This window comes from Candidatus Eremiobacteraceae bacterium (assembly GCA_035295225.1).
Classification (GTDB): Bacteria; Vulcanimicrobiota; Vulcanimicrobiia; order Eremiobacterales; family Eremiobacteraceae; genus JABCYQ01.
The window spans coordinates 115344-173014 of sequence record DATGJI010000055.1 but is presented as its reverse complement, the minus strand read 5'-3'; the positions used below and the strand labels follow the sequence as shown (position 1 = coordinate 173014).

56 protein-coding genes and 1 CRISPR repeat array (2 of these 57 cut by a window edge) are annotated in these 57671 nt (G+C 63.8%); of the genes, 34 read left to right on the top strand and 22 right to left on the bottom strand.

The genetic code is table 11. The features are described from left to right. On the bottom strand, window positions 1–1443 hold the 5' portion of the coding sequence (locus VKT51_10535; GenBank protein HLJ84598.1) for a hypothetical protein. It extends 183 nt beyond the left edge of the window; the window shows 1443 of its 1626 coding nt (coding positions 1–1443); the start codon lies at window positions 1441–1443; its stop codon lies beyond the left edge, outside the window. Between the two features lie 134 nt (window positions 1444–1577). Between VKT51_10535 and VKT51_10530 the strand changes: the two genes are divergently transcribed. After that, the gene (locus tag VKT51_10530; GenBank protein HLJ84597.1) at window positions 1578–2648 is read left to right on the top strand and encodes an SPFH domain-containing protein; all 1071 of its coding nucleotides are present in this window, start codon (window positions 1578–1580) and stop codon (window positions 2646–2648) included. A 74-nt stretch (window positions 2649–2722) separates the two neighbouring features. On the opposite strand, the gene VKT51_10525 is transcribed toward VKT51_10530, so the two are convergent. Both VKT51_10525 and VKT51_10520 read right to left on the bottom strand, forming a co-directional pair. Further along, entirely contained in the window at window positions 2723–4204 is a 1482-nt protein-coding gene (locus tag VKT51_10525; GenBank protein ID HLJ84596.1) for a CYTH and CHAD domain-containing protein, read from the bottom strand. Beyond that, complete coding sequence (locus tag VKT51_10520; GenBank protein HLJ84595.1) at window positions 4204–5094, bottom strand: alpha/beta hydrolase; 891 nt, start codon at window positions 5092–5094, stop codon at window positions 4204–4206. The genes VKT51_10525 and VKT51_10520 overlap by 1 nt, the downstream gene beginning before the upstream one ends. Here VKT51_10520 and VKT51_10515 point away from each other — a divergent pair. From VKT51_10515 to rpsI, 11 genes are all read left to right on the top strand, one after another. Continuing rightward, on the top strand, window positions 5074–6348 hold the full coding sequence (locus VKT51_10515) for an aspartate aminotransferase family protein (GenBank protein ID HLJ84594.1): 1275 nt from the start codon (window positions 5074–5076) through the stop codon (window positions 6346–6348). The genes VKT51_10520 and VKT51_10515 overlap by 21 nt on opposite strands. A 110-nt stretch (window positions 6349–6458) precedes the next feature. Next, window positions 6459–6911, top strand: a complete 453-nt coding sequence (locus VKT51_10510; GenBank protein HLJ84593.1) for an SRPBCC family protein — start codon at window positions 6459–6461, stop codon at window positions 6909–6911. Between the two features lie 35 nt (window positions 6912–6946). Continuing rightward, window positions 6947–8086: an NAD(P)H-binding protein gene (locus tag VKT51_10505; protein ID HLJ84592.1), complete on the top strand. Its 1140-nt coding sequence runs from the start codon at window positions 6947–6949 to the stop codon at window positions 8084–8086. Further along, window positions 8083–9009: a hypothetical protein gene (locus VKT51_10500; GenBank protein HLJ84591.1), complete on the top strand. Its 927-nt coding sequence runs from the start codon at window positions 8083–8085 to the stop codon at window positions 9007–9009. The genes VKT51_10505 and VKT51_10500 overlap by 4 nt, the downstream gene beginning before the upstream one ends. A gap of 40 nt (window positions 9010–9049) precedes the next feature. Next, on the top strand, window positions 9050–9517 hold the full coding sequence (locus tag VKT51_10495) for a hypothetical protein (protein HLJ84590.1): 468 nt from the start codon (window positions 9050–9052) through the stop codon (window positions 9515–9517). 123 nt (window positions 9518–9640) lie between these two features. Further along, complete coding sequence (greA, locus tag VKT51_10490) at window positions 9641–10150, top strand: transcription elongation factor GreA (GenBank protein ID HLJ84589.1); 510 nt, start codon at window positions 9641–9643, stop codon at window positions 10148–10150. Then, a complete protein-coding gene (gene lysS, locus VKT51_10485) occupies window positions 10147–11643 on the top strand; it encodes a lysine--tRNA ligase (protein HLJ84588.1) in 1497 nt (498 codons plus the stop codon). Before greA ends, lysS begins: the two co-directional genes overlap by 4 nt. Then, complete coding sequence (truA, locus tag VKT51_10480; GenBank protein ID HLJ84587.1) at window positions 11640–12404, top strand: tRNA pseudouridine(38-40) synthase TruA; 765 nt, start codon at window positions 11640–11642, stop codon at window positions 12402–12404. Before lysS ends, truA begins: the two co-directional genes overlap by 4 nt. Window positions 12405–12491: 87 nt before the next feature. Beyond that, on the top strand, window positions 12492–13412 hold the full coding sequence (locus VKT51_10475) for a site-2 protease family protein (protein ID HLJ84586.1): 921 nt from the start codon (window positions 12492–12494) through the stop codon (window positions 13410–13412). A 299-nt stretch (window positions 13413–13711) separates the two neighbouring features. After that, the gene (gene rplM / locus VKT51_10470; GenBank protein ID HLJ84585.1) at window positions 13712–14143 is read left to right on the top strand and encodes a 50S ribosomal protein L13; all 432 of its coding nucleotides are present in this window, start codon (window positions 13712–13714) and stop codon (window positions 14141–14143) included. Continuing rightward, on the top strand, window positions 14143–14544 hold the full coding sequence (rpsI, locus tag VKT51_10465; GenBank protein HLJ84584.1) for a 30S ribosomal protein S9: 402 nt from the start codon (window positions 14143–14145) through the stop codon (window positions 14542–14544). The genes rplM and rpsI overlap by 1 nt, the downstream gene beginning before the upstream one ends. Before the next feature lie 51 nt (window positions 14545–14595). Here rpsI and VKT51_10460 read toward each other — a convergent pair whose 3' ends face one another. From VKT51_10460 to VKT51_10450, 3 genes are all read right to left on the bottom strand, one after another. Next, window positions 14596–15138 (bottom strand): Uma2 family endonuclease, encoded by a 543-nt coding sequence (locus tag VKT51_10460; protein HLJ84583.1) that lies wholly within the window; start codon window positions 15136–15138, stop codon window positions 14596–14598. Between the two features lie 85 nt (window positions 15139–15223). Then, complete coding sequence (locus VKT51_10455; protein HLJ84582.1) at window positions 15224–18238, bottom strand: GAF domain-containing protein; 3015 nt, start codon at window positions 18236–18238, stop codon at window positions 15224–15226. Between the two features lie 67 nt (window positions 18239–18305). Continuing rightward, window positions 18306–20087 (bottom strand): adenylate/guanylate cyclase domain-containing protein, encoded by a 1782-nt coding sequence (locus VKT51_10450; GenBank protein ID HLJ84581.1) that lies wholly within the window; start codon window positions 20085–20087, stop codon window positions 18306–18308. A 172-nt stretch (window positions 20088–20259) separates the two neighbouring features. Here VKT51_10450 and VKT51_10445 point away from each other — a divergent pair, with 172 nt between their 5' ends. Genes VKT51_10445 through VKT51_10390 form a run of 12 tightly spaced genes read left to right on the top strand, consistent with a single transcriptional unit; the run spans window position 20260 to window position 29298 of the window. After that, window positions 20260–20562, top strand: a complete 303-nt coding sequence (locus VKT51_10445) for a hypothetical protein (GenBank protein HLJ84580.1) — start codon at window positions 20260–20262, stop codon at window positions 20560–20562. Then, window positions 20559–20993, top strand: coding sequence for a flagellar basal body rod C-terminal domain-containing protein (locus tag VKT51_10440; GenBank protein ID HLJ84579.1), 435 nt, complete (start codon window positions 20559–20561; stop codon window positions 20991–20993). The genes VKT51_10445 and VKT51_10440 overlap by 4 nt, the downstream gene beginning before the upstream one ends. 13 nt (window positions 20994–21006) lie before the next feature. Continuing rightward, window positions 21007–21318: a flagellar hook-basal body complex protein FliE gene (locus VKT51_10435; GenBank protein ID HLJ84578.1), complete on the top strand. Its 312-nt coding sequence runs from the start codon at window positions 21007–21009 to the stop codon at window positions 21316–21318. A gap of 7 nt (window positions 21319–21325) precedes the next feature. After that, window positions 21326–22771 carry a flagellar M-ring protein FliF C-terminal domain-containing protein gene (locus tag VKT51_10430; GenBank protein ID HLJ84577.1) on the top strand — a complete coding sequence of 482 codons (1446 nt, stop codon included), beginning with the start codon at window positions 21326–21328 and terminating at the stop codon, window positions 22769–22771. Between the two features lie 31 nt (window positions 22772–22802). Further along, entirely contained in the window at window positions 22803–23315 is a 513-nt protein-coding gene (locus VKT51_10425; protein ID HLJ84576.1) for a FliH/SctL family protein, read from the top strand. Next, the gene (locus VKT51_10420) at window positions 23312–24610 is read left to right on the top strand and encodes a hypothetical protein (protein HLJ84575.1); all 1299 of its coding nucleotides are present in this window, start codon (window positions 23312–23314) and stop codon (window positions 24608–24610) included. Before VKT51_10425 ends, VKT51_10420 begins: the two co-directional genes overlap by 4 nt. A 32-nt stretch (window positions 24611–24642) precedes the next feature. Further along, on the top strand, window positions 24643–25329 hold the full coding sequence (locus VKT51_10415) for a lytic transglycosylase domain-containing protein (protein HLJ84574.1): 687 nt from the start codon (window positions 24643–24645) through the stop codon (window positions 25327–25329). Between the two features lie 60 nt (window positions 25330–25389). Next, entirely contained in the window at window positions 25390–26310 is a 921-nt protein-coding gene (locus tag VKT51_10410; protein ID HLJ84573.1) for a metal ABC transporter substrate-binding protein, read from the top strand. Then, a complete protein-coding gene (locus VKT51_10405) occupies window positions 26307–27188 on the top strand; it encodes a metal ABC transporter ATP-binding protein (protein HLJ84572.1) in 882 nt (293 codons plus the stop codon). The genes VKT51_10410 and VKT51_10405 overlap by 4 nt, the downstream gene beginning before the upstream one ends. A 3-nt stretch (window positions 27189–27191) precedes the next feature. Continuing rightward, window positions 27192–28055, top strand: a complete 864-nt coding sequence (locus VKT51_10400) for a metal ABC transporter permease (protein HLJ84571.1) — start codon at window positions 27192–27194, stop codon at window positions 28053–28055. After that, entirely contained in the window at window positions 28052–28510 is a 459-nt protein-coding gene (locus VKT51_10395; protein ID HLJ84570.1) for a Fur family transcriptional regulator, read from the top strand. Before VKT51_10400 ends, VKT51_10395 begins: the two co-directional genes overlap by 4 nt. Further along, the gene (locus VKT51_10390; protein HLJ84569.1) at window positions 28495–29298 is read left to right on the top strand and encodes a hypothetical protein; all 804 of its coding nucleotides are present in this window, start codon (window positions 28495–28497) and stop codon (window positions 29296–29298) included. The genes VKT51_10395 and VKT51_10390 overlap by 16 nt, the downstream gene beginning before the upstream one ends. A gap of 132 nt (window positions 29299–29430) precedes the next feature. Here VKT51_10390 and VKT51_10385 read toward each other — a convergent pair whose 3' ends face one another. Continuing rightward, window positions 29431–32868, bottom strand: coding sequence for a TonB-dependent receptor (locus VKT51_10385; GenBank protein ID HLJ84568.1), 3438 nt, complete (start codon window positions 32866–32868; stop codon window positions 29431–29433). A gap of 144 nt (window positions 32869–33012) precedes the next feature. Next, the gene (locus VKT51_10380; GenBank protein ID HLJ84567.1) at window positions 33013–33900 is read right to left on the bottom strand and encodes a YegS/Rv2252/BmrU family lipid kinase; all 888 of its coding nucleotides are present in this window, start codon (window positions 33898–33900) and stop codon (window positions 33013–33015) included. 85 nt (window positions 33901–33985) lie between these two features. On the opposite strand from VKT51_10380, the gene VKT51_10375 reads away from it, so the two are divergent. Next, window positions 33986–34663 carry a DUF3105 domain-containing protein gene (locus VKT51_10375; protein ID HLJ84566.1) on the top strand — a complete coding sequence of 226 codons (678 nt, stop codon included), beginning with the start codon at window positions 33986–33988 and terminating at the stop codon, window positions 34661–34663. 46 nt (window positions 34664–34709) lie between these two features. Here VKT51_10375 and VKT51_10370 read toward each other — a convergent pair whose 3' ends face one another. Further along, window positions 34710–35363: a TlpA disulfide reductase family protein gene (locus tag VKT51_10370; protein HLJ84565.1), complete on the bottom strand. Its 654-nt coding sequence runs from the start codon at window positions 35361–35363 to the stop codon at window positions 34710–34712. Between VKT51_10370 and VKT51_10365 the strand changes: the two genes are divergently transcribed. Next, the gene (locus tag VKT51_10365; protein HLJ84564.1) at window positions 35316–35804 is read left to right on the top strand and encodes a MauE/DoxX family redox-associated membrane protein; all 489 of its coding nucleotides are present in this window, start codon (window positions 35316–35318) and stop codon (window positions 35802–35804) included. The genes VKT51_10370 and VKT51_10365 overlap by 48 nt on opposite strands. Here the strand turns inward: VKT51_10365 and copD are convergent. The 5 genes from copD to VKT51_10340 all read right to left on the bottom strand — a co-directional run bounded on the left by copD (window position 35801) and on the right by VKT51_10340 (window position 42115). Beyond that, complete coding sequence (gene copD, locus VKT51_10360; protein ID HLJ84563.1) at window positions 35801–37759, bottom strand: copper homeostasis membrane protein CopD; 1959 nt, start codon at window positions 37757–37759, stop codon at window positions 35801–35803. The two genes, VKT51_10365 and copD, sit on opposite strands and share 4 nt — an antisense overlap. Window positions 37760–37777: 18 nt before the next feature. Further along, window positions 37778–38149, bottom strand: a complete 372-nt coding sequence (gene copC, locus VKT51_10355; protein HLJ84562.1) for a copper homeostasis periplasmic binding protein CopC — start codon at window positions 38147–38149, stop codon at window positions 37778–37780. Next, window positions 38149–39060 carry a hypothetical protein gene (locus VKT51_10350; protein HLJ84561.1) on the bottom strand — a complete coding sequence of 304 codons (912 nt, stop codon included), beginning with the start codon at window positions 39058–39060 and terminating at the stop codon, window positions 38149–38151. Before VKT51_10350 ends, copC begins: the two co-directional genes overlap by 1 nt. A gap of 23 nt (window positions 39061–39083) precedes the next feature. Next, window positions 39084–41348 carry a TonB-dependent receptor gene (locus tag VKT51_10345; GenBank protein HLJ84560.1) on the bottom strand — a complete coding sequence of 755 codons (2265 nt, stop codon included), beginning with the start codon at window positions 41346–41348 and terminating at the stop codon, window positions 39084–39086. A gap of 83 nt (window positions 41349–41431) precedes the next feature. Further along, window positions 41432–42115, bottom strand: coding sequence for a hypothetical protein (locus VKT51_10340; GenBank protein ID HLJ84559.1), 684 nt, complete (start codon window positions 42113–42115; stop codon window positions 41432–41434). A 307-nt stretch (window positions 42116–42422) separates the two neighbouring features. On the opposite strand from VKT51_10340, the gene VKT51_10335 reads away from it, so the two are divergent. After that, entirely contained in the window at window positions 42423–43046 is a 624-nt protein-coding gene (locus tag VKT51_10335) for a hypothetical protein (GenBank protein HLJ84558.1), read from the top strand. On the opposite strand, the gene VKT51_10330 is transcribed toward VKT51_10335, so the two are convergent. The 5 genes from VKT51_10330 to VKT51_10310 form a co-directional block, all read right to left on the bottom strand. Further along, complete coding sequence (locus VKT51_10330) at window positions 43038–43376, bottom strand: hypothetical protein (protein ID HLJ84557.1); 339 nt, start codon at window positions 43374–43376, stop codon at window positions 43038–43040. The genes VKT51_10335 and VKT51_10330 overlap by 9 nt on opposite strands. A gap of 85 nt (window positions 43377–43461) precedes the next feature. After that, a complete protein-coding gene (locus VKT51_10325; protein HLJ84556.1) occupies window positions 43462–44994 on the bottom strand; it encodes a hypothetical protein in 1533 nt (510 codons plus the stop codon). 188 nt (window positions 44995–45182) lie between these two features. Beyond that, a complete protein-coding gene (locus tag VKT51_10320; protein HLJ84555.1) occupies window positions 45183–45380 on the bottom strand; it encodes a hypothetical protein in 198 nt (65 codons plus the stop codon). Between the two features lie 99 nt (window positions 45381–45479). Next, window positions 45480–45708: a CRISPR direct-repeat array (repeat unit 29 nt; unit sequence GATGTAGGGCGGACCTTTATGGTCCGCCG). Window positions 45709–45757: 49 nt separating this feature from the next. After that, window positions 45758–46582: a methylated-DNA--[protein]-cysteine S-methyltransferase gene (locus tag VKT51_10315; GenBank protein ID HLJ84554.1), complete on the bottom strand. Its 825-nt coding sequence runs from the start codon at window positions 46580–46582 to the stop codon at window positions 45758–45760. Between the two features lie 60 nt (window positions 46583–46642). Next, complete coding sequence (locus VKT51_10310) at window positions 46643–48718, bottom strand: S9 family peptidase (protein HLJ84553.1); 2076 nt, start codon at window positions 48716–48718, stop codon at window positions 46643–46645. Between the two features lie 144 nt (window positions 48719–48862). On the opposite strand from VKT51_10310, the gene VKT51_10305 reads away from it, so the two are divergent. The 5 genes from VKT51_10305 to VKT51_10285 are packed head-to-tail and all read left to right on the top strand — an operon-like array spanning window position 48863 to window position 54055. After that, entirely contained in the window at window positions 48863–49597 is a 735-nt protein-coding gene (locus tag VKT51_10305) for a (Fe-S)-binding protein (GenBank protein ID HLJ84552.1), read from the top strand. Beyond that, window positions 49594–50964 carry a lactate utilization protein B gene (locus VKT51_10300; GenBank protein HLJ84551.1) on the top strand — a complete coding sequence of 457 codons (1371 nt, stop codon included), beginning with the start codon at window positions 49594–49596 and terminating at the stop codon, window positions 50962–50964. Before VKT51_10305 ends, VKT51_10300 begins: the two co-directional genes overlap by 4 nt. A gap of 2 nt (window positions 50965–50966) precedes the next feature. Next, window positions 50967–51707: an LUD domain-containing protein gene (locus tag VKT51_10295; protein HLJ84550.1), complete on the top strand. Its 741-nt coding sequence runs from the start codon at window positions 50967–50969 to the stop codon at window positions 51705–51707. Then, the gene (locus tag VKT51_10290; GenBank protein HLJ84549.1) at window positions 51704–52555 is read left to right on the top strand and encodes a YihY/virulence factor BrkB family protein; all 852 of its coding nucleotides are present in this window, start codon (window positions 51704–51706) and stop codon (window positions 52553–52555) included. The genes VKT51_10295 and VKT51_10290 overlap by 4 nt, the downstream gene beginning before the upstream one ends. Before the next feature lie 15 nt (window positions 52556–52570). Beyond that, the gene (locus VKT51_10285) at window positions 52571–54055 is read left to right on the top strand and encodes an alpha/beta hydrolase (protein HLJ84548.1); all 1485 of its coding nucleotides are present in this window, start codon (window positions 52571–52573) and stop codon (window positions 54053–54055) included. Window positions 54056–54120: 65 nt separating this feature from the next. Here VKT51_10285 and moeB read toward each other — a convergent pair whose 3' ends face one another. Both moeB and aqpZ read right to left on the bottom strand, forming a co-directional pair. Beyond that, complete coding sequence (moeB, locus tag VKT51_10280; GenBank protein ID HLJ84547.1) at window positions 54121–55287, bottom strand: molybdopterin-synthase adenylyltransferase MoeB; 1167 nt, start codon at window positions 55285–55287, stop codon at window positions 54121–54123. A gap of 31 nt (window positions 55288–55318) precedes the next feature. Further along, a complete protein-coding gene (aqpZ, locus tag VKT51_10275; GenBank protein HLJ84546.1) occupies window positions 55319–55990 on the bottom strand; it encodes an aquaporin Z in 672 nt (223 codons plus the stop codon). Between the two features lie 269 nt (window positions 55991–56259). On the opposite strand from aqpZ, the gene VKT51_10270 reads away from it, so the two are divergent. After that, window positions 56260–56466 carry a hypothetical protein gene (locus VKT51_10270; protein HLJ84545.1) on the top strand — a complete coding sequence of 69 codons (207 nt, stop codon included), beginning with the start codon at window positions 56260–56262 and terminating at the stop codon, window positions 56464–56466. A 6-nt stretch (window positions 56467–56472) separates the two neighbouring features. On the opposite strand, the gene VKT51_10265 is transcribed toward VKT51_10270, so the two are convergent. Further along, entirely contained in the window at window positions 56473–56967 is a 495-nt protein-coding gene (locus VKT51_10265; GenBank protein HLJ84544.1) for a GNAT family N-acetyltransferase, read from the bottom strand. A gap of 19 nt (window positions 56968–56986) precedes the next feature. Between VKT51_10265 and VKT51_10260 the strand changes: the two genes are divergently transcribed. Next, window positions 56987–57671, top strand: partial view of a PLP-dependent aminotransferase family protein gene (locus tag VKT51_10260; GenBank protein ID HLJ84543.1) — the beginning only. 914 nt of this gene lie beyond the right edge of the window; only the first 685 of its 1599 coding nucleotides appear in the window; its start codon is at window positions 56987–56989; its stop codon lies beyond the right edge, outside the window.

The window sequence follows — 57671 nt, the reverse complement described above, 5'->3', positions numbered from 1 at the left end:
GAGGGTATTCACATCGCCGTCAAGCGAAACGCTCCGAACTGCGTGATTGAACTCGTCGGCGACATAGAGCATATGGTGTTTTGAGTCGTATGCGATGCTCATCGGGTAATCGAACCGCGCGTTCTTTGCGTTGCCATCCAAGAGCCTGCCGACGCAGTCAGGATACCCCTCGAGCCGTTCGCATGAACCGGCTAGTGTAAAGACGGTCCCGTCACGGTGGATGCCGCGAATCTCGTTGTTTCCCGTATCGGCGACGAAGAGCACGTCGTCTTCAGCATCGTACGCGAGTCCGTTTGGTTGATTGAAGCGGGCCACGGACGAAGCGCCATCGACATCGCCGCCCTGGCACATCTGAGGATCTGCATCGTTGATGGTGCCGTCCACCAAGTTCTCGCAGCGGCCGGCAAAAATCGCGGGTTTGCCAGCGGAGACGCGGTAGACGATATTCGCGTACGGATCAGCCGCGAAGACCCGTCCTTGACCGCGGTCAACTGCCAGCCCGACGGGATTCCAATCGTAGGAAGTGAGCATAGAAACCGCGCCGCTCGTGAAAGGGACTGAATATAGATCCGACTTCTCAAACACGTTGTGCGGGGGCGTCGTCGCGATGAGGGCGATTGCGCTCGCTGCGATTGTATACGGAACGGTATATGCGGCCAAGCCTTGGGGCGGCCCATCCGGTCGCTTGAAGAACCAAGGAGTCGCACTTCCATCGCTGCCAAAGCTTCCGGATTTCGTACCATTTGAAAAGTAAACGACCCCGGATAGCGGGTCAAACGCGATGCTTTGGATTCCGCTCCATCTGAATGAGTCGGGAAACTCGCTGGTCAGAAAGGCGGGTAGCGACGCAAGCGTGCTCGGCGCGATGGTGATGCTCGGCGGAGCCTTATCTTTGATCAGCCACGTCGGCAATTCAACGGTTCGGCTGACTCCGACCGTCATGACGAGGTCGTAGCGTCCGTTCGGCGCGCACCGCACATACCCGACGCCGGTAGCGGAGTTCCATGCCGGCCAGCCGACGAAGGCTTGGTATCCTGCCGTCGGTCTGCCGACGTCGAGCTTTTGATCCGGTACTGAGGCGCGCCATACGACTTTGTCGGACTTACGAATGACGAGTATCTCTGAGGGCAGCGAGCCGTCGCCTGCGGTCGCGACGAGAATCACAAATCGGCCGTCCGGGGACAGACGTATCGAAGTGGCGCAGACACCCACATCGGCACCGCAGGAGCCTGCATCCGACCGAACCTCGATGCCTCCGGTGCGGTAGCGGTAATAGTCATCCGGTTGAAATCGAAGCGTTCCGGAATTGGCCGCAAGCCAAGCGGAAGCAGAAGGTTCCGACAAGGGCTCCAGACGATGACATATCGCCGCGTCATTGCCGGGCGCGGGATTCGCCACGGCGAGAACGACGGTGACAAACAACCCGCCCAATCCTATTCCCATCGTCTGCTCCATCGAGCCCTTACAGCTACAAGCGGGACAGTTCCGCTGGGCGATTGAAACTCTTGCCGACGCTATAAGTATCCAATCGCGGAGTCTTTTGACCAGCGCCACGCGCGCATGAGGAAGTAGAAAACATGGCACTCGGACTGTCCGTCATCGAGTTCTTCGACAACACCGGGCAGCAGATGGTGCATCGCTGGCCTGAAACTGGATCCACTGATATAAAGTGGGGTAGCCAGCTCATCGTTCAGGAGAGCCAGGCCGCGGTGTTCTTCCGCGACGGCAAGGCGCTCGACACGTTCACGCCCGGCCGCTACACGCTCTCGACGCAGAACCTGCCGCTCGTCACAGGCTTGCTATCGATCCCCTTCGGCGGCACGTCACCGTTCCAAGCCGAAGTCTACTTCGTCGGGATGCAGGTCTTCACGAACCTGCACTGGGGCACGGCCGAACCGATCCTGTTCCGCGACGCCGAATTTTCGATGGTGCGCCTGCGGGCGTACGGCGCGTTCAGCGTGCGCGTCAACGATGCGCAGCTGTTCGTCAACAAGATCGTCGGAACGCAGAACGTCTACACGTCCGAAGCGTTGCAGAACTTTTTCCGCAACATGATCCTGGCGCGCTTGAACAACCTGCTCGGCGAAACCGTCAAGAGCCTGCTCGATCTTCCGCAGCAATACGATGCGCTCTCCGCGGCGACGAAGGCGCGCATCAAAGATGACTTCGGTCAATACGGCGTGGAGATCGTTGACTTTCTTATCAACGCGATTACGCCGCCGGACGACGTGCAGAAAGTCATCGACGAACGCACCGGTATGGGCGTCGTCGGCAATATGAATCAGTACATGCAATTCAAAGCGGCGCGCTCGGTTGAAGACGCGGCGCAGAACCAGGGCGGCTCCGCCGGTGCGATGGCCGGTCTCGGCGTCGGCGCCGGACTCGGATTTGCGATGCCCGGGATGATCAATCAAGCGCTTCAGTCGGGCGCAGCTCAGACCGGCGGAACGACACCGGCGGCAGCGGCGCCGCCCGCAACGGCCACGATCGCGTGTCCGAAGTGCGGCGCGAAGAACGCGCCTGGTGCGAAGTTCTGCAGCGACTGCGGGGCAGCGATGGTGCAGACCGTCGCATGTCCGTCGTGCAAAGCGCAGAACCCGGGCGGCGCAAAGTTCTGCTCGGAGTGCGGCACAAAACTCGCAGGCTGACCGCCAACGTTTCTGAAGGGGCCGACGTGGTCGGCCCCAGCGATCATAACGTGGGCCGACTAGCGTCGGCCCCTTCACTTAGTCTTCAAAACGGGGCGCGATTTTTTAACTTTGCACCACGCCTTGCGCCACTCTGCCCGGCGGCGCTCGTCCACGCGCCCCTCGGCTTCGAGCACAGCCGACGCCACCTGCATAGCGCGCGTGCGAACAGCCACGCGTTTGACGTAGGCCGCCGCGACGGCCGCATCGTGCTGCTCGCCAAGGATGTCTTGAAGGCGCGCGAGCCGGCGTGCGAACCGGGTCATGTCGGACCCGAGCACGTGAGCTGCGGCGTCAGCGACGTAGCGGCAGCGGCGAACCTGGATGCGCAAGCGGTGTAGTTGGACGTCGGTCGGGCGGCGTTTCGTTTTCTTCACCGCAGACTTGAGGTCGTGCCACGGTTTGGCGATGAGCTCGGGAACCACTTCGCGCGCAGCGACCGTGCCGTCACGCGTCAATCGCGGATGCGCCGCAGCCACGACCAATTTTTCAAGCAGGCGCGCATAGCGCGGCGCCTTCAGCACGCGACGCACGCTCTTATACTTCGCATCCGAACCCTCGTGCAGCGCGGCGATCAGACGCGCCCGTTGCGCCGCAAAGGGCCCGTCGAGACTCGCGGCACGCGCGCGCAGCCGCTGCACCAACACATCGGCGTCGCGAGCCGCTCCTAAGACGTTGCCGAGCCATTCGAGATCGGCTCGCAGCCGGTTGGCCCACGCGCGGTCCAGAAGCGGACGGAATACTCGCAGCGCCGAGCGGATCCGCCGCGCGGCCACGCGGGTGAGGTGCAGGGGTTCCGGCCCGAGTCCCAAGCGGATGCCCGCGTCGTTTGCGACGAGCGTCGCCGTCTGCACCGCGAGTTCCGCACGCAAGAGATCCGCCGCGCTGCTATGCGGGCTCAGATGCGGGCTGCGGAGTTCGGGCGTGAGCGGTCCGGACGCACCGAGCACGCGATGGATCTTCGACTCGAAGACCTGCGCCCCGGCGCCGAGCGCCTGCAAACGGCGCACGACGTCGAACAGCACGGACGAAGACCCGTGCGGCGCGAGTTCGACCTCGAGCTCGCGAAATTCCATCGTCGCGCCGGTGGAAAGCTGCGCCGAGACGCGATCATCGGCGACTTCGGCCAGCGCCGCGCCGCCGGCACTCGCAAGCGTCACAGTCCGCCGCTCGGTGCGCAATGTCGCGACCGCGCGCAACCGCCGCGTGCGCGCGTATGCCGTGGCGAGATCCACGAGCGCTGCAGGCGGCGTGCGCGGGCCAGCGATGACCGTGTGCTCGGCGCGAGCGAACTCGCCGCGTTCGGAGACGTCGGGGAGTTTGAGCGTCCAGCGGTCGCCGGTGCGATAGCGCAACGAACAGCCGGCGCGGGCGAGCCTGCGATCGGTCGTGTCGAAATAGCGCGAGTCGAAAGCGGTGGTGGCGATCTTCGATACGCGATATCCGCCGCCAAGGCGCGCGATCGTCTCGAGCCGGAATGCCGGCGGTGCTTCGAGCTTGACCTCGCGTTCGAGCATCAGCGCCGCGTCAAGAAGTCGGTGAGGAGCGTATCGAAGGCCGCCGGGTTTTCCATCTGGGGAAGATGGCCGGCCCCCGGTACGACGGAAACCGATCCGCATGTTGCGATGTGCTCCGCGAGCTCGTCGCTCAACGGGCGCGGCGTGACCGTATCGTATTCGCCCCAGACGACGAGCGTATCCACGTCGATGCGCGGCAAGAGAGCGCGATAATCGCCGCTCCATGTCGCACTCGTCGACGCTTTGTAGATCGCAAGCGGAATAGAGATCATGTCGGTCTGGGCGCGGGCGATCAGCGATTCGGGAGCGCCGTTCACGAATAGACGCGGCGCGCGAGTCGTCGCAAATCGCTCGATGCCCAACTCGTCGAGCGTCTTCAACCGATCGGGAATGCTTTCGGCACCGCCTGGAAAGTAGGCAAACGAATCCACGAGCACGAGTTTACGGACGCGTTCCGGGAACGTCCGAAAGACTTCTAGCGCGACGACGCCGCCGAGCGAATTGCCGCAGAGCACGGCGCTTTCGATTCCGGCGGCATCCATCACCGCGATGACGTCGCGGGCATACGCTTCGCGCGAAATCGCGCTGGGCTCCGGAACGTCGGACTTGCCGTAGCCGCGATAGTCGAGCGCGAGGCAGCGGAAGGCGCCCGAGAGCGACGCCATCTGCTCCGACCAGCACGCGCTCGTGGCGCCGACGCCGTGCAGGAAGACCACCGGAAGACCGCTGCCGCGGTCTGAATATGAGATGTGCAAGCCGTCGCTTGCGGCGGTGTTCGCCATGGCGTGCGCAGTTCGCGCGGTGCGCGGGCTGCCCTTTCCGCGATAGCGTAAGAGGTCAACGACGAAGCACGCACGGAAAGAATCGGCATGGCCGAACTCACCGATCATGATCGAACGACGCTTTTCGACCGCGTGTACGCGGATTACAAAGAGTACGTCAATCCGCCGCTCGCTCGCTTCATGAAGGTCGCGGGATCGCCGGTCGAGGCGCACGCGTCGGGCTGCCGCGTCTGGGATACTGACGGCAAATCGTATCTGGATTTCTGCGGCGGGTACGGCGTGTTCACGCTCGGGCATAGCCATCCAACCGTCGTCGCCGCGGTCAAAGAGCAGCTCGACCGCATGTCGCTATCCACGCGCGTGTTCTTCAACGAGCAGATGGCATCGCTTGCGCGCGAACTTGCCGCCGTCGCACCCGGTGATCTCGAGATCAGTTTTTTCTCGAACAGCGGCACCGAAGCGGTGGAAGCGGCGTTGAAGATGGCTCGTCTCTCGACGAAGCGCGTCCACATCGTCTCGACGCAGAACGCCTACCACGGCAAGACGATGGGCAGTCTGACCGCGACCGGTCGCGACGTCTTCAAGGATTCATTCCAGCCGCTCGTGCCGGAATTCGAACACGTGCCGTTTGGCGACCTCGCCGCGCTCGATCGCGCGTTGCCCGGCGCCGCCGCGTTCATCGTCGAGCCGATCCAATGCGAAGGCGGCGTGATGATCCCGCCCGACGGCTACCTGCGCGGCGTGCGCGATCTCTGCGATAAGCACGGCGCGCTGTTCATCGCCGATGAAGTGCAGACGGGTCTCGGCCGCACCGGCTATCTCTGGGGCGTCGATCACGAAGATGTCGTGCCGGACATCATGACGATCGCGAAGGGCCTTTCCGGCGGCGTCGTGCCGATCGGCGCAACGATCTCGCGACGCGATGTCTGGATGCATGCGTTCGGCAAATCACCGCTCGTGCACACGTCGACGTTCGGCGGCAATCCGCTCGCCTGCACGGCCGGCCTTGCGGCACTACGCGTACTGCGGGAAGAACGATTGGTCGAACGATCGCGCGAGATGGGCGAATACTTGCTTGCCAAAGCAATGGAACTGCGCGCCCGCATGCCCGACGTGATCGCGTCGGTGCGCGGTCGCGGACTCGTGGTCGGCGTGGAACTGGTGAGCGAAGGCTACGCCGGGGTGATCATCCCCGAATGTCTCAGGCTTGGCATGACGGCGGCGTACACTTTGAACCAGCAGCGCGTGATCCGCCTCGAACCGCCGCTCATCGTGTCGCGGGCGGAGATCGACGAGGGAATGGCGATCTTCGCACAGGGAACCGCGTTGGCCAAGGAAAAACTCGGAAGACTGGCTTGCTAGCGGGTTCCGTGCGGATGGCCATACCGGTCGAGTTTACCTCGGCCGCCTTGTTTCTTGTGCCGGAGGAGCTTCGCGCTTCGCCGGACCGAAAGGCGAAGTGACTGCGCGCGATGCCGTACGTCCAAACTGAGATCGACATCGCCGCACCGCGCAAGGCCATCTACGAGTTGGCGAAAGACATGGAGCGCTACTCGGAATTCATGCCCGATGTCGAGTACGTCAAAATACTGCGCCGCGAAGGCAACAAGACCGTGACGCGCTGGAAGACGTTGGTCGAAGACGCGCCGATCGAATGGACCGAAGAAGACATCTTCGACGACGAGCGCACGCGCATCGATTACCGGCTCACCGAAGGCGACCTGGACAAATTCGAAGGCGCCTGGACGTTTGAGGAGCGCGACGGCATGACCCACGTCGTGCTCGGCGTGGACTACGATTTCGGTGTGCCGACGTTGGCCGAGCTCATCGGACCGATACTCCAGAAGAAGGTCGAGGAGAATTCGCTCATGATGCTGCGCGCGCTGAAAGCCAAGAGCGAAGGGCCGGGGCGTTCGGCTGGGTAATCTCTAAGCCTGCTCGTTCGAGGGTGACACGCCCGTTGCGCAAGTTCGGTTTTCTCATTCACCCGCTGTCGTATGACGACGTACTTCGCTACGAGCCGAAGGCCGTCGGCAAAGGCATGCCGCTCATCAAGAAGATCCTCGAGTGGATGCCCGCGTACAAGGCCTCGCACATCACCGGCGTCCGCAGCCTGACCGGCGAGGAGATCGAAGGCTTTTTCATCGCGACGCCGCTCCTCCCGGAACAGTGGCTGGAATTGCCGCGTGAAGCGGCGATGGCGCGCGTCGTCGCGGGAGCAAAACTGGCGGCGCAGCTCGGCTGCGACATCGTCGGTCTCGGCGGCTTCACGGCGGTGGTCGGCGATGGCGGCGTCACGGTCGCAGAGAATTGCCCCATCGCGGTGACAACCGGCAACTCGTACACGATCGCTTCGGCGATCCAAAGCTTGCTGCGCGGCGCGCGTGAGATGGACATCGATCTTGAAAACGCCCACGCGGCGGTGATCGGCGCGACGGGATCCATCGGGTCGGCATGCGCGCAGATCATCGGCAACAAGGTCGCGCGGCTCACGCTCGTCGCGCGCAACGCGACGCGTCTGAAGAACCTGCGCAACGCGATGCAACCGCACGTCAGCGCGGCGCTCGACTGCACGGTCGACGTAGCGGCGGCCGTGCGCAGCGCCGACATCGTGCTGACGGCCACCGCGGCCACCTCCACTATCGTGGAGCCGGAAGATCTGCGACCCGGCGCCGTCGTGTGCGAAGTTTCGCTGCCGCACGACGTCTCGCGGCGCGTCGCTACGGAGCGGCCGGACGTGCTCGTCACCGAAGGCGGCAACATCCGCGTCCCCGGCGATCCGAACTTCAACTTCGACTTCGGCCTGCCCGACGCCGTCGCGCTCGCGTGCATGTCGGAGACCATGATCCTCGCGCTGGAGAATCGCCTCGAGAACTATTCGCTCGGACGCGGCATCAACATAGCAAAAGTTTTGGAGATTGAACGGCTCGCGACGAAGAACGGCTTCGAGCTAGCCGGCATGCGCGCGTTCGACAAGCCGGTGACGCAGGCGAAGATCGACGCCACGCGAGAGCTCGCCCGTGCGGCCAAGCACGCAGGCATGTCCAACGGTCACGCGCGCGTCGCACCTCCGTCCGCGGCCGAAACAGCAGCCCAATGAAACAGGTGGTCTCGGTGAGCCTGGGATCGTCGACGCGCGATCACCGGGTCGAAGTCGATTGGCTCGGCGAACGATTTGACATACGGCGCGTGGGCTTCGACGGCTCATTGGAACGCGCGATCGCCGCGCTTCACGAGCTTGACGGGAACGTCGACGCGATAGGGCTCGGCGGCATCGATGTTTATCTCTTCGCCGGAGCCAAGCGCTACGCGCTGCGCGACGGCCTGCGCATGCTCGACGCCGTGAAGAAGACGCCGGTCGCGGACGGCAGCGGTCTGAAGAACACGCTCGAGCGCGAAACGGTTCGCTACCTACAAGAGCATGGGATCGTGGATTTCCGCGGCACGCCGGTGCTGATGGTCAGCGCGCTCGATCGCTTCGGGATGGCGCAAGCCTTGTGCGACGCCGGCGCGCAGGTGATGTTCGGCGATTTCATCTTCGCGCTTGGCCTGGACAAACCGGTGACCTCGCTCGCCGAATTCGAAGCGTTAGCCGAGAAGTATCTGCCCGACGCGTGCAAGCTGCCGTTTCAGTTCTTCTATCCGACGGGGAAGAAACAAGAGCGTCCGCCGACGCCGAAATTTCCGCAGTACTTCGAACAGGCAAAAGTGATCGCCGGGGACTTCCATTTCATCAGACAATTCATGCCCGACAATCTCGCCGGCAAAATCGTGCTCACCAATACGATCACGCCGTCAAATGTCGAAGAGCTGCGCGTGCGCGGCGTCAGCACGCTCGTCACCAGCACGCCGTCGCTGGGCGGCCGCTCGTTCGGCACAAATGTGATGGAGGCTGCGCTGCTTGCGCTGCTTGGCAAGCAGTGGAAGGACGTCAGCGCGGACGACTACATGAAAGTCTTGCGCCAGTTAGACTTCAAGCCGCGCATCGAACGTCTCGACCCCGTACGAACCACAGCGACCTAATGCTCATCCACGGGTAAAATCAAGAGGCGGATCGCTTTGCATGACAGCGCGCGAATTTGATAAGTATAAGCATGAGGCCGTCCACTTGTTGGCTTCAAAGAATGAGGCGCTTTCCGAGCGCTTCGGGATTTTCAGGTTCGGCGATTACTATTACGATCTCGACAAAGGTACGGTCGTGTTTTCGTCCCTTGCACAGGACAACCAAGTAGTAGCGACCATTCAAGCAGCTGGGTCCATTTCAAAGAGATCTTCAACCTGGCTGTGGGCGTGGGCCAACGACAGTTTGCCGGTCGACATCTACAAAAGTCTGATCGGCGTTCGGGAATTCGGCCGCGCGAACGGTCTGAGCATTCTCACCCAGCCAACTTGCGTCGCATCGGAGTTCACTGGTTGGGAATTGACTTCCGTGGCCGCACGGATAGTAGATGCCCGCGGCATCTACAGATTCCCCTCGGAGAAGTCGGAGCTTTTTGTCTTGCTAACGGACATATGTGCGTCGACGGAATAGGTTAGACAGAGTCGACGAATAGAAGAAAATTCTCGTGAATTTCGAATGAGGACAGCCACGATAGTATACGCATGAGCTGTCACAACTTCGCCGCTTTGAAGCTGGCGACGACCTGGAGAGAAGATGAACGAGAAAGAGACCCTGCTCACCGAAGAAGGCTTGCGCAAGCTCGAGGCCGAGCTGGACGATTTGAAGACCGTCCATCGTAAGGAAGTCAACGACCGCATCCGCCAGGCCAAAGAGTTCGGCGACATCTCCGAAAACGCGGAGTACGAAGACGCCAAGCAAGAGCAGGCGTTCGTCGAAGGGCGTATCCTCAAACTCGAGGCCATGATCCGCAACGCCCGCATCATCCAAGAGAGCGAAGGCGGCGGCGACGAAGTCCACCTGGGCAGCACGGTCAAGATCAAGAACATGACGAGCGGTGCGGACCTCGACTACACGATCGTCGGATCCACGGAGAGCGATCCGCTCAACGCGAAGATCTCCAACGAGTCGCCGATCGGTCAAGCGCTCATCGGCGCGAAACCGGGCCAGACGGTGAGCGCCACCACGCCTAGCGGTGAGATCCAGCTCAAGATCATCTCGATCCGCGGCAATCGTAAGACCGGCGCCAAAGCGAAAGCTACGTGAGTCGAGAGCCCGAGGTCGGCGCGACCGAAGCCGACCTTATCGCGGCTCGTCGCGCCAAACTCGAACGGCTCAGGGCATCCGGCCACGATCCGTTCGCGCACACAACTTTCCAACGCTCGCATACCGCCGCCGCCGTGCGCGAACAGTACGATTCGCTCGGGGCGGCCGCGCACTCCGGCGCAAGCGTGCGCGTCGCCGGCCGTCTGGGAAGTCTGCGGCGCATGGGCAAGAAAGTCGCGTTCGCTGATTTCGACGACATCTCGGGCCGTATCCAGGTGTTCTTCAGTCAGGCAGATCTCGGCGCAGCGTTCGAGCTCGTGGATGACCTCGACCGCGGTGACATCGTCGGCGTTGTCGGCGAGCCGTTTCGGACCAAGACCGGCGAATTGACGGTCGGCGCGCGGGAACTCACCGTGCTCTCCAAAGCCCTCCGGCCTCTTCCCGAAAAATTCCACGGCCTCACCGATCCCGAGACGCGCTACAGGCGCCGCTACGTCGACATGATCGTCAACCGCCCCGTTCTCGACACGATGCTGCTGCGCAGCCGGATCATCGCCGCAGCGCGGCGCTTTCTCGATGCGCGCGGCTACTTCGAAGTCGAGACTCCCACCCTGCTCACCGTGGCCGGCGGCGCAAACGCCAGACCGTTCCTGACGCATTCGAACGCACTCGGTCTGCCGCTTCAGCTGCGCATCGCCACGGAACTCAACTTGAAGCGTTGCATCGTGGGCGGCATGGAGAAGGTCTACGAAGTCGGTCGCACATTTCGCAACGAGGGCATCGATCGGACACACAATCCGGAGTTCACGATGCTCGAACTGTACGAGGCGTACACCGACGTCGAGGGCATGCTCAGGCTGACGGAAGATCTCATCCTTCATATGGCCGAAGCCGCCGGCATCCGCGGCGAGCACGAATTCGCCGACGGCAAGATCCAACTACGGAGACCGTTCGGCCGCATCGCTTATCTCGAAGCGCTGCAGCGCTACGGCGATATCGGTCGCGAAGACATCCTCGACGGTGATCGCGCGCGAGCGCTTGCGCGCAAGCTCGCGTTGGACGTCACCCCCAGAGACAGCCACGCGCACATCATCGACAAGATCTTTGAGAAAGTCGTCGAGCCGCATCTGGCTGACCCGACGTTCGTCACGGACCAACCGGTTGTGCTTTCACCGCTCGCGAAGCGGAAACGCGACGATCCGGCTCTCGTCGAGCGCTTTGAGCTCTTCATAGCACACATGGAAGTGGCCAACGCATTTTCGGAATTGAACGATCCGGATGACCAGCGCCGGCGTTTTGAGTCACAGGTCGCGGATCGCGCGGCGGGCGACGCCGAAGCGCCTGAACCCGATTGGGACTACGTGCACGCGCTCGAATATGGTCTGCCGCCCACCGGCGGCATCGGATACGGTATCGACCGCCTCGTCATGCTCCTGACCGGTCAGACATCGATCCGCGACGTCTTGTTGTTCCCGCTCCAGCGGCCCGAGTGACGCAACCGGGTTCACGCACGATAGCCCTCGTGGTCGAGTACGACGGCGCGTTCTCACACGGCATGCAACGTCAAACGGATCTGCCCACGGTGGCGGGAGCGCTCGACCGCGCGCTGACCGCGTTGCTCGGCCATGACGTCCAAGTGGTCGTCGCCGGCCGGACCGATGCCGGGGTCCATGCGCGAGGACAAGTCGTCTCTTTTGTTACGACCGCGCCAACCGATCTGCGGCGCATGCCGGTCGCATTGAGCGGTATGCTGCGCGAATCGCACATCGCAGTGCTCCGTGCTGTCGAACGCGACGCGGACTTCTCTGCGCGGCGTAGCGCGCTTGCTCGAACGTATCGTTACCGGATATTGAACCGGCCGGCGCCGTCGCCGCTCGAGCGGGGCCGCGCATTCCACGTCGGTGCGCGGCTCGACATCGAAGCGATGAAGGCCGGCGCGGCCATGCTCGTGGGCGAGCACGACTTCGCGGCATTCTGCGCGACGGTGCCGCCCGGCGCCGTCACGCGGCGTGCGGTGACGTCACTCACCCTCGATCTCGACGGAGATATGATCGACATCTGGATGACCGCCGACTCCTTTCTCCATAATATGGTGCGCATAACCGTCGGCACGTTGATCGAGGTCGGGCGCGGCCGACGCGCGCCGGCGGATATCGCGCGGCTGCTTGCGCCCGCAACGCGAAGGGACGCGGGCTTCACCGCGCCGGCCCACGCGCTCTACCTCGAGCGCGTACACTATGCGGAGCCGCTCTGATGATGTTGGATCTTCTGAAGGGGCCGACGCCAGTCGGCTCTCTTGGCATGGGACCGGTCGGGCGCGTCATCGAATGCGATACAAGTCATGACTCCAGCTGATCAGAGCGGCGGATTGCCGCCAGAGTTGCTTCCTCCCGGCTACCGGATCGTCACCGCAACGCACGCCGCGCCGCACACGTCGCAAGACAGCACACCGCCGGCGCACGACGGCACGTCGTCGCGCAATAGTGCTGCGGGAGCCGGGGCTGTCGGGTTCATGGCAACGCTGCTCGCGCTCGCCGCCAAGTTCAAAGGCGCGCTGCTGCTACTGCTCAATCTCAAGTGGATACTGATCGCGGGCAAACTGCTGTTGTCGAGCGGTTCGCTCATTCTGAGCATCTGGCTTTGGTCCACAGTCTTCGGTTGGCCGTTTGCGACCGGCTTCGTCTTGCTGATCTTCGTGCACGAGATGGGCCACGTGATCGCGCTGTACGCGCGCGGCATCAAAGCGAGCGTGCCGATATTCATCCCATTTTTTGGGGCGTTCGTGGCGATGCGCGAGATGCCGCCGAACGCGCGCATCGAGGCGGAGATCGCTATCGCGGGCCCGCTGCTTGGCACCGCGGGCGCCGCTGTCTGCCATATCGTGGGTTTGCAAGGCGGCGGGAAGATCTGGTTTGCGCTTGCGTCCGCCGCCTATTTCATCAACTTGTTCAACCTGCTGCCGATCATACCGCTCGATGGCGGCCGCGTCGTGGCAGCTCTTTCGCCGAAGCTCTGGGTCGTCGGTCTCGCCGGAGCGCTCGCCTTTGCATTGTTGCGGCCCGGCCCGGGCATCGCGTTCATCGCTGTGATGATCGCGCTTTCGTGGCAGCGCATCGCGGCGGCGTTTCACCCGGCGACCGCGACCGATCCGTACTACCAAGTGCCGAGCCGTGAGAGGATCGCCATCGCCGTCGCGTATTTCGGGCTTGCGGCGCTTGCTGCCGTTGGTTGGCACGCAGCCGCCGTCGCCGCAGGTCATTAGGGTGAGGCATCGCCTGCCCATTGGTCGCAATCGCGACCGCGGGCCGACTAGCGTCGGCGAATGTAGGGCGCGCCTTTATGGCGCGCCGGCGGATCATGAAGGTCCGCCCTACACCGGCAAACGGCGGACCATAAAGGTCCGCCCTACATCGGCAAACGGCGGACCATAAAGGTCCGCCCTACATCAGCGGGACAGGAGCGGCCTTGACTGGACTGCGGGCGTCACGTATGATAGCAAGGTTCGCCTAGCGTTCGCTACGGCTTCCATCTTCTGATGTTCAAGGTCCGCTAACACCAACTATGCGCACTCCCTTGCTTGCGAAAAACGGCGTCGAACGTACCTGGTACGTCGTCGACGCCAAAGGAAAAACTCTCGGACGCCTGGCCACTCGGATCGCCGTCGTCCTGCAGGGTAAGCACAAACCCGATTACACACCGCATGCCGACACCGGCGACTTCGTCGTGGTCGTCAATGCCGAGCACGTCCACCTCACCGGCAAGAAGTGGACGGACAAAGTCTATTATAAGCACTCGCAGTTTCCCGGCGGTCTGACCGAGCGCACCGCGGGCGAAATCCGCGCCACGCACCCAACCCGCATCATCGAAGGCGCCGTGCGCGGCATGCTGCCGGGCAACAAATTGCGGGCTACACGGCTCAAGCGCCTGCGAGTGTTCGCCGGCCCAGAGCACGAGCATACAGCGCAAGCTCCGAAAGAGTTGAAGACGGTCTGATGGCACACACAACCGGCGATGTCCATGGCGGCACAGGCCGCCGCAAACGCGCGGTCGCGCGCGTCCGCGTCACCCTCGGCAAGGGCGAGATCAGCGTGAACGAGCGCCCTGCCAACGAATACTTCGGCCGCGATTCACTCATGCAGATAGTTCGGCAGCCGCTCGAGGCCACGAACAGCCTCGAGCGATTCAAGGTTGAAGTGACAGCGCACGGCGGTGGGCTGACCGGTCAAGCAGGCGCGATCCGTCACGGCGTCGCTCGCGCACTCGTGCAGATGGATGAGAGCCTTCGTCCGGTGCTTCGCAAGGCCGGATTGTTGACTCGCGATCCGCGCGAGAAAGAATCGAAGAAATACGGGCGCAAGCGCGCTCGCAAACGCTTCCAGTTCAGCAAGCGGTAATCGCGAGCACGATACTCGAGAAGGGCCGGCCGACGCCGGCCTTTCTTCGTTTTAACGCCCTCTGGGTTTTGGTTGCTCGAACAACGATCGGACGCTCATCGAAAAGTTCGGGAGAGCGCTGTGTGACAGCATCATCCGATCGTCGAACGTGACGCGTCCGATGCGATCACACGCGGTGACGGCCCGAGCATTCGTGTCGACCAGGAACACGACGCTCGCACCGGCGGCCAGATACACGCGGATTTTTTCCTCGATATCGCGCCCCAGATCACCCGGCGACATGATTTCCACCGCGGCGTCAGGCGCCACGCGCGGAATGTCGGCCTCATCATCTGCTTCGTACGACAACGTGTCGTACGATAGGTACGCGACGTCGGGCACGAGCGGCCGGCGATCTTCGCCAGGCGGCTGTACGCGAAATTCCCATTCCGTGCCGACACGGCCCGTCCCATGCTCCATCGCCCAAGCAAGAAGCGCCGAAACAAAAACGCTTTGAGCGAGCGCATGCTTCCGCTGCGGGCTCACCTTTTGGAGGGCCCGGCCGTTGACCCATTCGAGCGCCGGCTTGGTTTCCGGCAAAACGATTTCACGCATGGTGTCGGCACGCAGAGTATATCACGGTCGTTGAGCACGGGTAAACACGATGGCGACCGGGATGAGAGTCGGCGTTAACGAGCGCCTACCGCGCGGTGAACCCCGCGGGCGTCGAGCCATGCCGCTTCTTATCGGCATACATACCTTTGTCGGCCCGCGCTACGAGTTCGGCCGCATCGTTTCCATCGCGCGGGTAGACCGCGATTCCCGCGGACATCTCGATCGGGATCGGCGGGAAGCCCGCGTCGCGACGTTCGATCTTGTTGTGCAGCCGGTTGAGAAGCAACCGGGCACCGCCTTCGTCGGCCTGCGGCAGGATCACGAGAAATTCATCGCCGCCGTAACGCCCGGCGATATCGGTGGTGCGCAAGCACGACGTCAGCGCCGTCGCGACGAATCGAAGCACTTCGTCGCCGGCTTGGTGGCCGAAGTTGTCGTTGAAACTCTTGAAATTGTTCAGGTCGAAAAGCACGATTGCGAGCGGTTGCGCGGCGCGCTCTGCGCGCGCTAGCTCGTTATCGAGCCGCTCCTGCAGGTAGCGGTGATTGAAGAGCCCGGTGAGCGAATCTTCGTTGGCTCGCTCCTTCGCCCGACCGTAGAGCCGCGCGTTGCGGATGCCGACCGCGATCTGGTTCGCCGCGGTCTCCAGCACGCCGAGTTCATCCGCGGTGAGAAGACGCGTTTCCGTGGTCGAGTTGACGGAGAGAGTCCCGATCACGCGGCTCTCCACGACCAGCGGCACGATCGCGCCGGATATCAGGTGGCGTTCGTTGATCCAGTCGCGGCAATCGCGCATGACCGGGTCGCTCTGCAGATCGTCCGCGGAGACGATCCGGCGCTCGAAGATGACTTCAGCGAGGGCCGAACGCCGCCGGACCGGCAGCTTGGCGCCCACCGTCGCGGGAACGCCGTCGCTGCGGTACTCGACCGCGATTTCCAAGTGCGACTGATCGTCGGAAAGTATGCCGACGGCGACGCGCTCCATGCGCAGGCCCTTCGCGATACTGCGCGCGGCCGTCTGCAAGAGGCGTTCGAGGTCCAGCGTACCGCTCACCGCGGCGGAGACCGCGTTGATGAGCTTCAACTCGCTCTGCCGTCGCTCGAGATGCTGCGCGTGGCGCTCGAGTTCGGCGCGGGCGAGATCGAGCGCGGTCAATCGCGCGGTCGCGGTCGCGTACTGCCGCGCATTCGAAAGCGCGATCGCGCACCGGTCGGCGAATGCCGAGATGATGCGGCGGTCCCGGCTTGAGAATCCATCGATGATCGGGCTCTCGATACTCAGCACGCCGAGGACTTGTCCGCCGAACGCCAGCGGATACGCGAGCATCGAGCGGATTTCTGCTGCACCGGCGACGTAACGCGGATCGGTCGTCACGTCCGGTACGTAGATCGCCTCGTTCGCCTGCGCGACGGCGCCGACTATACCATCGCTCATCGCGTGCGGCGCAAGGCGCAGGGCGTCGTGCGCATAGCCCAGCGATGCGCCCAACACGAGCGACGACGAATCGGCTTCCAAAGTGAATATCGAAAGATAGCGGTAGCCGAAATGGTCGCGCAACATCGAAAGCACTCCGGCGCTGTCCACTTCGAGCCGCGACGTCAACGTGTGGCCCACGCGTGCGAGGAACGCTTCGTCTTCCACGCGCTCGTGCAAGTTGCGGCCGGCGCGAGCGCGCTCGAGAGCGGCACTGGCTTGATCAGCGAACAGCTGCGCAAGGCGCGACTCGCCGACGCTCAACCGCACGCTTCTCTGCCGCCCGTAAAACGCGAGACAGCCTACGAGCCGGCTGCGGTAGACGAGCGGTGCGAGCGATACCGACGCGATGCCCTCCGCGTTGAGCAGATCGGCTTGGCCGACCGCGTCGAAGCGTTCGGCGCTGAAGAACCGATCGGTGGGCGGATCGCCGAAGAGCAGCCGAAGCGCGTCGCCGTCGATGACGCGGCGGCGCCGGAAATCCTCCGAAAGACCGTGATCCGCGACCGCGACGAACAAACCGCTCTCGTCTTCGAGGGCGATGCTCGCTGCGTCCGCATGAAAGACGGCGGCGGCTTCAGCGACGATCGCCGCCATGACGCGGTCGAGGTCGTCCTCGGATGACGTCAAGGTAGCCAACCGGTGCAAGACCGTCAGTTCCTCCGTCCGCCGGCGCTCTTCGCGGAAAATGCCCGCGTTCTGAATCGCCGTCGACGCATGCTCCGCGACTTCTATCAGCAGTTCCACATGTTCGGGAGTGTAGGCGTTGCGCCGGGGCGACTGCACGCACATGACGCCGATGACTCGGTCGCGCAGCTGCATCGGCACGAGTAAGGCAGATTCTTTTCGCAGTTCGATGGTCTCGTGTTCGGTCGCTGCGCCCTGCTTGGGCAGCGGTGAACTCTCGAGCACGAGCGGTTTGCCGGACGTGAAGACTTCGGCCGCGATGCTGTCGATCTGGCGGGGCGAGTCCGGATGCAAGCGCTGTCCGCAGTCCACCGCATATTCGGTCTGCAGCATGCCGGTGTCTGTCGAAGCAACGGCGACGTAGAACGCGGGCGCGTCCATGAGCCGCTGGATCTGCACGTGGATGGACGCGAAAAGCGACTCGAGATCGAGTTCGCCGGCGAAAGCGGCGGCGCTGTCGAGGAGCGTCGCGAGGCGGTCGGCGCGATCCAGCGCCAGCGATGTGCGCCGCGCGAAGTCGAGACTCGCTGCAGAGACGCGCGCAAACCCTGCGACCTGGCGCTGATCCTCCGCGGTGAACGATCGCGGCTCGGCGTACGCGCAGACCACAAGCCCGAGCGCCCTTCGCCCTTTGTCGAGCCGCACGATCAATGCGGATGCCGCGCCGAGATCAGCGAGCGCGTCGCCGAGCGGGCCGGCGACCGCCGACAATTCTTCGACCGCGAGCAGAACGGTGCCGAACGGCAGCAGGCGCGCCACGTCCTCCGTCGCAAGGCGGCGCGAACGCTGCACAGCATCACCGCGCGCCGACGTCTGGCCGGCGGGCACATACGTGGACGTGGCATCGTCGAACAGATCGACTTCGACCTCGCTGCAGCCGAGCCACGCCATGGCGGACCAAGCGATGTCGCTCGCCGCCTGACGGCTCGCTTCTTCCACAGATCCGTGTTGGTTCGGTGCGGCGGCGTTCGAATCGTTCAGATGCGTGCACTCCTTGGGGTGTCGGTCATGCGTGGAGCTCGTAGACGGATATCGGAGCAGCTTTTCCTTTGATGCGCGCCATGCGCCGAGTCGAGGTGATGAGCCCGCGCACCTTGCGGTAGGTTGCTTCGTCGGCGAGTATCTGGTTCGACGCCGCGATCGCTTGCAGCCGGCTCGCAAGGTTCACCGCATCGCCGATAACCGTGTATTCGAGCCGTCGCTCGGAGCCGATGTGCCCCGCCACGACTTCGCCCGTCGCAAGTCCGATGCTCACCGACAGCGGCCACGGCGCGCCTGGTTGCGAGTTCAAGAGATGCACCTGCTCGAGGATCTCGCGCGCTGCCGTCACCGCTCGCCGCGCATCGTCGTCGGCTTGCCGCGGCGCACCGAAGACCGCCATGATGCCGTCGCCGTAGAATTTGTCGAGCAAGCCGTTGTTCGAGAAGATCACGTTCACCACGGGCCCCAGATAGCGGTTGAGGAGTTCGACGACTTCTTCAGGCATCAGACGATCCGACAATTCCGTGAATCCCCGGATATCGGCGAAGAGCATCGTGGCCGTTGCGCGCGTTCCGCCGAGCACGACGGCATCGGGATCTTTCATAAGATCACCGACCACGTGCGGAGCGAGATAGCGCGAAAACGACCGAGCGATGCGCTTGCTTTTCTCCGCTTGCATCTGATTCTCGGCTTCCAGCGCCCTGCTGTCCGTCAAGTCGTTGAGTACGACGGCCGTCCCCGTGCCGCCGTTGCCCAAGTCCCGGATCCGGAAAAATGTGATCTGGAGCACAATCGCGCCGCGGATGAAGTGGTTTCCGGCGATCTCCGTCTGGAAATGAGCATCTGTCCCGGAGCGGTACTGATCGAGTAACGTCGTGAATCCGGGCAGCCACGTGTTGAGCAGCCGCGCGTGCCGCCCGACGATCGTCGTCGCGGAAAGACCGAACGTCATCTCAGCCGCGCGGTTGAATTGCCCGATCACGTCCTGACTGTCGAGGACGACCACGCCCGAAGCGATCGATTCGAGGATCTCATCGTTCTGCGATTTCGTGGCTGACAGGCGGCCGAAGCTCGCGCTTAGGTCTTCGTAAAGACGTGCGTTATCGATCGCGACGGCGGCCTGGTCGGCGATCGTGGCGAGAAGCTCGGGGTCGTGGCGCTCGAGAGCGTCGGTCCGGATGCGTGCGTCAACGTAGAGCACGCCGATAACGCCGTCCTTGCTCTTGATGGGCACGCAGACTATCGAACGTATGTGCAACGATCGGATGCTCGGCGTACTGCCGATCTCCGGGTCGTTCTGCGCGTCGGTGGTGGCGATAGGCTCGCCGGTCGCCAGCACGCGGTCCACGATCGAACGGCTGACGGCGAACTCCGGCCGGCCGATGAGCGTCGCATCGAGATTTGTGACGGCACTGAATTCACGCCGTCCGCCGGCGGGATCCGGCACGACGACGATGCCGCGTTCGGCGCCTACCGCATCGACGCCAAGGTCGATGATGAGCTGCAAGAGCGCAGGCAGTTCGCGAACGGCGTTGATCGCTTTGCCGATCCGGACGAGGGTGTCGGCGCGACGGCGCTGCTGATCGAGTTCGAGTTCGAGACGATGCGCCCGGGTCGCCGCCACTTTGCCTTCGAGTTCGCGTGCGCGGACCTCGCGGCGCGCGTCCGCCACGAGGTCGAGAAGCTTCGCCGCGCTGCTCGTGCCGATCGTCGCCGGCTCATCCACGAGATGCTGCGCGCCGTCCAAAGCCTCGTCAAGCCTGGAGGAGATACGCTCCCAGGGATTGTCGCGCCGCTCGTGATCCATATTACTGTATTCATCGGCATGGCGGCTTATCGAGGCCAGGGTCTTGCTGCCTATTAGAGCCACTTCGTTTCGCGGCGGGACGCAGAATGCGGACATGCGTGCGCCCCAACGGGGACGCAAGAGCGGCGTACCGTCGGCGAACACCGCAACCGCAGCCGAGAGGAGGTCATCGATGGCCGATTCTGCCTTAGCACGGATCGAAGCCGGACTCGCGTTTGGTCGCGATCGCGCGATCGTTCTCGCTCTCGACGCGGCGAACGCGCGACGGCCGGGTTTTGTCGCGGCCGACGTCCAGCCCAGCGCTGACGGGTTTGGCCGTTTCGTCGCGCGCGCTCTTGGTCCGGGTACATCCGCGACGATTGAAGGCGCGATGGCGGCGTCCGCGCAGAATTCCGTTCGCTACCGCGCGCTCGCCGACCAAGAGCGCGCGATCCTGCGCGAGTTCCGCAGCGCAGCCGACGACGCCCGCAGATGAGCGACGAAGCATTCGACATCGCTGCGAACGGCATGGAAGCCCAGCGCGCCGCCATGGATGGGATCGCGCGCAGTATCGCGGGAGTGGGATCGTCTCCGTCGTCTCTTGCACAGCCCGCAAATTTCCAATTCGTTCCCGCCTCGTTCTCGAGCGCGTTAGACGACGCGCTCGCGATCGGCGGCCCAGACGACGTCGGCGAAACGTCCGCTGGCGACGGACTGGCCGCGGTGCAAACAGATGAGTGGGCGGCCGACGTCAGCGCGCCCCAACTCTCCACCGCGGGCGAGCGCGCCGGTACGGGTTCAGACGACGATCCGATCGGCGCGATGATCTCGCTCATCTCGGCCGGCCGTGCGTACGATGCGAACGTCGCTTCGCTCCAAGCTGCGAAACAGATGGACGTCGAGGCCTCCGACATCGACAAGTATTGAAGAGGACATTTTCGTGAACGTATTCTCAAACGCGGCAACGCCCACAGCGATTCCATCAACTATTGATATTGCCGCGCCGCAGAAGCCGGCAGACGCAACGACGCAAGGCGCACGCTTCGCCGCCGAACTCAGCGCGCTCACCGATGGCGCCGCCGGCGCGGTGAGCGCCGCCGATTCCGCAGCGGCTGCCGTCGCCGCGGGCGGCGGAGACATCGCCGCGGCGGCAGTCGCTCGCGCCAAGGCCGCTGTGGCGCTCGCGATCGCGTCCGCGGCTGCCACGCGCGTGTCGCAAGCAGTGAATTCGTTGCTGCAGACCCAGGTGTAGAACACGCATGCTCGCGAGACTGCCGGATGGCGTGCCCGTCATCATCGGAAGAACAGCAGCGTGGATCGAGCGCCGAAGAGCACCGGTCGCCGCCATTGCCTTTGCACTCATCATTGTTGGAATCGCTTCCGTTCTCGTTCTGCGCTCCGCGTCAGGTGTAGCTCTGTTCGACGCGCCGCTTCATGCCGATCAGATCGCTGAAGTGACGAACGCGCTGACGCTCTGGGGCGAGCCTCACACAGCCGCGCCGGGAAGCGATCAGATCTTCGTGCCGGCGGCGCGCCGCCAAACGCTGCTCTTGCGCCTCACGCTCGCCGGCATTCCGCACGCACACGTGCCCACGTCGGCGGATGAGATCGCCGAGCCGATCAGCCCCCTTGCGCCGAGCGCGCTCGTCGACGACCGTCGCCGGCTTGGTTTAGAAGGCGACCTCGTCGCGGCGCTGCGGCGCATATCGGACGTCGAAGACGCTAGCGTTTTCATAACGCCTGCGGCCGGCGATATCGCAGCGCTCGGCGATCCGCCGCAGACGAGCGCCGCCGTGCAGATCGTCGCTCGCCCCGGGGCGAGTCTTGCGCCCGCTGCGGTGAACGGCATCCGCAACCTCGTGGCCTCGGCCGTCCCCGGGCTCAGTGCCGACCGCGTTGCGGTCACCGACGCAGACGGAAAGTTGCTGAAAGACGCGCCTCAACAGGACACCACGATCGCACGGGAATCACGTCTGCAGTCCTCCGTGCAATCTGCGCTCGACGCAGTGTTTGGAGCGGGCGCCGCAGTGGTTCGCGTACGCGTGATCACCGCCGGCAGCGTCTACTCGTCGCAGTCAACTCGCGTCACCCCTCACGGCCTGCTCGACGCGGACGCCGGACTCGAACATGGCGCGGACGGCGGACGAGCGTTCGACAAGGAACGTCATGTCCAACACTACGCGTACGATACAGTCGTCGAACACCGGTCGTCCACAGCCGACGTCATCCGACGCATCACGGTCGCGGTGTTTCTCGATGCTCGCAGAGTCGATGCAAACCGGCGCAACGACGTCGCGGCGCTCGTACGCGCCGCCGCGGGCGCCGACTTGGGGTCCGGCGACGACGTCGTCGTGGGCGTGTTGCCATTCGCCGCGGCGCTTCCCATTGCAGCGGCTCCGCCCGCAACGGCGGCACCGCACGGCAGGCTCGCAATTGCGGCCGTCACTGCGCTTGCCGCGCTCGTGTTGACGGCAGCCGGCGCCTGCTGGCCGCGGTTTCGCGCAGGCATCGATGTGCCGGCGGCGCGCCCAACCGATTGCGCGACAGCGATCGGCGAGGTGATCGGCGCAGAGTCTCCGCGCACGGCAGCCTATGTGCTCAACGGCATGCCTGCTGCGATCCGCTCTCGCGTGCTCGCCGGGTTCGACGACAAACGCCGTCTCTCAATAGAAGAACACCTGACAGCGTGGCGCGATGACGGATAGCCGCTTCGCCCCATTTGAGCCGCGCCGCCTCATGCACGCAGAAAACTTACCGTCACCGCAATGCGACGCGGAAATATCGCCGCCGAAGGAACAGGCTCCGATTGCCGCCCCTGAAGAGGAGAGTCGCGAGCCTGCGTGCGCGTCGCCCGACGCGGCCGTACGCGGCCCGAACCCCGAGTGCGAGCGATGCGCAGCTCGCACCCCGAACGGAGACGGTATCGACCCGCGACTGATTCGCGCCGCGGCGATCTCTCTCGCGGCGGCGGCCTGCGCCCGTGCGCTTCGCTATGCGATCGATCGAAATCCGCGGCTGATCGTGCGCTTCGTAGACGAAGCCTTGGCGGCTGCCGGTGTCGCCGCGCGAAGAGCCGCGATCAGAATGGCGCCGGATTGCATCGCGGCCTTCGATCCCGAACGTGCGCACGCCGTCACGGCAGACGAAGGGCTTGAACCCGGCGACGTGTTCATCGATACGCCCGCGGGCGCGATCGGCGCGCGCTTGGAAGAGCGAGCGGAACTCCTTGTTCGTGCGGCCGCGGGATGACCGAACCGCCCAAGTTCTACGCCGCCGCCGATGGCTGGTGCAGGCGCGGCACAGTCGTGTCGGCGCAGCGAATGCTCGTCAATGTCCGTATACCGGCGTGCCGGCCTGGATGGCTGGTGAAAATCCATGCACGCGGAGGTCAGGCATTTGCGCGCGTTCGTTCGTCGAGCGCGATAAACGCCACGTGCGAGCTGCTCGTTGAACGCGCCGGCGTCGGGCCCGGTGACGTCGTGGAGTGCGATGGCGCGGAAATGGGTGCGTTCGTCGGCGGTGGGATCTGCGGCGCGGAGACGGACGCGTGGGGCGACGGCGTAGATGATGCTCAACATGGCCGCTTCGTCGCGATGTCTGCGCCGCCGCCGCCATCCGCGCGGGATCGAGTCGCTATCGACCGCACGTTGCAGACCGGGATCGCGGCGATCGATCTGTTCGCCACGCTCGGCTACGGACAGCGTATCGCATTGTTCGCGGGAGCCGGAGTCGGCAAGAGTTCACTGTTGAGGCGCATCGTCGCACATGCGCGCGTCGACGCGCGGGTCGTCGCGCTCATCGGCGAACGCGGCAGAGAAGCGCGCGAGACGGCCGACGCGCTGCGTGCAACGCGCGCGTGGCCCACCACCACCATCGTCTGCGCACCGGCCGGATCGCCGGCTCCCGAGCGCGTCGCCGCGCTCCACACGGCGACCGCGCAGGCCGAATGGCTGCGTTCGCGCGGCCTCGACGTGCTGCTCGTCGTCGATTCGCTCACGCGCACCGCGCATGCGATGCGCGAACTCGCTCTTGCCGGCGGCGAGTCGCCGGCGCAGCGCGGTTATCCGCCGTCGGTCACCGCGGACCTCAGCGCCGCCGTCGAACGCACCGGCGCCATCGGCAACGGTACGATAACGGCGGTCTATGCTGTCCTCGTCGATGGGGATGATAGAACAGAGCCGGTGAGCGACGCGATACGCGGCATGCTGGACGGGCATATCGTACTCGATCGTGCGATAGCCGATGCCGGACGATTTCCGGCGATCGATGTACTTCGCTCGCTCAGCCGTCTCATGCCCACGCTCGCCACGCAGCAGCACAGGCGCGACGCCGCCCTGGGCCGCCGAGCGCTAGACGCGCTCGAACGGGCCCGCGACCTCTTTGCGCTCGGCGCGTATCAACCCGGCGGCGATCCGTGGCTGGACGCCGCTGTCTCGATACGCGACCAGCTCGAATCGCTCGTCCACGATGGAGACGCTGAAGCCGGCGATGACGCGTTCGCGCGGCTGCGGGCCATAGCGTGCGCACTCGAAACGGTTGCGTGACGCACTCACGCGAAGCAAGAAAGGAAAAGAGCATGAACATCGACCCGATCGCGTTCACTCATTCGACGCCCGCGGCTCCGGCGACGTTCGCGACTTATGGCGACTTCGGCGAGACGACAGTTGTGGCAAAGGAGCCGCAGCTCGCGCCTGCGTCCGACGTCTTCACGGAACTCGAAGGGCGATTTAGCGCCATGATCGCGAGCGTGAGCAAGCAACTCGCCGCGTTGGAACAAAAGGTCGCGGGCGCATTGCGTGAGCTGGTCGCGCAAAGCCGCGCGGCAGCGCGATCGGCATCACCGGCCGGCCCGACGGAGGCACGGCGATCGCCGACCGCCTTCGGCGGCGTCATCGACGCCGCCGCCCAACGGCACGAACTCGATCCCGCGCTGCTCTCGGCCGTCATCGAAAGGGAGTCGAACTATGACCCGCACGCGATTTCGAAAGCCGGAGCCATGGGCTTGATGCAGTTGATGCCCGACACGGCCCGCGGTCTTGGAGTGCGCGATCCTTTCGATCCGGCGCAGAACATCGAAGGCGGGGCGACGTACTTGCGCGGTCTCATCGACCGCTATCATGGACGGTTGGACATCGCGCTTGCAGCGTACAATGCGGGCCCAGGAGCAGTCGACCACTACGGCGGGGTGCCGCCCTACGCCGAAACTCGCGCATACGTCCAGGGCATACTTGGCGCATACCGCAGGTCTGCGCTCGCGGGCTAGAACAGCGGCGAACCGAGCCCGCTTGACAAGGGCCGCCGCGATGACCTATGCTTATCGAGAATGATTCTCGATAAAATGATGAAGCTCGGCTTGACCGGACTCGCCATCGCCGCGCTCGCCGGGTGCGCGCAGAAGACCGATCGCATCGCATCGGGCACATCGGCCGGGCGACCGGCTTCCGCGAAACTCGATGTCGTCGCGACATTTTCCACGCTGGGCGCGATCGTCGCCGATGTCGGCGGCGATCGCGTCGCCGTGACGTCGCTCGTGCCGATCGGGGCCGCTCCCGAGACCTACGAACCGGCTCCATCCGACATCGTCACGCTCGAACACGCCGATCTGGTCTTTGAAAACGGCGCCGGACTCGAGACCTGGATGGACCACCTGCTGCGTTCGGTGAACGCGCCGCAGAAACTAGTGGTGCTTGCGCCGCAAGCGGTGACGGGCGCCGACGGGCGCATCAATCCGCACTACTGGCTCGATCCTACCTATGCGGCATCGTACGCCGCCAAGATCGCGGCCGCGCTCGAACAGATCGACCCTGCCGGCGCGGCGGTCTACCGACGGAATCTCGCGGCGACGCGAGCCAAGTATGCCGCGCTCGATCGATGGATACGGTTGCGCGTGGCCACCGTGCCGCCGCAGCGGCGCGCGATGATCTGCTTTCACGATGCGTGGTATCATTTCGATGCGCGCTACGGCATTCGCGACGTCGGCGCCGTCGAACCGGTACCGGGCGAAGAACCGTCGGCTGGCGCATTCGCACAGCTCATCGCGGACGCTCGGCGCTACCAGGTCCACGCGGTGTTCGCCGAGCCGCAGTTCTCGCCAAAGCTCGCACAACAACTCGCGTCGGGCGCGGGTATCTCCGCCGTCACCGATCTTTACGACGACACCTTAGGAGGCACTCCCGCGCTTTCCACGTATGTCGGGTTAATGCATTACGATGTGAACCGGATCGTCGAGGCGCTTCAAAGTTGAGACCGCGCGAAACGCACGATCACACCCACCTCGCACCCGAGCGCGTCCTATCGCCGCGCGATCACACGCACGCGATCGCACCGGTCGTGCCGCACTTGCACACGCACAGCGGTCATCCGCGCGGACCGGCGCCGTCACCACAGCGATCGGCCGTGAGTCTGCGCGATGTCTGCGCGGGATATTACGGCCGCGACGTCTTGGACGAGGTCAGCTTCGATATCGAACCGGGCGACTTCGTCGGCATCATAGGACCAAACGGCTCCGGGAAGTCCACGCTACTCAAGGTGATCGCAGGCTTGCACCCCGCGCAGTGCGGCGCCGTGAACGTCTTCGGCGGGCCGCCCGATCCGCGCCGCCGCATCGTCGGCTACGTGCCCCAAGCGGAATCGGTGAACTGGGCGTTTCCGGTAACAGCGTTGGATGTCGTCTTGATGGGCCGTTACTCGAAGCTCGGCTTCTTCAGAAGCCCGGCCAAACAAGACGTGGAGGCGGCGCGCGCCGCGCTTGAAGAGGTCGGCATGGCGGATCGCGCCGCGTCGCAGATCGGCGAACTATCGGGCGGTCAACAACAGCGCGTGTTCGTCGCGCGCGCTCTCACGTCGGAACCTCAAATGCTCTTGCTCGATGAGCCGATCGCCGGCGTCGACGCCGCCAGCCAACATGCGATATTCACGCTGCTCGAAGACCGGCAGCGCCGCGGTATGACGATCGTGGCGAGCACGCACGACCTGTCGTGCGTGGCGACGTGGTTCGACAAGCTGCTCTGCCTGAACCATCGCGTCATCGCGTACGGTCCGCCAGCCGAAGTCCTCAACGACGAGATCCTCTCCAAGACGTACGGCAGTCACGTACTGCTCATTCCGGCGGTCGCCGACTAGCGGATGCACTGGCTCGTCGATCCGCTGCAGAACGCCTTTATGGTGCGGGCGCTTTTGGCGTCGGCATTGATCGGCCTGACGTGTTCGGTCGTCGGCGTCTACGTCGTGCTGCGTAATCTCGCGTTCATCGGCGACGGACTTGCGCACGCCTCCTTCGCGGGCATCGTCATCGCATACATCTTGAAGATAAACCTCTACGTCGGCGGACTGATCTTCGCCATCGTCACCGCGCTTGGGATCGGTGTCGTGAGCCGCCGCTCGAACGTCTCGTTCGACACATCGATCGGCGTGCTGTTCACCGCAGCGTTTGCGCTCGGCGTGCTCCTCATGTCGCGCGCGCGCACCTACACGGTCGACCTCCAAGACTTCCTGTTCGGCAACGTCCTCGGCGTCGATGCGTTGGATATCATCTTGGTCGCGTCGCTCGCATTGGCCGTGTTGGCGCTCATCGCGCTTCTCTACAAAGAGTTGCTGTTCGCGTCGTTCGATCCGGTCAGCGCGCAGGCGAGCGGTCTTCCCACCGCGGTGCTGGACGCAATACTCCTCGTCGCTCTCGCAGTGACCATCATCGTGTCGCTGCAGGCGGCGGGCATCGTGCTCGTCGCCGCGCTCCTCGTCACCCCTGCGGCCACAGCATTCCAACTCACGAATAGATTCGGGCGCATGATGGCCTACGCTGCGGCGTTCGGATTGATGTCTTCGGTGGTAGGCCTCTATGCTTCATACTATCTCGACGCCGCTTCGGGTTCGACCATCGTGCTGTGCGCAACGGCGTTTTTCTTCATCGCTGTCGCCTTTTCGCCGAAGCGCCGCTCGCTTTTGACCGCGGTCATGGAAGCGCGCCGCAACGCGCTGCAAGCGCGGTGACGGACTCGCGCCGCGCGGCGAATCACGAGGGCATGCTCGCGCGCATGACGGCCCGCGGCTTCCGCTCCACGAAGCCGCGGCGCGCGGTCATCGAAGCCTTTGTGCGATCGCGCCGGTATCTGACGGCGCGCGAGCTCCACGAGAAGCTTGCGGCGACACGCACGAGCAGCGGTTCCCAAGCCATCGGCCTGGCCACCGTCTATCGCACGCTCGAGGTGATGCGCGAGATCGGCGCCGCTACCGAACAGGTGCAGGGCTCCGGCGAGATCGCTTACCTCTATTGTCCGATCGAGCACCATCATCACGCCGTCTGCACGAAGTGCCATCGTGTGGAAGACGTGCCGTGCGCGTCGATCACGCGCTTTGAGAATACGCTCGCACACGAGCTGCGGTTCACGCTCACGCAACATCGCATGGAGTTCTTCGGGATCTGCCGGTCGTGCGCGCGCCGCTGATCGCCGCGCTGATCGGCTCCGTCGCGTTTGCAACCGGCGGCGCAGCGAGTGCAGGACCGGCGGCGCTCCATCCGGGCGACAGCGTCACCCTCGCCGACCTCTACGGCTTTCTCTCACCGCTGCCGCAGCCGGGCGACTGGGTCTCCGTCCGCAATACCGGCGGCGGCGTTGCGAGCGTCGTCACGACCGGCTTCGGCGTCGAGGATGTCGCCGGAAAACCGACGCTTTGGATCGAGACGCGGGTGGATTCGCAGCCGGTGACCGGGCTTGGCTCGATGCAGTCAGGCGATATCGCGCCGCCGATCGTCTTGAAGACGTACGTGGGTGGAGACGCGTTCGGTCCGTTCGGCGCGCAGTACGATGTCATCGCATCCGTCGCAGGTATAGGCGACAGAGCGTTTCGGCTGAGCGACCGGACGGCCGGCTATCCGACGCTTTCCACAGGACAAGCTCCTGCGCCGACGTTCTCGCTGAGCGACGGCACGCCATTCGCGCAGTCCGCCGGCACGGTGATCTCGGTCGAGCCAAAGGATCTCGTCGCAGGCGGGTCGACCGTGCATGCGACGCACATCGTGGTCGCATTCCAGGGCAACGGCGTCGCCGAAGGCGCGACTGTGCCGCCGAGCATCGTAGAGGTGTGGCAGTCTCCCGACGTGCCGCTCGGCACCGTTGCATCGCGCGCGCGGTATTCCGGCATCGACCGGCAGACCGCGTTGGTCGCGTTCGGTCGCGGCGGCTACCGCAGCGAGATCACGACATCGCTCGACGCGCTGCGCGCACAAAATTGAAGGCCCCAAAATTGAAGGGGCCGACGTTAGTCGGCCCACTTCCCAAAATTGAAGGGGCCGACGCTAGTCGGCCCACTTCGCATTCGCTGGGCCGACTAACGTCGGCCCCTTCGGCACGCCGGTCGACTCGGTTCAGATCTTGAAATCCACGTTGACTGCTGCTTGGAACGGGATCTTCGTGCCGACGAAGCCCGTGTTGTTGTTGTTGAGCCACATCGCATACGGGTATTTCAGCTGTACGGGTCCAGCGGCGGCCTGCGCAAGCGTGCCCCCGGTGGGCGGCAAGAAGCTCGAGGGCAACGTCGAGTACTCGCAGATATTCGCGTAGTCCCACGCGTAGCCGCGTTGCGAGCATTGATCGACAAGGCTCGTGAGCAGCAGCGTCGCCTTGGTGTTTGGCGTGAAATCGTACGTGAACTGCGTGTTGATCGTTATCCGCGACGGCTGCTTGAAGTCGCCGAACCCATCGAACTTGCCGGTGTACGGATCCGGGATCATAAACGATGGTCCGTAGTTCGGCTCGGCCGGATTCGGGATGCTGCCTTCCCAGACAAGCGGCGAGCCGTATGTGGATCCGGAGCTGTAGATGAAGCTCGGCGAGACGGCCCACTTCCCGTGTTTGTAGTTGAGGATCAAGTTCGCGACGTCCGGCACCTCATAACCGTTGCCGGCGGCGAAGGGCTGCGGAATGAGGTCGTACGGCGTGTACCAGCCGCCGCGGTCGAAGAGCGGCTGCGCGCGGAGGTTGTAATACGGGTTCGTGGTCGCGCCGAACGTCGGCTGCGCGTTCGAACTGCCGAAGGCGCCGCAGAGCGAAGTGGGATTGTACCGCGTCGGCGTGGGCGCGCCGGCACACGCGCTCGTGAACGAGTTATACCATTGGACGTACTCGTTCATGTTGTCGATCACGTTGAGCCCGTTCGAGAACGCATTGAAGCGGATGCGGCTGTTGGTGTGCGTGTACGCGAGCTGGAACGCGAAGCCGTCCTGCGAGAAGCTGCCATCGTGCAGCGCGAATTCAACACCCGACGAGACTTGCCGGCCGGTGTTGAAGCTGCCGAAGAGACCCGTGAGAGCATTGATGATCATCTGCTGCACTTGGTCCTGCGTGCTTCGGTAGAACGGCGTCACCTTGAACGAGACGTTGCTGTTGGCGAAATGGTGTTCCCATGAGAGATCGTAGTTGGTGGAGCGGTCGGGCCGGACATCATGGTTGGGCGTGAATTGTCCGTACGCCGCGAAGTTCGTGCCGAGGAATGTGGCGAGATCTTCCTGCGTCGTGTTCCAAGAGGCCTCGCGCGTGCTTGCCGGCCGCGAGTAGATGCCCGCTGACCCTCGGAACACGTCGTTTGGACCTGCTTCGAATGTCGCGCCGAGCCGCGGCTGCAATTCGACATGCGAGAAATTGGCTGGGTTCTGGTTCACGAAATTAACGGCCGAGAGCGGCGCGGTGTTCGGAAAGTCCGCCGCGCACGTGTCGGTGGGGCTGGCCTTTTGGATCGGTTGGAAGTAGCCGGGCCCGAAACAATACTCTCTATTGTATGCCGCGAACCAGAACGCGCGCGACGCGTAGCCGTTGACCGTATTGTCGGTGAGGTTGTTCGTGTACTGTTCGATGCGCGCGCCGATATTGAACGTGGTTCGCTGGCTCGGCTTCCAGTTATCGTTGATCGAGAAGGCGCTGAAAACCGGATTGAGCTTGTTGAAGTTCGCGTGGTAGCCGTTTTCGGTCATGAGCCACGACGTGCCCGGCGCGGCGCAAAACGGCTCGCCGGCATCTTGCGGACACGCTCCGGGCACCACTCCGGCAAGGAGCTTCGAGAGCGAGGTCCGATTCGGATTCCCGTTCCCGAAGCACGAGACGATATCGCCGAGCGCGTCGACGCATTGGCCGCTCGCGTTCACGTCGTTGGTGACGGCGTAGTTCGACGACGCGCCCGGGAAGCCGCCGTTGGTCGTGTAGCGCTGAATACGCGTGGTCGAATAGTACGCAGAAACCGTCAGCAAGTTCTGGTCGTTCAGCTGGTTCGTATAGCTCGCAACGGTGCCGTACGTGTGCGAAGGAAGCTCGTAGTCGGCGATCTCGCCGCCGAACGGCAAGTACGCCGAGACCGGACCGTGGATGAACCAGTTCGAGTAGAGCTGGTATCCGAAGATGCGGAAGTACGACGTGCTCGAGATGTTGCGCTGATACTGCAGTTTCATCAGCGTGACGTTGTTGGCGTTGGATTCGCGCAGATCGGTCGGGATCTGCGGCTGACCCATCAGCTGGCGCGTCACGGGATTCCACAGCAGCGCGTGCGGCGTGCTCGGATATTTATACGGCGAGATGTCCGCCGAGTTCGGAGCCGCCATCAAAGCGCCGTTGTAGACGAGTCCGTCTTGGAACGTCGGGGGACCGAAGACGAGCGGGTCGACATACGCCGCGCCGCCGAGATCGTCCACTGAGCTGTAGTACTGGTTGTATAAGTAACTCGCCATGTACAGCAACTGTACATCATCGGTATTCGCGTCGTTCTTGTGCGCGATCTGATAATGGAGGTTCGCGATGTTCTCGCGGTCGACGGTGCCCGAGATACCGTAGAGGTATCCAGGGCCGAACGCATTGGCCGGTCCGCCGAACGCGGTGATGTTGATCGGATAGAAGAAGCCGCCCGATCCCACGCCGTTGTTCTGATTGATATAGCGGTAGTTCTGATTGACCGCGGACGTACCGATGTAGTACGAAAATCGCTGATCGGGAGTGGCGCTGCCGTATTCGATCGACGCTTTATTGTAGAATGTCGGCCCGCCCATGCCCAAGCTCAGGGTCGCAAAACTTGGATATCTCCCCTTTTTCACGACTTGATTGACGTAGCCGGCGATTCCGGATGCGTCGGCGTTCGCAGACGTGCCGCCGGTGTACACCTGCAGCTCCTGTTGGCCGAGATTCGCCAAGAACGTCTGCGGCGCGTTATCGTACGTGCGGTTGACGGGGATGCCATCGAACTCCCAGCCCACTTGATCGAGGTCGCCGCCGCGGATGTAGATCGGCTGATACCAGCCCTGCTGGCCTTGCACGGCGCTGACGCCTGGCACCGATGCCATCGCGCTGTATGCCTGATTGAGATTTCCGGCGCCGGCAAGTGTCGCGGCCGCCTGCTGACCCGTCGCGTTGATCGAGTAGACGTCGCTCGTCGTGCCCGGACGGATGAGATCCGTCGTCGCGCGAACGTTGACTTTGCCGAGCACGGCGATGGTCTTGGCGAGTGCGATGGTGACCGTCTGCGTCTGGTCCGCCTGGACGGTGACGCCGTTCAACGTGGAGACATCGTAGCCGCTGGCCTGCGCCGTCACTGCGTACGTGTCCGGCGCGAGCGAGACGAACGAGAAGACGCCGCTCGCATTGGTGACGGCCGAGGCCGTCTGCGAAGGCGAGATCGCGGTCACCTTGACGCCCGAGAGCGGCGCGCCTTGCGCGCTGTCGACGACATGACCGTACAGCGTGCCCGTCGTGCCGGCGATCGCCGAGTTGGCGCTCGCGATGATGGCGACAGCTGCGCACGCGGCGATGCAGATTCGGTTGAACATCTCGTTACCGTCTCCAATCAGAAAAACCGAAGCGCGGATGGCTCGTGCAGACGATCGAGCGATCGCCGCTTGCCTCCGTGAATCGACCGCTCGCTTCGGACGTGTCGCTTTCGTCTCCTGGGCCAGCGCCGCGCGACCCTTACGTCACAAAACTGCGACGGAGAGCGCAGCGCGCTGCACGCCGATATCGACTCTCGCTGCAGCGGTCAATTCACCGTCGACGTGCATCGCGATTTCGCGATCGAACTCGGCGCAAAGCGACGACGTCTTGAATCCTGTCACGACAGAATGCGATGCGTGCGTTCCACGGCGCACTCGCTCCATGAGCGCAAGCCGTCGCAGCGGCCCTTTGAGATCGGCGAACGCGTAGCAGTCGAGCTCGCCGTCATCGATCGACGCACCGGGCGCGCCATGATATCCGCCGCCGTACCACGCGCCGTTACCGACCGTCAGCATCAGCAGATCCTCGATTCGCACCTCGCCCGTTGAGCGCGACAGCACAGCGCGCACGGGTCGAACGCGCCACAATCCTACGAGCGCCGCGCAGTAATACGACATGCCGCGCGCGAGTCCGCGCCGGCGTATGGCCGCGGCGGTGCGTGCAATCTCACCGTCGAGGCCCATGCCGATGCAATTGATAAATCGCCGGCCATTGCACGTGCCGAGATCGACGTCCGCCGAGCTCGTGCCGGCTGCGGCTTCGAGCGCCTGATCGAGCGAACGGATGCCGAGCGCGACGCCGAAATCGTTTCCGGATCCGGCCGGCACGATCGCGAGCCGAGCAGCGCGTGGATCCGGAAGTGCGTTGACGATGATCGACAGTGTGCCGTCGCCGCCGACCGAAATGACCGTGACCGGACTCGCGGCTGCGCGGATCGCGGTCGACAGCCGCTGCGCAAACGACGAATCCAACGACGTCTCGATCGCCTGATGGGGATCCACGCGCAGCTTTGCACTGACGGCCCGAAGCATCGAAGCGGCGCGTCCAACACCGGCGCGTGGATTGACGACCAGCACGTAGGCGCCCGCCATTCGCGCGCGGTTCTGCAGAGGCGAAGCGGGTTCATGCCCATGCGTGACGCCAGGCGGAGCAAGTCCGCGACGCGAAGTGCGCCGCATGGCAAAGCGAAAGACGTCTAGTTCGTCACCGACGCCGCGCGCGCCGCAACCGATCGTTCCGATCATCGTCGTTGTGGTGTTCGTCTGCGTGGCGGCGGCATACATGTTGTTCGGGCGCGGCGCCTCGCAAAGCGGTGCTGCCGCCCCAGGCGGCGCGGCCACGAACTCGGCTTCTGCATCCACTCCGACTCCGGTGCCGTTTTACGGCACGTTCTATCCGTCGCAGGGTCACGCGCATCTCGATCCGGGGACGCCGGACGACTTCAAGTACAATTCAAATCCGCCGACGTCCGGCCCGCACCGCGAGGTGTTCACCGACTCGTTCTTGAGCCCGGTGCCGCTGCCGGCATACGTCCAGGTGCATCTACTCGAGCACGGCAACGTGCTCTTGCAGTACAGCTGCAAGTGCGACGACGTCGCAGCTGCGCTCGGCGCGATCGCCATGGACTACGACAACCGCCTCGTCCCCCCCGCGGACTTGCAGCCGACGGCGCAGGATGTCCAGAACGCAGAAGAACAGGGTGAGGCCGTGATCGTCGCGCCCTACCCGTCGATGCATCAGAAGATCGCGCTGACCGCGTGGACGCGGGTTGCGTCGCTCGACCATGTCGATCACGCGAAGATCAATTCGTTCATCAATTCGTATCTCTCGAATCGAACGAACGCAAGCCAGTAGGGCGGACCTTTATGGTCCGCCGTCCGACCATTACTATCGGGCCGCGTTATCGCGTCGGCACGCCTGCTTTTGCGAGGCCTTTCAAAAGCGTCGGCGCGTCCTGATCGCCTTGCCCCCAATAACGGATGACGCCGTTCTTGTCGACGATGTAGATCGTCGGGAACCCGATCATGCCCCAGAGCCGCGCAACGGTCAGATTCGCGTCGTAGAGCGCGAGCCACGTCACGCCGTATGTCTTGTCGAACGCATCGACATCGCCTTGCGACTCTGGAACATTCGAGCCGGCCGTGGATCCAGCGCCAAACGGTGAACCCGATACCGACAACATCGTCAACCTCGACGGCGGGATCTTCGCGCGCACCGCGCGCAAGACTTGGGTTTCGCGCTGGCAGTGCGGACACCACGTCGCGAAAATCTCTAAGAGGTAAGGCTTCCCCGCGAGCGATGTTGAAACGAACGGTCCGGCGGGCGTGTCGATCTCAAACGGGATCGCGTGCGCGCCGACCTTCGAAGGCGGCGGCATCGTCGGCAGCGTCTGCACGGCCGCGCTCGAAACTCCGTGTCCGCGGACCCACGCGTAGATCGCGATCCCGATGATGGCGGCGGCGGCGACGGCGAGGCCGACCCAGCCGCCGGCACCAGCTCCAGAAGGTTGGATGTTTTGGCGTTCTTTTCTGCGGCGTTCGGCCCGCGAGCCCATGTCGTACCTCTCATCGCGCGGTTGTTTCTCGCCGCGCTGTTCATCATCGCAGGAGCATTGAAGATCGGCCATCCGGACGATCTCGCGGCCACGATCGCGGGTTTCGCACTCGGACTCCCCGGGCTCGTCGTCGCCGTGCTCGCCGTTGCGCTTCCGTTGCTCGAAATCTTGCTCGGCGTCTATTTAGCCGGCGGCTGGTTCTTGCCCGCCACGTCGGCGGCGGCCAGCACGCTGTTGATCGCTTTCATCATCGTGCTCGCATCGGTCGTCGCGCGCGGCATCCACACATCGTGCGGCTGCTTCGGACCTGCGGATTCGTCGTTCGCCACGTGGTGGACGGTCGGCAGAGACGCGCTCTTCGCGCTGCCGGCCCTCTACCTCGCGTGGTGGTCGAGAGCGCGCCGTTCACTGACAGAGGCGCGGAACACCATCGATTCCTAGTGAGCGTGGCCGGCATGGTTCGCCGCCGCGACCGGTATGCTTGCCACGCGAACGGCGTCGGCGAGCAAGGTGGGGTCGTCTGCAAGACCGCCTGATCCGCTCGCCGTCCAGCGCGCGCGGACGCTTGCATTGCGATCGAGCATGAGCTCCGTCTCACCGCCATCCGTGCCGGACCGAAACAAAGCGAGCGTGGCCCGAACGTCGTCCGAGACCGTCGCGATCAACGGCGCAGAACTGACCCGCGGGCCGAGGCCGACAGCGACGATGTGCAACCCCGCGGATGCGAGGCGCGGCTGCAGGCTTGCCAGCTGCTGAAGTCGCGCACGCGGTGGTTGCGCTGCGAACAAGACGATGAGCACCGGTCCGCTCTTCAGTGTTTGACTCAAAGTGTTCTGGGCGCCGTTCTGTTCGTAAGCGAAATCCGGAAGCGGCGGCGCGGCTGTGCTCGTGATTTGTGAACCCGCCTTGGCCATCAGCAGGCCGGCCGTTCGCGCTAACACAAAATTGATAAGATCCCACCGCTGGTCCGGAGTCAACGTATTGGCGAAGCCGGGCATCACTCTATTATCGCTGCCGTAGCTCACCCACCAGAAAATGTCGCCGATCTTATGCGCGAACAGATGCGGTCCGGTCAAATCGGCAGGGCGCACTGGAAGCTTGGCGGCCATCGGGCCGTCGCCGCGGCCTCCGGCTCCGTGACACACCACGCAATTCGCAGAAAAAAGCGGCGCACCCCGAGCAACAGACGGCGCCGAATACGGCTGCGTCGATGCGAAGTAGGTCGTGGGGTACGCACGCACGATAGCCGGGCGAATGACGACCAAGCCGATGCCGCTAAACACGACAAGTCCCACGACGGACGCCGCCAATACTCGGTGACGTCTTTTTTGAGCAGCGAATGCCACCGCGACGAGACAAAGGACGATCGCGATCGCGATGCCGTCGAGCACTGGTTGAACGCGCGTTGCGATTTCGCTGAGATCGACCTGGAACGGAAGCGGCCAGCGCGGCTCCGTGTGCAGGCCCGGGGGAAGAATACCCATCGTGCCGACGATGGCGAGCACCAAAATTCCGATGCTTGCTTCGATAGATACATTGCTTTTCAGCTGCCGAACCGCGCGCAGTCGTACGGCGGCATCGCTCGCTGCGGCCGTGAGCGCCGGTATAAACCGACGCCGGTTGCGGCTCGCGACCGCGATCATCGTCGCGAAGAGAAGCACTTTCACAAGCAAGAGCTGACCGTATTGCGTGCCGAGCAGCGCTGGAATGCTGCCGGATAAAAACCAGGCATTCACGATACCCGTCACCAGCAGCGTTCCTACGCTCGCGAGCGCAATCGTCGAGAAACGCAACGTCGCAGCCTGTGCGACCGCGACCTCGTCCGGGCTGCCCTCGCGTCCCACCGCCGATAGCATGATGGCGAGCGGCAAGAGCGCGCCGAGCCAAGCACCGGTGGCCAAGAGGTGTAGGATGTCGGCCGGCAGATGAAGGGCGTCAAACGGCACCTGTTCGGTGGCCGCTCCGTGGCCGGCCCACGCCAATGTTGCGATGAACGCCGCAGCAGCAAGCAATCCGATCCAGCCCGTGACTTGTCTCCGAGTGCGGCTTTGCAGCGCGAGACAGCCTGCCAATACGACGAGGAGCGCGGCGCGTATCAGCCAGGCCACACCGAATCGCGTTTGCGTCAGGACGATCTTGACGACACCGCTCTGCACCACCCCGGCAAGCGGCATCCCGCTCATTTGCGATCCGACGATGACGAGCCAGGCGCCGCCGGTCACGACCGCGAGGAGCAGACTCGACCACGCAAGTGTGAGCAATCGTCGATCGAGCCGCGTTTGCAGACCTTGCGCTGCCGCGATGCGCCGAAACGCCGGTCCCGATACCAAGACCCAGAAGATGAACGTGCCTTCTAATAAGGCCGTGGCGGCATAGTGCAGTACGCGTGTCGCGATCAGGACCGTATCTATTGTTTACCCCTTCCCGACCTGAAAGGTGAAGTCGCCCTCGGTCGTGTGGGTATCGACCGATAGAACGTGCCATTTCACCGTATAGGTCCCGGGATCCAACGGTTTGAGCTTGACGATGAGTTTCGTCTGGTCGTTTGGATCGATCGCTGCAGACCCGTCATTGACGGTTGCTCCAGACTTGTCGGTCACCGTTACCCAGCTAAAAGCCGGCTCGAGCTCTTGCGTGAACCACAAGTTCAGCGCCTGAGGCGCCGCCGGTACCGTGCTGCCGACGGCGGGATCAGAATGATCGAGGAACGCGTGAGCCCAAATCGGAGCGGGAGCGAAGAGGAGCGCAGCGAGCGCAAGCGCCGCCGCAGTCGCGCGAGTGGTCATCATTGCGAAGATTTCCTTTTGATGAGCGGTTTGCCAAACCAGCTCTTATAGAATGAGTCGAGAAATATGTGATACTGGACTAGGATACCGGTGTGCTGCGCTTGTCGCGTGGCATGGGCCGCGGGTATGATGGCCTCGGCACCCAGTTGCCAATTGTTCGCATCGTAGAGAATCCCGGGCGAGATCGTCGTGCTTGGTGAACCGCTGTCCGGACTGTTCATCGCGACCTCCACGATCGGCGTGAGACGCGTCAAGAATTGCGGTGCGTGGAGCGCCTTCACGTGCTGCTGCAGATACGGCATGGAATATTGGAGCGACGCCGCGTAACTCCACGCATTCGGAGTCAGGCTCGGTGCATCGGACAACACGCGACTTGCTTCAAAGGTGACCGCGAGCGGGCGCAGGTAGCCTGCCTTCAATTCACCCAAACCCTTGCCGAGATAGAATGTCGGCGCTGTAGTTCCAACGTTTGCGATCGCGCCCGCGTTTCGCAGCTGCACCGAACCGCTGCCGGGGAAAAGGCGCACGATGCCCACCGACCAGGCGACTTCCTCGTGCTCGTAGCGCTCTTTGCAGGGATGCTGATCTTTGATCGTCACCGTTAGATTGTCCCAGCCGCTCACATTCTCGGCCGGGCCGCGTTGCGTGAGGTAGTCACCATTGAAGGCGACGTCCAGATTGTCCGTGATCGTCTTATCCCATTCATACGCGTAGACGTTGCTTTCGCCGGAAGGCGTCGGCGTGAGCACGATCGTCGGCAGCGACAGCTCGTCGCTCACCCCTGGGTCGTCCATCGTCAGCGTGGTGGGAAATACTCTGTCTCCACACACGACGTGCGCCAGGGCGGCGGAACGCATCATCGTCGTCAACACGGCGACGATCAGGAGTGTGTGAAGGAGTGTGCGTTTCATGTGCAAGTATCTCCCCGACGATGTTACAGAGGCGCCGTGATCTTCACGGTCAGCTGTCGCCCGGCCGCCCACTGCGTCGTGTTGAAGCCGTTGTTGATCTTCAACAAGTAGTGGTGGTCGAGCAGGTTGGTGCCGTTGACCTCGTAGCCGAGATGACCGGGCGTCGCTTTGCGCCCGAAGACGCCATTCAGCTCCCAATGCACGGGTAAGCGCCCGACGCCGTTCTCGAATTGCGTAGGGAAACCGCTGCCGTACGTCGTGCCGACCGTGAGGTAGCGATTCGGATCGCCGGCCAGCTGCCACGTGTACGCGGTGTTGAGCGTGTTCGTCTGGTCGTGGTCCTCGACCGCGAACCCGAGAGCGCCTTGCAGTTGAGCCGGCGAGAACAAGAACGTTCCACCCGAGATGCCGGCGGCGAGACTCTCGCTTAGCCCGTACGAGAGGAAATATGAGTTGCCGTTGTCCGTGCGGCCGTCAAGGTGGACTTCCAGGCCCTGTGCCTTGCCGGTCGTGGAGTTGAACAGCGTGAACAACGGCGTAGAGCCCAGCTGCGTCGTGTCGAGGACGTTAGCGACGTCGCGATACCACAAGGTCGCGTAGCCTCGCATCGAGCCGCTGAAGTCGTGCGCAATGCCGGCCTCGTAGATCGAGTCCGTCTCTGGTTTCAAATCGTACACCGGCAACGCACCGCCGGTCGAGCCATTGATCACGCTCGCGTCGCGGCGGACGTCCTCGAGCGCCGGAGCAGCATAGAGCCTGCCGTAGTACAGATGAATCGTATTGCTCGTGTCCGGGTGGTAGTTGAACTCAAAGCGCGGGCTCACTTGATTGCCGCCCACAAAACCGGTCGAACGGTCATAACGCACACCGACGTTTAGATCTACGACCGGTGATGCTTGCACTTGTTCTTGAACGTAAACGCCGAGGTTCGAGCCATGCTGCGCGACGTTATCGTTAAATGTCTGGAGGGCGTGCTCCGAATCGAAGAATTGCAAGCGGAATGCGCCCGTGAAGTCCTGCGAGACCGCGGTCACGCCCGCCTTGAACGTGGTCTTGGGACCACCGCGGAGAAACGAAGTCGTGAGTCCGGAGTACGTGCCCGTGCGGTCCTGAAACGTAGACGACTGCGCGCCGCCCAGAAGATCGTTCGCCGGATCGGGCAGATACGTCACGCGGCTCGAACGGTACCACGGCGCGATCTCGAAATAACCATTGCCGTCGGCGCTCAACCGATTGAACACCACGTTCGCGAAGCGATCGTATTCATGTTGGTTGTCGTCCGTGCCGGGCACGCTGAAGAACGGATCCATCGGATCGCTCGGATTCGTGTCGATCGGGATCTGAAACGCTGAATATTGATTGGAGAAGTCGACGGCGAACGTATCTCGTTTGTCGGCAGCGTAGACGGCTCGGAGAAATTGATCGCCCTGGCTGGAGTCGTCGTGTTCCGGCGTCAGTGTGGGAGAATCCAGGCCACGGCTATTGCGTTCGATGTTTCCGGAGAGCCACACTTGGAGCGGTCCTCCGCCGAATGAATCGCCGAACGAAGCGCCGCTCGTGCCGTACGTGCCGCTGCTGAGCGACACATAACCGGTGCGCGCACCAGGCGTCAGGGCCTTGGTCAGGATGTTGACCACGCCGCCCATGCGTTCTCCGCCGAATTCCGCAGGGATTGCGCCGGTGAACACCTGGAGACGGTCCACGTTGCGCGGGTCGATGATCTCGGCGAACTGAGACGATGCGGTCTCGGGAATCGGCACGCCGTCGATCTCGTAAAGGACACCGTGATAACCGCGCGAGACCGGTTCGCCAAACGAGAACGGCACGATGCCGGGCGTGGTCTCCGTGACCTTTGCGAGCGAGGTGTTCCCGGGGAGCGTCAAGATCGTCTGGCTATTGACGACATTCACGCTAGCCGGGTGGCCCGCCGTCGCATGAGCGGTGACCCGGCCGAGAACCCTCTTCGACATGCGGATATTCACGGTGGACACGCTGCCGGACGACACGGTCACAAACGATTGCTGGGGTTCGTATCCGGGGGCATTCACGGTAACCACGTAGGTGTCGAATGTGACGCGCGGGGCGAAGAACTGCCCGGCAGAATCGGTCGTCAGGGTGATCGTGGATCCGTCTTCGGGTTTAAGCGCGACACTGGCCGACGCGATAGGGTGGCCTGCGTCGTCGGTCACGGTACCGCGCACGGAGCCGTACACATCGGCGCGGGCGCCGGCGAACATGCACAGCGAAGTGAGCAGAGCGGCCGCAGCCGCGATCAATCGGGTCTTCACGTTCATATCTCCACAAAGCGATAGGTGCGTTAGCGGGTCGCGGAATTGACCGCAGGACCGCAAAAACGGACCGCGACGACGCGTTACGCGCGCGCGGCGGCTATCGCAGGTGGAGGCCGGTTAGCGAGGCGGAAGGCGAGGGGATGATCGACGGGGCGTTCCGCGCGCTCGCAGATGGACGCGACGAGCGCAGCGCTTCGTGGCTGGTGGCGCGCGGCGGTCAAGATTCTGGCGATCGTGCGCGCGGCGCGGAGAAGATCGTCGGCGTGATCGCACGACATGCGTGCAAGGGCTGCAAGCGCGAGCGCGGCGAGCGCCGTCATCGCCAATTGGATGATCGGGGCAGTGACATGACCGGCGCCGAATATCGCTGCCACGCCGGGATGCGCGAATCTTGATAAACGCTGCTCGAAGAGTTCGGTGGCGACCAACGCCGGGAATTGCAAGCCGGCGATCGGCAGCGCCATTCTGAAAGGCCCGACGCGCCGCAGCGCGGCGAAGGCCGGAACGATCGAGGCAATCGTCGTGTTGCGGGAACCGATGCTGCACACGACGGATACGACAAGCGCAACGACGGCAAACATCGTCAATCCGAGGATGAACAACCCGGCTGGTCCCTGCGCGACGTGGCTATACGCAGCTCGTCCATCGCCGAGCACGCCCGCGTTTTCCAGAGCGAGTTCGAGCGCGTGGCCCGAGACCATCGCGGCGAGCGCGAAGGCGACGAGTAAAGGCCAGTGCGCGGCGCGCTGCAGCAGCGGGTGCATGATGGTTGGACATACACCAATCACCGGTTGTTACCCTCGCCGGGCGTGCAGCCGCGCGACAAGATGAAAATATTGGGAATGATCGCGACGTGATGGCGGTCTCATTCGGCGAGAGAGCTCGTCGTTGAAATCGCGCGAGAACGGCTGAGATCCCATTCCAACGTAAAGAGAATGATTCTCAATAGCAATCCGCCAAACGCACCTTGGTGTAGGGCGGACCTTTATGGTCCGCCGCTCCGCCGCGCCGAGACAGATTCGGGACGGCCTTTGCTCCGGCGAGAAATTTGACGATAACAGCTTTAAGAGCATGCGCACGACACTCGTCCGACCGGACCTAAGACCGTTCTACCTCGTCCTCATCGCCGCGGGCGCGATCGTGGCTCACCTTGCCGCTGAGTTCGCCGCCATGGGATCGGACGCGGACGAAGTGCTCTTCAGCGCGCGTCACTGGTATCTCGGTCTCACGGTGCTAGCATGCGTCGCCGTGTTCTGCCTCGGGTGGCGTACGCTGCGCCAGCAGTCGTCAAGCGCGCGGGACCTGAAGCGCATGCTGCACGTCGGCCTTGCCACGCTTCCGTTCGGCGGCGTCGGCATTCGCTTTTTCGGCGTCACCGCTGCGCTGCAGCTCGCGATTGGAATGTTGACGCAGATCGGCGAAGGCTGTCCGTTCTGCGGGCACGACATCGCCGCCGGCGTCGCTGGTGCGCTAATCACCGTCATAATCCTCGCGCTTGCGACGCGAGCAGCCGCATCTCAGATGCCCGCGATCGTCGACGCACTCGTCATCGTCCTTCCGACCGCGCGACCCGCGAGCGAACAGCACGCGCGCGCAATCGAACGCAATGCGGCGGCGTTACCGCTGCCGATATGGTCCGCACCGCTCTTCAATCGGCCCCCGCCACCGCTCCGTTTCGCCATCACATCATTGTAACTTGATGTTCGTCCGCGCGTGAATCGCGCAGGACGAGTTGACGAACGGAGTATCCATGTACCAGGCATTTCGGGCGCTCAGCGCCCCTATGGTAGCGCGCGGAGCGCTCGCCGCGGCGTTTCTTACTCTCTCCATCGCGTGGGCGGCGCCATCGAGCGCCGGCAATGCGAGCGCCTTCCTCACCGGCACGGTTACGAGCAACGGCGCGCCGGTCGCGCATGCACTCGTGACTGCGTCTGAAAATAATCTCACTGCAAAGGCGAGCACCGACGTCGGAGGCCGGTTCACTTTTCCGCCGCTCGCACTCGGCACGTATGAAGTGTCGGTCACGCAGGGCGACTTGCGCGGCGATGTGCGCGTCGATCTCGGCAGCGGAGGGGCGGACGTCGTTGTGGGGCTGCAGCCGCTGAGGGCGTTAGGGCACGTCGTCGTTACCGGGTCGCCGCCGATCCACGGAAGCGGAAGCGACGTCGTTCTCAACAGCACGACGCTCACACGCTTGCCGGTCAACAACAGCTTCACCGAAATGCAGATCCAGCTTCCGGGCGCGGTCCGCGGCGCAAACGGCGTCGTGCACATGAACGGCGACCACGGCGTCATCAACTACTTGCTCGACGGCGTCGCGTTGCCGCAGGAGCTCAATCGCGATATCGGAGGCGAGATCAACCTGAACGACCTCTCGTTCGTCGACCTCCTCGAGGGCGCGTACCCTGCGCAATACGGTTTGAAATTCGGCTCCGTGTTCAATATGTCGACGCGGGCCGGAACCGGGCTGCCTGGAGTCGACTACGATGCGTCCATCGGATCCTACACGACTCTCCACTCGACGTTCGGCTTTCACTCGCCGATCGCGGGCGGGGGCGGTTTCGACGTGGCGATCGGCGGTCAACAGACCACACGCGGCCTGGATCCGCCGAACCTCAACTCGCCGCACGACAATTCGAGTTCTGCCAATCAGTTCGTCCGCTTCACGCTGCCGGGCGGTACGAACAATTTCACCAACATCACGATCGTTCACAGCCGCAGCACGTTCCAGATCCCAAACGACGTCAACAACGGCGAACCGGCTTCGACGGACGATAACGAATGGCAAGACGACACGTTTCTCGCGCTGCAGATCCACCACGCGATCGGCAGTACGGGTTCGCTGACGTTCGGTCCGGCGTTCAAGACTTCGACCATCCAAGATTTCGGCGATCCGATGAACGACTTCATCTACGGCGAAGCGTTGAACGTCGAGGCGCCGCCGTACGGCAACGGCGGCACGCCGGCGGACTGCGCCAACGCGCTCAACCCGGGCGCGGTGTTTCTCCCGACGACGTGCACTTTTACACTCGCCGACAAGCGGACAGCCGTCGACGAGATCCTCCAGGCCGACTACGCGCAGAGCGCGGATCACCACAACGTCGCGGCCGGCATATCGTACGATCTGGCGCACATATTCAAGAACTACTCGGTGACACTGCAGCCGGACAGTTTCCTCGGAGCCGCTCCGGTGACCGTGGTCGACAACAACCCGAATTTGGGAAACACATACCAATCTTATATCCAAGACAGCTGGCGCGTGTCCGAGGCATTCCAGATCGACTACGGCCTTCGCTACGATTTCTTCACGATCAAATCGACGCAATTCGCGCAGGGCTTCGGGGCGTTCAGCCCGCGGCTGAAACTCACTCGCTATATCGGTCAGCGCGCGAGCGTCTACGCCTACGTCGGGCGCTTCTTCGAACCGTTCTCGTTTGAGAACGTGAGTCCGGCTGCTGCGCAAAGGCTCAACCTTCCGCTGCAGCCGACACTCGCCCAGTTCGATCTGAAGCCGGAACGCGATACGCAGCTCGAGCTCGGCGGTCATCTGCCGCTGGGGTCTGGCGACTTGGGTTTCCGCGTCTGGCAGAAGAACGCGAACGATCTCATCGACGATACGCAGGTCGGCGTGACTCTGCTTCACCAAGACATCAACTACAAGCTAGGCCGCCTCTCGCAGGAAGCGCTGAACTTCGTGCAGCCCACCCAAACGGGTCGCGTGTATTTCTCGATCGCGCACGTCGTCTCGCTCAACAAGGGCTGCGAAACCGAGCTGCTCGCGCCGTGTTTCGGGTCGCCCACGTCTTACACGCCTGCGGACCACGAACAACGCTACAGCGTCGCGACCGGCCTGCTGCGCAACGACGACCGCGACGGCTGGTTCTCGGTGGACGGCGAATATGGTAGCGGTCTATCCTCCGCGAGCTGTCCGCCCGGAACGCCCGGGTACTGCAAACGCACGCCGCACACGACCTTCAACATGGAAAGAGGCGTGGCGATCGCGCCGCACACCGCGTTGACGCTCGGCATTCAGAACGTGCTCAACGACCGGTACTTCGTGACGTACTTGAACGCGCAAGGAAATCATTACGCGCCGCCACGGACGTTCTCGACGGGGATCAAGGTATCCATGTAGGGCGGACCTTTATGGTCCGCCGGCGCGATTGGGGCGGGCGCGATGTAGGGCGGACCTTTATGGTCCGCCGGCGCGATGTAGGGCGGACGTGATGTAGGGCGGACCTTTATGGTCCGCCGGCGCCGTACAAACGCCTTCGCGATGTAGGGCGGACCTTTATGGTCCGCCGACGCGCCCTACAAAACGCCGGCGCGATGTAGGGCGGACCTTTATGGTCCGCCGACGCGCCCGACAAACGCCGGCGCGCCATAAAGGCGCGCCCTACATTATCTTACGACGCGTTGCGCTCTGCGCTCAAGAGCGCGCGTTTGCGCTGCGCTCCCCAGCGATAGCCGCCTATCGCGCCATCCGCACGCACGACGCGATGGCACGGCACCGCGAGCGCGACCGGGTTCGTAGCGCATGCTTTTGCGACCGCTCGCGCAGCCGTCGGCCGTCCGATGGAGCGCGCAACCTCGCCGTACGAGCGCGTCTCGCCGTAGGGGATGCGCTGGAGCGCTTGCCACACACGGCGCTGGAACGCGGTGGCGCGGACGTCGAGCGGCAGGTCGAGATCCGGTTGACGGCCTTCGAGATGACGCACGATTCGCGAGAGATATGTATGAAGGCGCCGATCAGCCGGCGCGAGATGCGCGGCGGGGAATTCATCGCGAACCGCCGAGACCAGTGAACGCTCTTCTGCGCCGAGCCGCACCGAGCAGACGCCCTTCGGCGTGGCTGCGACCAGCACGCGTCCGAGCGGGCAGCGCGCCACCGCATAACCTATCTCCGCGCCGTCACCGCCGCGCCGATACGCCGCGGGCGACATGCCAAAATGTTTCGCCGCGCGCTCGTAGAGGCGGCTGCTCGAGCCGAAACCCGCGTCGTGCAGTGCATGCGTGACGGGCTTGCCGTCGCGCAACGTCGTCCGCACCCGCTCCAAGCGGCGAGCCTCTTGGTACTGGCGCGGCGATACGCCCAGCGACTTGCTGAACACGCGCTGCAAATGCGCCGGGCTCATCCCGACTTCGCGGCCGAGCGCGCGCAACGTCACCGGGGCGTCGAGATTTGCGTCGATGTGGGCGCATGCGCGCCGCACGGATTCTGATGTCTTCACACGTCTATGCTAACGTATTCGGCGACGTGCCGGCTATCCGATTCATGCTCTAAGGCGCGGTCACGGCCCGACGTAGCGAGCGAACCACTCCGCCATCATGCGAAGCCGCTCGACCCGGTGGATCGGCTCGCCGGTGCGTGAGAGATCGTGGTTCTCGCGCGGAAACGCGACGTACTTGACCGGTCTGCCGAGGATCTTGAGCGCCGAGTATTCCTGCAGCGTCTGATCGATCGGCGTGCGGATGTCCTGATCGCCGTGGATCAGCATCAACGGCGTGGTCACGTTGGCGACGTACGCGATGGGCGATTGCTTCCAATACACGGCTGGATGGTCCCAAGAATTCCCCCAGCTGTGCGTGGAGCTCTGACCGCTCGCGAAGTCGCTGGCAAGAAGAAGCGTTTCCAAATTGCTCGCGACGCGTTCGGCAAGCGCGCATTTGAAGCGATGCGTGTGGCCGATGATCCAAAGCGTCGAGTAGCCGCCATAACTTCCGCCCGAAACGCACGTGCGCGATGCGTCCACGTCCGGCCGGCGCAGCGCGGCATCCATCACCGCCATCTCGTCGTTGAACATCGGATCGCCCCAATTGCCATTGAGCTCCGACTCAAACTTGTAGCCGAACCCGACGCTGCCGCGCGGATCGGCATAGACGACGTTGTAGCCTAAGCCCGCGAGATACTGGAACTCGTGGAAGAACGAGTTGCCGAACTCCGTCTCCGGACCGCCATGGATGTTGAGGATCGTGGGATAGCGTCTGCCCGGCACGGCATTCGGCGGCCGCATGATCCACGCCGACACGGACTCACCGGCGCCGTTGCGCACCGCGATCGGCTCGGGCTGTGAAAGCGCGACTGAAGCGAGATAGTCGCGATTCATCTGGCTCAGCTGTCGCTGCCCGCCGCCCGACGAGTCGGCGACGAAGACCTCGCCAGGATGCGTCGCATCGGAGGAGACGTATGCCACGCGCGAACCGTCGTCGCTCATCGAGCATTCGGATATCTCGGTGTCGTTGCCGATGATGGTCTGCGCCTGGCCCGTCTGCGTGTCGAAGCGCACGAGAACTGCGGCGCCCGGCGTGCTCACGTTGGCGATAAACCAGCGATCACCGGGGCCGAAGAGCGGGCCGCAGCCTGCTCCGCCTTCCTTTGTATCTGTGAGGATGGCATCGCCGAACGCAAACATGTCTTCGGGAACTAAGAGATGGCTCGACGAGCCGTCGAGCGTCGAGTGGAGAACGGACGGATATCCCGCCGGATCGGGCGTCTTGGACGCGAAATACCAGAGCGACGCACCATCGCGCGACCACGTCGGGCCGTTGAGAGAGCCGGGCGGGAACGGAAGCTTGTGCATGTCTCCGCCGCCGGACGGAATGACGTAGATGTCGCTGCGGAAGAGCATGGGATCGAATCCGCGATACGTGACGAACGCGATCTGCTTGTCGTCCGGCGACCACGCCGCTTGGCCTTCGGAATACGCTGTGCCGCTCGTCAGCGCGCGCGCGTTCGTCCCATCCGCATTCACAGTCCAGAGGTGCTCGGTCTTCGACCACGTCTCGCCCTGACCGTTGTCTTCGAAGTGCAAGACGTCGATGGTGCGGACATCGCTTGTCTGCTGATCGGCGCTCGGCGTAAAACCGGCGGCCCGCCAGTCGACATCGGCCTTCGGCTTGGGCGCGACGGAGACGGATTGGTAGAGGATACGCGAGCCTGAGTGCGACCACTGCGGACCGAAAGCGCCGCCCGCCGCATTCGTGAGCCGCTGCGCCTCGCCGCCGTCGAGCGCGATCTTGTAGAGCTGCTGCTTGTCGCCGCGTCCGCTGTCAAATGCGATCCATTTGTCGTCGGGCGACCACGCCGGATCGGCGTCGCTGTCGCCGCGCGTGAGCTGCCATACCTTGCCGCTCGCGACGTCAGCAACCCAGATATTGCTGAGGTACGTGTTCTTCGGGCCATCGAGCTTCGTGACGACGAACGCGACGCGCGAACCGTCATGCGAGATCTGATCCGACGCGACAAACGATATTTTGAAGAGATCTTCCGCCATCACGTGGCGCGGCGCCGCCGCTGCGGGGGCGGTCAACGCTCCGGCGCATAGCGCGGCGATGGAAAATCGAATGATAGCGCGAGTGAACTGCATTCGCCTAAAGTCCCCCAATAGGAAAGGGCGGCCTGACCTCGAGCGCCCGACGGTCAGGCGCATTTCCTGGATCAATACTTGTAGACCTTGCGCGTATTGACGGCGCCGACGAGGGGCGCGGGCGTGCAAGCAGAACGCGGCGTAATGGCAGACGAGCGTGCGTATCGACGCGGCGAACCGGTAGCGCTATTCGTTCCCTGCTTCGTCGACATCTTCGCGCCGAAAGCGGCCATCGCAACCGTCGAGCTGCTCGAGCGGTTGGGAGTCAGCGTCTCGTACCCGCAGCAGCAGACGTGCTGCGGCCAACCCGCGCACAGCGCCGGGTTCCGGCCCCAAGCGTGCGCGTTGGCCGAGCGTTTTGCGCGAACGTTCGCCGCTTACGAATGGATCATCACGATGTCCGGTTCGTGCGCCGCGATGGCGCGCGCGGGATTCGCCGAAAGCGGCGCGTCGGATTCGGCGGTCGCGATTGGCGCACGAGTCTTCGACCTGGCCTCGTTTCTGACCGATGCGCTCGGCGTCACCGATGTCGGCGCGCGTTTTCCGCACGCGGTCACGTATCACGAAGGGTGCCATGCGCGGCGGATACTCGAATCAGGCGACGCGCCGCTGCGTCTGCTGCGCGCCGTTCGCGATATCACGCTCGTCGAGTTGCCGGCGGCCGAGGAATGCTGCGGCTTCGGCGGCGGGTTCAGCGTCGAGTTCGACCGCATCTCCGCCTCGATGGGAGAGGCGAAATGCGCGAACGCGCTTTCGACCGGCGCGCAGTATCTCGTCTCAGGCGATCCCAGCTGCTTGCTGCATCTCGACGGCCTGGTCCGCAAGAGCGGCGCTCCGCTAGCGACCCTGCATCTCGCGCAAGTGCTGGCAGCGACGTGACGGCGCACTACGATCGCGCCCGCGTCGCGCACGACTTGCGTTCGCCGCACGCGGCGCCCGTGATCGCGTCATCCATGCAGCGCTCGCTTGAGCACAAGCGGGCGGCACAGGCGCACGTTGCCTGGGCGGCGTTGCGCGCGCAAGCCCATGCGTTGAAGAAAGACGCGATCGAGCATCTCGATTCGCTTCTATCCGAGTTTGAGCGCAATTTCATCGCGCGCGGCGGCACGGTCGTGTGGGCGCGGACTGCGGCCGAGGCTGCCGAACGATTCATCCGGATCTGTGCTGATGGGGGAGCCGACTCGGTCGTCAAAGGCAAGTCCATGCTCTCCGAGGAGCTCGAACTCAACGATCGCTTGGCCGCCGCGGGCATCGCCGCAGTTGAGACGGACCTCGGCGAATACATCGTCCAGCTGGCGGGCCAGCGGCCGACGCACGTGATCGCGCCGGCGGCGCACCTCTCCCGGCAGGATGTGGGGCGGATTTTCGAGCGCGAACTGAACATGCCGTATTGCGATGATCCTCGGACCCTCTCGTTAGCGGCGCGCGCGAAGCTGCGATCGCGCTATCTCAAAGCCGGCGTCGGCATGACGGGCGTGAATTTCGCAATCGCCGAGACCGGCACGCTCGTCGTCGTCGAAAACGAAGGCAACGGCGGCTTGTCAGCGAGCGCGCCGCCCATCCACATCGCGATCATGGGGATCGAAAAGGTGATCCGGCGCGTTGCCGATCTCGACGTCTTTCTTCCATTACTTGCGCGCGCCGGCACGGGTCAGAAGATCACCACGTATACGCATCACTTCCTCGGGCCGGAACCCGGCAAGCAGCAGTACTGCATCATCGTGGACGCGGGTCGGACCAATCTGCTCGCCGACCCGGTGCTGCGCGAGTCGCTGTACTGCATTCGCTGCGGCGCGTGCATGAACGTCTGTCCGGTCTATCGCCGGGCGGGCGGCGGCGCGTATGGCTGGGTGTATCCGGGCCCTATCGGCGCAGTCATCACGGGCACCATGCTCGATACGCCCGAGGCGTCGGACCTGCCGTATGCGTCCACCCTCTGCGGCGCGTGCAAGGAAGAATGCCCTGTCGCGATCGACCTGCCGCGTCAGCTCTTGCATCTGCGCGCTTCAGCGGTCGAAAGCGGCGCAAGCGGCGGCGGTTTGGAGCGCGGCGCGATTCGCCGGTTCACGGCCGCGATGTCTGACACAAAGTCGTATGCGCGCGCCGTTTCGTTCTTGCGTGCCGCGCTTGCGATCGGAGGCGCATTGCCGATCCGCGTCGGCGCGATGGGCCGTTGGATGCGAGCCCGCGCACTGCCGAAACCAGCGCGCCAGTCGTTTCGTGAGTGGTGGGCGCAACGGCCATGACCATGGACGCGCGAACGGAGATCTTCGCTAGCATCGCCGCCGCGCTGGCCGACGTGCGAGATCCTGACGCGGTCCGACTGGCGTCGGCCCCTTCAATCCATACCGCCGTCCCCTCCGATCTGAAGGGGCCGACACCAGTCGGCCCATCCGTCCTCCCCGATCTGAAGGGGCCGACGTCAGTCGGCCCATCCGAACGATCCCTCTACGACCAGTTCGCCGCCGAGCTCGCCGCAGTTGGCGGCCACGCGATGCTGATCGCCGACCCGGCACCGTCCGCGCTGTCGCGCGCGATTGCCGACCTTGTCAACGCGTCCGGCGGCAACGCGGTCGTGCAACGCTCCGAGCTCGCGGTTGCCGCGGCGTCAGAGATCCCGCCCGCAACCAAGATCGATGCAGACGAGGCCCGCGCCGACGATACCGAGCGTGCCGCCGTATCGGTGATCGAAGCGGAGGCGCTCATCGCCGAAACGGGATCGGCCATCGTTTTCGTTTCGACATATGCCTCGCGACTGCTGCCATATCTGCCGCCGTCGTGCATCATCGTCGCGCGCGCATCCGCTCTTCGCGCCGGACTCGATTGCAGCGCGCTCGGCGGGGTAAAGGAAGACCGCGGCGAGCGCGTCATCATCACGGGGCCGAGCCGCACGGCCGATATCGAAAAGACCATCGTACTCGGAGCGCACGGTCCCGCTTCGCTGACGGTCATCGTGTGGGAGACTGAAGAGCCATCCATCCGCGTTTGAGAGCGCTTGCGTCGCTCGCGAGAAAGACATACCGCAACTTCCAGAGGCATCGCGGCCAATGGCTCGCAGCTGCAATATCGTACTACATGATATTCGCCGTCGCACCGCTCATCATCGTGGTCGTGCACATCGCGGGTCTCATACTTGGTCACCATCGCGCGGTACTGGACGAGATCTACGGGTTCATCACGTCGACCGCCGGCAAAGCGACCGCGGACACCGTACAATCCATCGTGACCACAACATTCTCAAAGGAGCGTTCGAACGCGCTCACTCAGACCATAGGATGGGCGATATTCATCATTGCGACGGTCGGGTTGTTCGCGTCTTTGCAAGACGCTTTGAACATCGTATGGGACTTGAAACCAGAACGGCGATCGCCGCTGCAGCTCGTGCGCAGCCGAACGCTCGCCTTCGCGACCGTTCTCGTCCTGGCGCTCTTGCTGACGCTCTCGATCGCGATCAACGCCGCACTTTCGATCGCCGGCGCCGCAGCGGCACCCATGATCGCCTCGTTTCCGATACTTACGAAGGCCCTCTACTTCGTGCTTTCCTTTGCGATCATGTGGTGCCTTTTGGCATTTGCATTCCGGTTCATGCCCGAATGCCATGTCGAATGGGGCGACGTCTGGGTTGGAAGCGCCGTCACGTCGCTCTTGTTCGTCGTCGGCCAATTCGCACTCGGCGCGATTCTGGCGCACGCCGCGCTCACCTCGACGTTCGGCGCGTTCACGTCGCTCGTGCTCTTCTTGCTTTGGACGAACTACTCGGCGCAGATCATCCTCTTCGGCGCGGAGTTCACGCACGTGCGTGCGCAACTCCGCGAATCGCATGAAGCATCAGGTTGACGAAAGGAATCCCTCGTGCACGTAGCGCGCATTCTCACCATCATCTCTCTCACGACGGCTCTCGCGGCAAGCGCCGCTCGCGCCGCGGCCCCGCCGACGCTTGGCCTGCAGCTGAACCACTGCACGCAAGGCCAATCAAAAGCGCCTGCCGAGTGCGGCACCTACGGCGTTTACGAGAACCGTGCTGCCGGGAGCGGCAGGATCATCGATCTTGCCGTCATCGTCCTGCGTGCGAAGCACGCATCCCACCGGGCCATCGCGGTGATCGCCGGCGGCCCAGGCGAGAGCGCGACGCCGTTCGCCGAGTACATCATGGACGGCTATTTCGGGAAGGAGCTGCTCGCGCTACGGGATCGCTACGATCTCCTTTTTGTCGACGACCGCGGCGTCGGCAACTCCAATCCGTTCGCGTGCGATTTCGCGCCGGCCGGGGATCCGCAATCCTATTTCCTCGATCTATGGCCCAAGCAGCTCCTGTCGGCATGCCGCGAAAAGATCGCAGCGACACACGACCCGAGTCAGTACAATACGAACAATGCCGTCGACGATCTCAATGACGTGCGAGCTGCGCTCGGATATCCGAAAATGGTGCTCGACGGCGGATCGTATGGCACGTTCTTCTCGCTCGTCTATCTGCGCCGTCACCCGGGCAGCGTCGAGAGCGTGATCCTCGACGGCGTCTCGGCACCGCACTTCCAGCCGCTTCCCGGTTCTCCGGATGGGGCGCAACAGGCGCTAGACGAGTTGATCGCGGCGTGCAAGAACGATGCGATCTGCCACGCGCACTTCCCGGACTTCGCGCAGCAGTTCGCGGCTGTTCTGCATCGATTCGGTAGCGGCACGCTCTCGGTTCCAGTCATCAACCCGACCACAAAGCATACGGAAACGGCGCAGCTCTCGAAGGCTGTCTACGTCGACGCCATCCGCCACATGCTGTATGCTCCGCAAGGCGCGGCCTATATGCCGTATGTGGTCGATCGCGCAGCTCGCCGCGATTACGCGCCGCTCGGCCAAATGGTGGCGACGGTGACCCAAGGGATCGATCAGGGTCTTGATCTGGGCGCAAATCTTTCGTATTCGTGCGCCGATTGGATGCCGTTCCTCGATCCGAAGCAGGTGGCGAACGCCGTCACGAACTCGTTCGCTGGCGACTTGCGAATCCGCGCCCAGCAGCGGGCGTGCTCGGTTTGGAACGTGCCGCCCATGCCGCCCAGCTTCAACGATCCGGTGCGCAGCAACGCGCCGGTTCTGATGATCTCATCGAGCAACGATCCCGGCACACCGCCGCGTTATGGCGAGGCAGCATTGCGCTATCTTTCGAACGCGCGCGAGGTTCTCGTGAAAGGCGGCGGCCATGCCGCCGACACGCCTTGCACGGAGCGCCTCATCGTCGCATTTGTGCGCGCAGCTTCAGCCAAAGGGCTCGACGTCTCGCAATGCACGGCGGAAAATACGCCTACGCCCTTCGCCACTTCTATGAAGGGCTGGCCGTCGCCGTGATCGGCTAGCGGCCAGGCGTGGTCTGCGAGTTCCCTTGGCAGCGGCTTCGAGGAGCGGCGGTTACATCAGTACTTGGGGACCGTTGGATCGACCTCGGCGGACCAGCGCGTGGCGCCGCCGTTCATGTTGAAGACGTTCTCGAAGCCTTGCATGCGCAGCAGTGTGGTCACGCGCGAACTACGCCCTCCGCTGTGGCAGAAGACCACCACGTCTCGATCCCGCGGTATCTCAGCAACGCGTTCGGCGACTTCGTGCGCCGGGATGTGCATCGTATGCGGCAGCGCTGCGATCTCGATCTCATCGTCGTCGCGCACGTCAAGGAATTCGAACGCGTCTTTACGATCGAGACGGTCCTTCACCGCTTGCGGCTGCACGTCGAACGGGGTCTGTTGCACGCTTGCACTCCTCTGGCCGTCGCCGGCGCACGCATCGGCCGCACCGAGCGGCGCCGACATCGTAGATGAATCGCCGCACGCCGGACAGGCGGGATCTTTACGCACGCGCAATTCGCGGAACGATGCGTCGAGCGCGTCGTAGACGAGCAGTCGTCCGGAGAGCGGCGTGCCGATGCCGATGATGGCCTTGATCGCCTCCGTCGCTTGCAGCAGGCCGATGATGCCAGGCACGACTCCGAGCACGCCCGCATCTTCGCACGACGGTGCGAGCCCGGCTGGCGGCGCTTCCGGGAACAAGCATCGGTAGCAAGGACCGGTGCGCGCATCGAACCACGACACGTGGCCTTCGAAGCGGTAGACGGCGCCGTAGACGTAGGGCTTCTCCGCGATCACGCATGCATCGCTTGCAGCATAACGTGTTGGAAAATTGTCCGCGCCGTCCACGACGATGTCATATCCGCGAACGAAATCGACCGCGGTCTCCGGAGTCAGCCGTTCGACCCGTTGCTCGACCTTGACATGAGGGTTGAGCTCGTGGATGCGCTGAGCGGCCGATGCGGTCTTCTTTTGCCCGATCGTCGACGTCGAATGGATCACCTGGCGCTGCAGGTTCGATGCATCCACCACGTCGTCGTCGATGATGCCGATCGTGCCGACTCCCGCGGCCGCGAGATAGAGCGCCGACGGCGCGCCGAGCCCGCCTGCACCGATGAGCGCGACGCGCGCCTGCTTGAGCTTGCGCTGGCCTTCGAGTCCGACATCGGGCAAGCGCAAGTGCCGGCGATAGCGCAGGCGCTCATCTTGCGAAAGTTCGGTCGCTTCGTGCGTATGAATCACGGGAAGTGTTGGTTCGCGAGCGGCGCGCCGTTTACTCCCGCACCATCATGTAGACGATCGCCGCGAGAATGCCGCCCGCGATCGGCGCGGCGATGAACAGCCAGAGCTGCGAAACCGCCCATGACCCGACGAAAATCGCCGGTCCGATGCTGCGTGCCGGATTGATCGATGCGTTGGTCACAGGAATGGCGGCGAAGTTCGTGACGGCGAGCGCGAAGCCGATCGGGATGCCGGCGAAGCCGCCGGGCGCTTTGTCCGACGTCGAGCCGAGCACCGTCAAGACGAGCACGAACGTGAAGAACATCTCGGTGAGGAACGCTGCGAGCGTGCCGTAGCCGCCGGGCGAATGATCGCCGAAGCCATTGGCCGCGAAGCCGGTTGCCGTTGGATCGTATCCGCCGGCGCCGCCCGCGATCAGCAGCAGCACGCCGCACGCCGCGATCGCGCCGACGATCTGCGCGATGACGTAGCCGGGCACCGATGCCCACTTGAACTTACCTGCGACGGCCAGGCCGATCGTCACTGCGGGATTGATGTGACAACCCGAGATCGGCCCGATCGCGTAGGCCATGGCGAGAAGCGCGAGGCCGAACGCAAGGGAGATGCCGACAGGTCCGAGAGCCTTGCCGTCGAGGACGGCCGAGCCGACGCCGACGAGCACGAGCACGAAGGTGCCTACGAATTCCGCCGTATATTGCTTCATGACGCCTCCATAGACGTTGTGGTGTCTTCGGATACGTTAGGTTTTCAATGTAGGGCGGACCTTTACGGTCCGCCGGCGGACGATAAACGTCCGCCCTACAACGGCCGGCGGACGATAAACGTCCGCCCTACAACGGCCGGTGGACGATGAACGTCCGCCCTACAACGGCCGGCGGACGATAAACGTCCGCCCCACATCGCGCTTGACGCGGGCCGACATGCGTCGGCCCTTCATAGGCACAATTCGTGCCCCCAAAGAATCCTCTGCTTATGACGCCCGAATCAGAGCAAGATAAACCGTCGCTCGACCTCCGGCACATCGGCAGGGTCTACGACAAAGAGATGCCGATCCGCAACGCTGGGATGGAGATGGCAAAACCCGGCATGCCCGATATGCGAAGGCGAAAATTCACGGTCCGCCTTCCCGGTCAGGTCGAAACGCCCGGCCCAGACGATCCGCCGCAAAACGAACGCTGACGTCAGTCAGAGCGTGAGTTCCATCTCGTTCGAGTCGGTGAAACCGAGCGACTCGTAGATGCCGCGCCCGAACGGCGATGCATGCAGCCTGGCCTTCTTGCAGCCGGTCCCGCGCAGCCATTCCACCGCCGCGCTGCTCAACGCGCGCGCAAGGCCCCTTCCGCGGAATTCGGGCCGGACGTAAACTCCGATGATCCAGCCGATCGTCGATCGGCGGACGAGCGTCGAGTGCCAGCCGTCGTCCACGTAGGCGCACGACGAGCCGACGAACTCCCCGTTGACGCGCGCAAGATACCACTGTGCGCCGCCGCTCGCCGTGCGCCCCACGAAATACCGCGTCTCGCGCTCCGCCCAATCCGGCAGAAGACCGCTGACGTCCATATTGAGCTCGAGCTTCATCGCATAGCGAAAACGCACGCCCACCTCGATGTCGGCGGCCGCGCTGACAGCGACGATTTCGGACGGTTGAGGGACTTCGTTCGCTTGACTAATTGTACTCATTGGCCTTATTGTTATAGTAATGCATGGGGTCAATAAGAACAAGGGCGCCAGCCCGCTGGAAAACGTCGTTTTGCATCCGCGCGACCGCCGCCCGCTTTATCAGCAGCTCGCCGAAGGCATAGCATTCCAGATCCGCAACCTCGGTCTGGCACCGGGTTCGCGTCTGCCTGCCCTTCGCGAGATCGCAAAATCGCATGGGGTGGCGCTCGTCACCGCGAGCCAAGCGTACGAAGCGTTGGCCGCCGAGGGTCTCATCGCATCGCGCACCGGTCGCGGCACCTTCGTCTTGAGCGAAGCGCCCCCGTCGCGCGCAAACGGCGCGGCGAGCATGACTGCGCTCTCGGCGCGTTCTCGCGACAGCGATGGCGGCGATGCAGAATCAGCCATCTCGCGCTACGATGCGCAAAATCGCCGCGTCGCCGCGCTGCGTTTGTCGCGTTGGAAAGTCGCGCCGGGAGCGATCGCGCTCTCGAACGGGCACACGGCTCCCGAAACGTATCCTCTCCCGGATTTCGCGCGCTGCTACGCGCGCACGTTCCTCGATGATCCCGCGGAGATCCACCAGTATCGCGCGGATCGCGGCGACGAACGCTTGCGGGAACTGTTCGCCGAACGACTGCGGGCCCGCGGCGCGGATGTCTCGGCCGATGACATCCTCATCGTGAGCGGCGCGCAGCAGGCGCTCAGCCTCGTCGCCGAGTCCT

Excerpts from the sequence above, each read along its gene's own strand:
- copC (HLJ84562.1), bottom strand. The coding sequence starts at position 38,149 with ATGACCACTCGCGCGACTGCGGCGGCGCTTGCGCTCGCTGCGCTCCTC.
- VKT51_10430 (HLJ84577.1), top strand. The coding sequence starts at position 21,326 with ATGCTCGCGAGACTGCCGGATGGCGTGCCCGTCATCATCGGAAGAACA.
- VKT51_10340 (HLJ84559.1), bottom strand. The coding sequence starts at position 42,115 with ATGCACCCGCTGCTGCAGCGCGCCGCGCACTGGCCTTTACTCGTCGCC.
- VKT51_10270 (HLJ84545.1), top strand. The coding sequence starts at position 56,260 with ATGACGCCCGAATCAGAGCAAGATAAACCGTCGCTCGACCTCCGGCAC.
- VKT51_10400 (HLJ84571.1), top strand. The coding sequence starts at position 27,192 with ATGCACTGGCTCGTCGATCCGCTGCAGAACGCCTTTATGGTGCGGGCG.
- VKT51_10295 (HLJ84550.1), top strand. The coding sequence starts at position 50,967 with ATGGACGCGCGAACGGAGATCTTCGCTAGCATCGCCGCCGCGCTGGCC.
- VKT51_10500 (HLJ84591.1), top strand. The coding sequence starts at position 8,083 with ATGAAACAGGTGGTCTCGGTGAGCCTGGGATCGTCGACGCGCGATCAC.
- VKT51_10520 (HLJ84595.1), bottom strand. The coding sequence starts at position 5,094 with ATGATCGGTGAGTTCGGCCATGCCGATTCTTTCCGTGCGTGCTTCGTC.
- VKT51_10475 (HLJ84586.1), top strand. The coding sequence starts at position 12,492 with ATGACTCCAGCTGATCAGAGCGGCGGATTGCCGCCAGAGTTGCTTCCT.
- VKT51_10335 (HLJ84558.1), top strand. The coding sequence starts at position 42,423 with ATGCGCACGACACTCGTCCGACCGGACCTAAGACCGTTCTACCTCGTC.
- rplM (HLJ84585.1), top strand. The coding sequence starts at position 13,712 with ATGCGCACTCCCTTGCTTGCGAAAAACGGCGTCGAACGTACCTGGTAC.
- VKT51_10375 (HLJ84566.1), top strand. The coding sequence starts at position 33,986 with ATGGCAAAGCGAAAGACGTCTAGTTCGTCACCGACGCCGCGCGCGCCG.
- VKT51_10410 (HLJ84573.1), top strand. The coding sequence starts at position 25,390 with ATGATTCTCGATAAAATGATGAAGCTCGGCTTGACCGGACTCGCCATC.
- VKT51_10385 (HLJ84568.1), bottom strand. The coding sequence starts at position 32,868 with ATGTTCAACCGAATCTGCATCGCCGCGTGCGCAGCTGTCGCCATCATC.
- VKT51_10515 (HLJ84594.1), top strand. The coding sequence starts at position 5,074 with ATGGCCGAACTCACCGATCATGATCGAACGACGCTTTTCGACCGCGTG.
- aqpZ (HLJ84546.1), bottom strand. The coding sequence starts at position 55,990 with ATGAAGCAATATACGGCGGAATTCGTAGGCACCTTCGTGCTCGTGCTC.
- VKT51_10310 (HLJ84553.1), bottom strand. The coding sequence starts at position 48,718 with ATGCAGTTCACTCGCGCTATCATTCGATTTTCCATCGCCGCGCTATGC.
- VKT51_10530 (HLJ84597.1), top strand. The coding sequence starts at position 1,578 with ATGGCACTCGGACTGTCCGTCATCGAGTTCTTCGACAACACCGGGCAG.
- VKT51_10425 (HLJ84576.1), top strand. The coding sequence starts at position 22,803 with ATGCACGCAGAAAACTTACCGTCACCGCAATGCGACGCGGAAATATCG.
- VKT51_10370 (HLJ84565.1), bottom strand. The coding sequence starts at position 35,363 with ATGGGCTCGCGGGCCGAACGCCGCAGAAAAGAACGCCAAAACATCCAA.
- VKT51_10420 (HLJ84575.1), top strand. The coding sequence starts at position 23,312 with ATGACCGAACCGCCCAAGTTCTACGCCGCCGCCGATGGCTGGTGCAGG.
- VKT51_10450 (HLJ84581.1), bottom strand. The coding sequence starts at position 20,087 with ATGGATCACGAGCGGCGCGACAATCCCTGGGAGCGTATCTCCTCCAGG.
- VKT51_10415 (HLJ84574.1), top strand. The coding sequence starts at position 24,643 with ATGAACATCGACCCGATCGCGTTCACTCATTCGACGCCCGCGGCTCCG.
- VKT51_10380 (HLJ84567.1), bottom strand. The coding sequence starts at position 33,900 with ATGGCGGGCGCCTACGTGCTGGTCGTCAATCCACGCGCCGGTGTTGGA.
- VKT51_10265 (HLJ84544.1), bottom strand. The coding sequence starts at position 56,967 with ATGAGTACAATTAGTCAAGCGAACGAAGTCCCTCAACCGTCCGAAATC.
- VKT51_10460 (HLJ84583.1), bottom strand. The coding sequence starts at position 15,138 with ATGCGTGAAATCGTTTTGCCGGAAACCAAGCCGGCGCTCGAATGGGTC.
- VKT51_10440 (HLJ84579.1), top strand. The coding sequence starts at position 20,559 with ATGAGCGACGAAGCATTCGACATCGCTGCGAACGGCATGGAAGCCCAG.
- VKT51_10510 (HLJ84593.1), top strand. The coding sequence starts at position 6,459 with ATGCCGTACGTCCAAACTGAGATCGACATCGCCGCACCGCGCAAGGCC.
- VKT51_10525 (HLJ84596.1), bottom strand. The coding sequence starts at position 4,204 with ATGCTCGAACGCGAGGTCAAGCTCGAAGCACCGCCGGCATTCCGGCTC.
- VKT51_10445 (HLJ84580.1), top strand. The coding sequence starts at position 20,260 with ATGGCCGATTCTGCCTTAGCACGGATCGAAGCCGGACTCGCGTTTGGT.
- rpsI (HLJ84584.1), top strand. The coding sequence starts at position 14,143 with ATGGCACACACAACCGGCGATGTCCATGGCGGCACAGGCCGCCGCAAA.
- VKT51_10320 (HLJ84555.1), bottom strand. The coding sequence starts at position 45,380 with ATGCCGAGCGTCAACGCGGTGTGCGGCGCGATCGCCACGCCTCTTTCC.
- greA (HLJ84589.1), top strand. The coding sequence starts at position 9,641 with ATGAACGAGAAAGAGACCCTGCTCACCGAAGAAGGCTTGCGCAAGCTC.
- VKT51_10350 (HLJ84561.1), bottom strand. The coding sequence starts at position 39,060 with ATGAAACGCACACTCCTTCACACACTCCTGATCGTCGCCGTGTTGACG.
- VKT51_10495 (HLJ84590.1), top strand. The coding sequence starts at position 9,050 with ATGACAGCGCGCGAATTTGATAAGTATAAGCATGAGGCCGTCCACTTG.
- VKT51_10305 (HLJ84552.1), top strand. The coding sequence starts at position 48,863 with ATGGCAGACGAGCGTGCGTATCGACGCGGCGAACCGGTAGCGCTATTC.